This is a genomic window from Citrobacter sp. wls716 (genome assembly GCF_005280975.1).
GTDB lineage: Bacteria > Pseudomonadota > Gammaproteobacteria > Enterobacterales > Enterobacteriaceae > Citrobacter > Citrobacter youngae.
In genome coordinates, this window is sequence record NZ_SZWX01000039.1 from 173015 (window position 1) to 229439 (window position 56425).

At 51.0% G+C, this 56425-nt stretch carries 59 protein-coding genes, 2 tRNA genes and 1 pseudogene (2 of these 62 cut by a window edge); 37 read left to right on the forward strand and 25 right to left on the reverse strand.

Translation table 11 applies throughout. The annotated features are described in order from the left end of the window. On the forward strand, nt 1-889 hold the 3' portion of the coding sequence (gene cobT, locus FDX24_RS15680; RefSeq protein ID WP_137364582.1) for a nicotinate-nucleotide--dimethylbenzimidazole phosphoribosyltransferase. It extends 176 nt beyond the left edge of the window; the window shows 889 of its 1065 coding nt (coding positions 177-1065); its start codon lies beyond the left edge, outside the window; its stop codon occupies nt 887-889. A 118-nt stretch (nt 890-1007) separates the two neighbouring features. Next, on the forward strand, nt 1008-1934 hold the full coding sequence (gene ldtA, locus FDX24_RS15685; RefSeq protein WP_048211973.1) for a L,D-transpeptidase: 927 nt from the start codon (nt 1008-1010) through the stop codon (nt 1932-1934). A 23-nt stretch (nt 1935-1957) separates the two neighbouring features. Here the strand turns inward: ldtA and FDX24_RS15690 are convergent, their stop codons facing one another. From FDX24_RS15690 to FDX24_RS15705, 4 genes are all read right to left on the reverse strand, one after another. After that, nucleotides 1958-2647: an ABC transporter ATP-binding protein gene (locus FDX24_RS15690; protein WP_048211972.1), complete on the reverse strand. Its 690-nt coding sequence runs from the start codon at nt 2645-2647 to the stop codon at nt 1958-1960. Nucleotides 2648-2657: 10 nt separating this feature from the next. Next, a complete protein-coding gene (locus FDX24_RS15695; RefSeq protein WP_048211971.1) occupies nt 2658-4346 on the reverse strand; it encodes an iron ABC transporter permease in 1689 nt (562 codons plus the stop codon). After that, complete coding sequence (locus tag FDX24_RS15700; RefSeq protein WP_048211970.1) at nt 4330-5367, reverse strand: extracellular solute-binding protein; 1038 nt, start codon at nt 5365-5367, stop codon at nt 4330-4332. Before FDX24_RS15700 ends, FDX24_RS15695 begins: the two co-directional genes overlap by 17 nt. Nucleotides 5368-5602: 235 nt before the next feature. Then, nucleotides 5603-6475: a LysR family transcriptional regulator gene (locus tag FDX24_RS15705; RefSeq protein WP_061067726.1), complete on the reverse strand. Its 873-nt coding sequence runs from the start codon at nt 6473-6475 to the stop codon at nt 5603-5605. 107 nt (nt 6476-6582) lie between these two features. Between FDX24_RS15705 and FDX24_RS15710 the strand changes: the two genes are divergently transcribed. The 3 genes from FDX24_RS15710 to FDX24_RS15720 all read left to right on the forward strand — a co-directional run bounded on the left by FDX24_RS15710 (nt 6583) and on the right by FDX24_RS15720 (nt 8710). Continuing rightward, nucleotides 6583-7761 carry an MFS transporter gene (locus FDX24_RS15710; protein ID WP_137346217.1) on the forward strand — a complete coding sequence of 393 codons (1179 nt, stop codon included), beginning with the start codon at nt 6583-6585 and terminating at the stop codon, nt 7759-7761. A 151-nt stretch (nt 7762-7912) separates the two neighbouring features. After that, nucleotides 7913-8122, forward strand: a complete 210-nt coding sequence (locus FDX24_RS15715; RefSeq protein WP_061067728.1) for a 4-oxalocrotonate tautomerase family protein — start codon at nt 7913-7915, stop codon at nt 8120-8122. A 75-nt stretch (nt 8123-8197) separates the two neighbouring features. Further along, nucleotides 8198-8710: an AbrB family transcriptional regulator gene (locus FDX24_RS15720; protein ID WP_082193760.1), complete on the forward strand. Its 513-nt coding sequence runs from the start codon at nt 8198-8200 to the stop codon at nt 8708-8710. A 45-nt stretch (nt 8711-8755) separates the two neighbouring features. On the opposite strand, the gene FDX24_RS15725 is transcribed toward FDX24_RS15720, so the two are convergent. Then, nucleotides 8756-8831, reverse strand: a tRNA-Asn gene (locus tag FDX24_RS15725). Nucleotides 8832-8837: 6 nt separating this feature from the next. Between FDX24_RS15725 and FDX24_RS23865 the strand changes: the two genes are divergently transcribed. The 3 genes from FDX24_RS23865 (at nt 8838) to FDX24_RS15735 (ending at nt 10654) form a co-directional block, all read left to right on the forward strand. Further along, complete coding sequence (locus FDX24_RS23865) at nt 8838-8945, forward strand: DUF5951 family protein (RefSeq protein WP_353622658.1); 108 nt, start codon at nt 8838-8840, stop codon at nt 8943-8945. Between the two features lie 46 nt (nt 8946-8991). Continuing rightward, the gene (locus FDX24_RS15730) at nt 8992-10479 is read left to right on the forward strand and encodes an EmmdR/YeeO family multidrug/toxin efflux MATE transporter (protein ID WP_225807936.1); all 1488 of its coding nucleotides are present in this window, start codon (nt 8992-8994) and stop codon (nt 10477-10479) included. Nucleotides 10480-10578: 99 nt separating this feature from the next. Next, nucleotides 10579-10654: transfer RNA gene (locus FDX24_RS15735), tRNA-Asn, on the forward strand. 104 nt (nt 10655-10758) lie between these two features. On the opposite strand, the gene fhuE is transcribed toward FDX24_RS15735, so the two are convergent. Next, nucleotides 10759-12945 (reverse strand): ferric-rhodotorulic acid/ferric-coprogen receptor FhuE, encoded by a 2187-nt coding sequence (gene fhuE, locus FDX24_RS15740; protein WP_137364583.1) that lies wholly within the window; start codon nt 12943-12945, stop codon nt 10759-10761. A gap of 348 nt (nt 12946-13293) precedes the next feature. On the opposite strand from fhuE, the gene hinT reads away from it, so the two are divergent. The 8 genes from hinT to FDX24_RS15780 all read left to right on the forward strand — a co-directional run bounded on the left by hinT (nt 13294) and on the right by FDX24_RS15780 (nt 19339). Further along, nucleotides 13294-13653 carry a purine nucleoside phosphoramidase gene (hinT, locus tag FDX24_RS15745; RefSeq protein ID WP_005121105.1) on the forward strand — a complete coding sequence of 120 codons (360 nt, stop codon included), beginning with the start codon at nt 13294-13296 and terminating at the stop codon, nt 13651-13653. Nucleotides 13654-13655: 2 nt separating this feature from the next. Continuing rightward, on the forward strand, nt 13656-14030 hold the full coding sequence (locus FDX24_RS15750) for a YcfL family protein (RefSeq protein ID WP_048211964.1): 375 nt from the start codon (nt 13656-13658) through the stop codon (nt 14028-14030). 22 nt (nt 14031-14052) lie between these two features. Next, a complete protein-coding gene (gene lpoB, locus FDX24_RS15755; protein ID WP_137364623.1) occupies nt 14053-14685 on the forward strand; it encodes a penicillin-binding protein activator LpoB in 633 nt (210 codons plus the stop codon). Beyond that, the gene (gene thiK, locus FDX24_RS15760) at nt 14666-15490 is read left to right on the forward strand and encodes a thiamine kinase (protein WP_137364584.1); all 825 of its coding nucleotides are present in this window, start codon (nt 14666-14668) and stop codon (nt 15488-15490) included. Before lpoB ends, thiK begins: the two co-directional genes overlap by 20 nt. Before the next feature lie 10 nt (nt 15491-15500). Beyond that, nucleotides 15501-16526: a beta-N-acetylhexosaminidase gene (nagZ, locus tag FDX24_RS15765; protein ID WP_115602217.1), complete on the forward strand. Its 1026-nt coding sequence runs from the start codon at nt 15501-15503 to the stop codon at nt 16524-16526. Nucleotides 16527-16547: 21 nt separating this feature from the next. Then, a complete protein-coding gene (gene ycfP, locus FDX24_RS15770) occupies nt 16548-17090 on the forward strand; it encodes an alpha/beta hydrolase YcfP (protein WP_061067733.1) in 543 nt (180 codons plus the stop codon). Between the two features lie 236 nt (nt 17091-17326). Then, a complete protein-coding gene (gene ndh, locus FDX24_RS15775) occupies nt 17327-18631 on the forward strand; it encodes an NADH-quinone dehydrogenase (RefSeq protein ID WP_048211961.1) in 1305 nt (434 codons plus the stop codon). Nucleotides 18632-18799: 168 nt separating this feature from the next. After that, nucleotides 18800-19339, forward strand: coding sequence for a glycine zipper 2TM domain-containing protein (locus FDX24_RS15780; RefSeq protein ID WP_048211960.1), 540 nt, complete (start codon nt 18800-18802; stop codon nt 19337-19339). A 56-nt stretch (nt 19340-19395) separates the two neighbouring features. Here the strand turns inward: FDX24_RS15780 and FDX24_RS15785 are convergent, their stop codons facing one another. Both FDX24_RS15785 and comR read right to left on the reverse strand, forming a co-directional pair. Beyond that, complete coding sequence (locus FDX24_RS15785) at nt 19396-21576, reverse strand: TonB-dependent siderophore receptor (protein ID WP_137364585.1); 2181 nt, start codon at nt 21574-21576, stop codon at nt 19396-19398. A 255-nt stretch (nt 21577-21831) separates the two neighbouring features. After that, complete coding sequence (comR, locus tag FDX24_RS15790) at nt 21832-22467, reverse strand: TetR family copper-responsive transcriptional repressor ComR (RefSeq protein WP_115643520.1); 636 nt, start codon at nt 22465-22467, stop codon at nt 21832-21834. 243 nt (nt 22468-22710) lie between these two features. Between comR and bhsA the strand changes: the two genes are divergently transcribed. Continuing rightward, nucleotides 22711-22968 carry a multiple stress resistance protein BhsA gene (gene bhsA, locus FDX24_RS15795; RefSeq protein ID WP_040231961.1) on the forward strand — a complete coding sequence of 86 codons (258 nt, stop codon included), beginning with the start codon at nt 22711-22713 and terminating at the stop codon, nt 22966-22968. 83 nt (nt 22969-23051) lie between these two features. Here bhsA and FDX24_RS15800 read toward each other — a convergent pair whose 3' ends face one another. From FDX24_RS15800 to FDX24_RS15810, 3 genes are all read right to left on the reverse strand, one after another. Then, nucleotides 23052-24017: a L,D-transpeptidase family protein gene (locus tag FDX24_RS15800; RefSeq protein WP_137364586.1), complete on the reverse strand. Its 966-nt coding sequence runs from the start codon at nt 24015-24017 to the stop codon at nt 23052-23054. Nucleotides 24018-24164: 147 nt separating this feature from the next. Continuing rightward, the gene (gene mfd, locus FDX24_RS15805; protein ID WP_115643519.1) at nt 24165-27611 is read right to left on the reverse strand and encodes a transcription-repair coupling factor; all 3447 of its coding nucleotides are present in this window, start codon (nt 27609-27611) and stop codon (nt 24165-24167) included. Nucleotides 27612-27729: 118 nt separating this feature from the next. Continuing rightward, nucleotides 27730-28794: an acyltransferase family protein gene (locus FDX24_RS15810; protein WP_061067738.1), complete on the reverse strand. Its 1065-nt coding sequence runs from the start codon at nt 28792-28794 to the stop codon at nt 27730-27732. Between the two features lie 261 nt (nt 28795-29055). On the opposite strand from FDX24_RS15810, the gene lolC reads away from it, so the two are divergent. From lolC to cobB, 5 genes are read left to right on the forward strand one after another with little or no spacing between them, the layout of a single operon-like run. Further along, the gene (gene lolC / locus FDX24_RS15815) at nt 29056-30255 is read left to right on the forward strand and encodes a lipoprotein-releasing ABC transporter permease subunit LolC (protein WP_003030806.1); all 1200 of its coding nucleotides are present in this window, start codon (nt 29056-29058) and stop codon (nt 30253-30255) included. Then, the gene (lolD, locus tag FDX24_RS15820) at nt 30248-30949 is read left to right on the forward strand and encodes a lipoprotein-releasing ABC transporter ATP-binding protein LolD (RefSeq protein ID WP_003030805.1); all 702 of its coding nucleotides are present in this window, start codon (nt 30248-30250) and stop codon (nt 30947-30949) included. Before lolC ends, lolD begins: the two co-directional genes overlap by 8 nt. Beyond that, nucleotides 30949-32193: a lipoprotein-releasing ABC transporter permease subunit LolE gene (lolE, locus tag FDX24_RS15825; RefSeq protein ID WP_137364587.1), complete on the forward strand. Its 1245-nt coding sequence runs from the start codon at nt 30949-30951 to the stop codon at nt 32191-32193. The genes lolD and lolE overlap by 1 nt, the downstream gene beginning before the upstream one ends. A gap of 43 nt (nt 32194-32236) precedes the next feature. Next, nucleotides 32237-33148 (forward strand): N-acetylglucosamine kinase, encoded by a 912-nt coding sequence (gene nagK, locus FDX24_RS15830; protein WP_048211952.1) that lies wholly within the window; start codon nt 32237-32239, stop codon nt 33146-33148. A 15-nt stretch (nt 33149-33163) separates the two neighbouring features. Then, the gene (gene cobB / locus FDX24_RS15835; RefSeq protein ID WP_040231971.1) at nt 33164-33985 is read left to right on the forward strand and encodes a Sir2 family NAD+-dependent deacetylase; all 822 of its coding nucleotides are present in this window, start codon (nt 33164-33166) and stop codon (nt 33983-33985) included. Nucleotides 33986-34084: 99 nt separating this feature from the next. Here cobB and potD read toward each other — a convergent pair whose 3' ends face one another. From potD to potA, 4 genes are read right to left on the reverse strand one after another with little or no spacing between them, the layout of a single operon-like run. Next, nucleotides 34085-35131 carry a spermidine/putrescine ABC transporter substrate-binding protein PotD gene (gene potD, locus FDX24_RS15840; protein WP_029139492.1) on the reverse strand — a complete coding sequence of 349 codons (1047 nt, stop codon included), beginning with the start codon at nt 35129-35131 and terminating at the stop codon, nt 34085-34087. A gap of 27 nt (nt 35132-35158) precedes the next feature. Then, on the reverse strand, nt 35159-35938 hold the full coding sequence (potC, locus tag FDX24_RS15845) for a spermidine/putrescine ABC transporter permease PotC (RefSeq protein WP_003030794.1): 780 nt from the start codon (nt 35936-35938) through the stop codon (nt 35159-35161). After that, nucleotides 35935-36792, reverse strand: a complete 858-nt coding sequence (potB, locus tag FDX24_RS15850) for a spermidine/putrescine ABC transporter permease PotB (RefSeq protein ID WP_003030793.1) — start codon at nt 36790-36792, stop codon at nt 35935-35937. The genes potC and potB overlap by 4 nt, the downstream gene beginning before the upstream one ends. Then, nucleotides 36776-37912 carry a spermidine/putrescine ABC transporter ATP-binding protein PotA gene (gene potA / locus FDX24_RS15855; RefSeq protein WP_048211951.1) on the reverse strand — a complete coding sequence of 379 codons (1137 nt, stop codon included), beginning with the start codon at nt 37910-37912 and terminating at the stop codon, nt 36776-36778. The genes potB and potA overlap by 17 nt, the downstream gene beginning before the upstream one ends. A 250-nt stretch (nt 37913-38162) precedes the next feature. On the opposite strand from potA, the gene pepT reads away from it, so the two are divergent. Next, a complete protein-coding gene (pepT, locus tag FDX24_RS15860; RefSeq protein WP_137364588.1) occupies nt 38163-39404 on the forward strand; it encodes a peptidase T in 1242 nt (413 codons plus the stop codon). A 106-nt stretch (nt 39405-39510) separates the two neighbouring features. On the opposite strand, the gene roxA is transcribed toward pepT, so the two are convergent. From roxA to FDX24_RS15905, 9 genes are all read right to left on the reverse strand, one after another. Continuing rightward, nucleotides 39511-40632, reverse strand: a complete 1122-nt coding sequence (roxA, locus tag FDX24_RS15865) for a [50S ribosomal protein L16]-arginine 3-hydroxylase (RefSeq protein ID WP_061067742.1) — start codon at nt 40630-40632, stop codon at nt 39511-39513. A 92-nt stretch (nt 40633-40724) separates the two neighbouring features. Further along, nucleotides 40725-42188 carry a two-component system sensor histidine kinase PhoQ gene (phoQ, locus tag FDX24_RS15870; protein ID WP_048211949.1) on the reverse strand — a complete coding sequence of 488 codons (1464 nt, stop codon included), beginning with the start codon at nt 42186-42188 and terminating at the stop codon, nt 40725-40727. Then, nucleotides 42188-42859, reverse strand: a complete 672-nt coding sequence (gene phoP, locus FDX24_RS15875) for a two-component system response regulator PhoP (protein WP_061068817.1) — start codon at nt 42857-42859, stop codon at nt 42188-42190. Before phoP ends, phoQ begins: the two co-directional genes overlap by 1 nt. Nucleotides 42860-42932: 73 nt before the next feature. After that, nucleotides 42933-44219 (reverse strand): site-specific integrase, encoded by a 1287-nt coding sequence (locus tag FDX24_RS15880; protein ID WP_137364624.1) that lies wholly within the window; start codon nt 44217-44219, stop codon nt 42933-42935. Further along, nucleotides 44219-44434: an excisionase family protein gene (xisR, locus tag FDX24_RS15885; protein ID WP_119922033.1), complete on the reverse strand. Its 216-nt coding sequence runs from the start codon at nt 44432-44434 to the stop codon at nt 44219-44221. Before xisR ends, FDX24_RS15880 begins: the two co-directional genes overlap by 1 nt. Nucleotides 44435-44493: 59 nt before the next feature. Next, the gene (locus FDX24_RS15890; protein ID WP_119921999.1) at nt 44494-44721 is read right to left on the reverse strand and encodes a hypothetical protein; all 228 of its coding nucleotides are present in this window, start codon (nt 44719-44721) and stop codon (nt 44494-44496) included. Next, nucleotides 44718-46376: a hypothetical protein gene (locus tag FDX24_RS15895; RefSeq protein WP_252362822.1), complete on the reverse strand. Its 1659-nt coding sequence runs from the start codon at nt 46374-46376 to the stop codon at nt 44718-44720. Before FDX24_RS15895 ends, FDX24_RS15890 begins: the two co-directional genes overlap by 4 nt. 542 nt (nt 46377-46918) lie before the next feature. Then, on the reverse strand, nt 46919-47104 hold the full coding sequence (locus tag FDX24_RS15900; RefSeq protein ID WP_044711810.1) for a hypothetical protein: 186 nt from the start codon (nt 47102-47104) through the stop codon (nt 46919-46921). Next, on the reverse strand, nt 47097-47291 hold the full coding sequence (locus tag FDX24_RS15905; protein WP_137346200.1) for a hypothetical protein: 195 nt from the start codon (nt 47289-47291) through the stop codon (nt 47097-47099). The genes FDX24_RS15900 and FDX24_RS15905 overlap by 8 nt, the downstream gene beginning before the upstream one ends. Nucleotides 47292-47657: 366 nt before the next feature. On the opposite strand from FDX24_RS15905, the gene FDX24_RS15910 reads away from it, so the two are divergent. Then, on the forward strand, nt 47658-47921 hold the full coding sequence (locus FDX24_RS15910; RefSeq protein WP_071891820.1) for a hypothetical protein: 264 nt from the start codon (nt 47658-47660) through the stop codon (nt 47919-47921). A 282-nt stretch (nt 47922-48203) separates the two neighbouring features. Here FDX24_RS15910 and FDX24_RS15915 read toward each other — a convergent pair whose 3' ends face one another. Then, nucleotides 48204-48611, reverse strand: a complete 408-nt coding sequence (locus FDX24_RS15915; protein WP_137346199.1) for a helix-turn-helix domain-containing protein — start codon at nt 48609-48611, stop codon at nt 48204-48206. Between the two features lie 78 nt (nt 48612-48689). Between FDX24_RS15915 and FDX24_RS15920 the strand changes: the two genes are divergently transcribed. From FDX24_RS15920 to FDX24_RS23730, 13 genes and pseudogenes are all read left to right on the forward strand, one after another. Continuing rightward, nucleotides 48690-48929: a Cro/CI family transcriptional regulator gene (locus tag FDX24_RS15920; protein WP_137346198.1), complete on the forward strand. Its 240-nt coding sequence runs from the start codon at nt 48690-48692 to the stop codon at nt 48927-48929. After that, entirely contained in the window at nt 48929-49405 is a 477-nt protein-coding gene (locus FDX24_RS15925) for a toxin YdaT family protein (RefSeq protein WP_137346197.1), read from the forward strand. Before FDX24_RS15920 ends, FDX24_RS15925 begins: the two co-directional genes overlap by 1 nt. 12 nt (nt 49406-49417) lie before the next feature. Continuing rightward, a complete protein-coding gene (locus tag FDX24_RS15930; RefSeq protein ID WP_137346196.1) occupies nt 49418-49660 on the forward strand; it encodes a DUF4222 domain-containing protein in 243 nt (80 codons plus the stop codon). Beyond that, a complete protein-coding gene (locus FDX24_RS15935; protein ID WP_137364590.1) occupies nt 49657-50682 on the forward strand; it encodes a DnaT-like ssDNA-binding domain-containing protein in 1026 nt (341 codons plus the stop codon). Before FDX24_RS15930 ends, FDX24_RS15935 begins: the two co-directional genes overlap by 4 nt. Further along, nucleotides 50666-51121, forward strand: coding sequence for a replication protein P (locus tag FDX24_RS15940; RefSeq protein ID WP_137346194.1), 456 nt, complete (start codon nt 50666-50668; stop codon nt 51119-51121). The genes FDX24_RS15935 and FDX24_RS15940 overlap by 17 nt, the downstream gene beginning before the upstream one ends. A gap of 13 nt (nt 51122-51134) precedes the next feature. Next, on the forward strand, nt 51135-51797 hold the full coding sequence (locus FDX24_RS15945; protein ID WP_137346193.1) for a DUF1627 domain-containing protein: 663 nt from the start codon (nt 51135-51137) through the stop codon (nt 51795-51797). Further along, on the forward strand, nt 51794-52018 hold the full coding sequence (locus tag FDX24_RS15950; protein WP_137346192.1) for a hypothetical protein: 225 nt from the start codon (nt 51794-51796) through the stop codon (nt 52016-52018). Before FDX24_RS15945 ends, FDX24_RS15950 begins: the two co-directional genes overlap by 4 nt. Then, nucleotides 52015-52227 carry a hypothetical protein gene (locus FDX24_RS15955; RefSeq protein ID WP_246803275.1) on the forward strand — a complete coding sequence of 71 codons (213 nt, stop codon included), beginning with the start codon at nt 52015-52017 and terminating at the stop codon, nt 52225-52227. The genes FDX24_RS15950 and FDX24_RS15955 overlap by 4 nt, the downstream gene beginning before the upstream one ends. Nucleotide 52228: 1 nt before the next feature. Then, nucleotides 52229-52432, forward strand: a complete 204-nt coding sequence (locus FDX24_RS15960; protein ID WP_061068285.1) for a hypothetical protein — start codon at nt 52229-52231, stop codon at nt 52430-52432. Between the two features lie 3 nt (nt 52433-52435). After that, nucleotides 52436-53098 (forward strand): annotated as a pseudogene (locus tag FDX24_RS23870) (DUF550 domain-containing protein); the annotation flags it as partial. Nucleotides 53099-53444: 346 nt separating this feature from the next. After that, nucleotides 53445-53885, forward strand: a complete 441-nt coding sequence (locus FDX24_RS15970) for a DUF2946 domain-containing protein (protein ID WP_252362823.1) — start codon at nt 53445-53447, stop codon at nt 53883-53885. An 82-nt stretch (nt 53886-53967) separates the two neighbouring features. After that, nucleotides 53968-56046, forward strand: a complete 2079-nt coding sequence (locus FDX24_RS15975) for a TonB-dependent copper receptor (RefSeq protein WP_137364591.1) — start codon at nt 53968-53970, stop codon at nt 56044-56046. Nucleotides 56047-56377: 331 nt separating this feature from the next. Further along, nucleotides 56378-56425, forward strand: partial view of a hypothetical protein gene (locus FDX24_RS23730; protein WP_071524449.1) — the 5' portion only. Its footprint extends 120 nt past the window's final position; the window shows 48 of its 168 coding nt (coding positions 1-48); its start codon is at nt 56378-56380; its stop codon lies beyond the right edge, outside the window.

Genomic DNA, 56425 nt, shown 5'->3' on the forward strand with positions numbered 1-56425 from the left:
TGGCAAAGCGATGCTGGTGATGTGTGCCGATCATGGCGTGTGGGATGAAGGGGTTGCCGTTTCGCCTAAAATCGTCACGGCTATTCAGGCTGCTAATATGACGCGTGGGACGACCGGCGTTTGCGTGCTGGCTGCTCAGGCGGGGGCAAAGGTACATGTGATTGATGTCGGCATCGATGCTGAACTCATTCCCGGCGTGGTGAATATGCGCGTGGCGCGCGGCTGCGGTAATATTGCTCAAGGCCCGGCAATGCGCCGTTCTCAGGCCGAGGAACTGCTGCTGGAAGTTATCCGTTATACCCATGAGCTGGCCAGGGATGGCGTAACGCTGTTTGGCGTCGGTGAACTTGGTATGGCCAATACGACCTCCGCGGCGGCAATCGTCAGCGTATTGACCGGCAGCGATGCCGAGGATGTGGTCGGTATCGGCGCTAACCTGCCGCTCTCGAGGGTAGGCAATAAGGTTGATGTTGTACGGCGAGCCATTGCCGTCAATCAGCCGGATCGCAATGACGGTATTGATGTGCTGGCAAAAGTGGGTGGTTTTGATCTTGTCGGTATGGCGGGGGTGATGTTAGGTGCGGCGTCTTGCGGTCTGCCGGTCATCCTGGATGGTTTCCTGTCTTATTCGGCGGCACTGGCTGCCTGTCAGATAGCGCCGGAGATTAAACCTTATCTGATCCCGTCGCATTTCTCCGCCGAGAAGGGTGCTCGTACTGCACTGGCGCACCTGGAACTGGAGCCGTATCTCAACATGGGAATGCGTTTAGGCGAAGGCAGTGGTGCCGCGCTGGCGATGCCCATTGTTGAAGCGGCCTGCGCGATGTATAGCAATATGGGGCAGTTAGCTGCCAGTAATATTGTATTACCGGATGGCAAAGAAGCGTAGCCGCTCACGACCCCGCTTTATGGCGGGGGTTTTTATGTGCATTCTCGTCGTAACCCCCTAAAACAGATAAAAAAGCTATACTTAATGGATATCTGCTGCGACGAAGGAAAGGAAAAAGATGCGTCGTGTAAAACTGCTGTGTGCTCTTGTTATGCTGCTCGCGAGTCAGGGATCGCAGGCGGTGAGCTACCCATTGCCTCCTGAGGGCAGCCGTCTGGTGGGAAGCCCTTTGACGATAACGATTCCCGCTGGTAATACTCAGCCCCTGGAGGCTTTTGCCGCACAGTATGGACAGGGATTGAGCAATATGCTCGAAGCCAATCCTGGTGTGGACGTATTTCTGCCAAAGTCGGGTTCCACACTGGTGGTGCCACAACAGTTGATATTGCCTGATACCGTACGTGAAGGCATCGTCATCAACGTCGCAGAAATGCGGCTCTACTATTACCCTGAGGGTGCTAATACGGTAGAGGTATTACCTATTGGTATTGGGCAGGCCGGGAGGGAAACTCCGCGCAACTGGGTCACAGCGGTCGAACGTAAACAGGAAGCACCAAGCTGGACGCCCACGGCAAATACCCGGCGGGAGTATGCTGCTCGTGGGGAAAGCTTACCGGCGTTTGTGCCTGCCGGGCCTGACAATCCGATGGGACTGTACGCTATCTATATCGGCAGGTTGTACGCCATCCATGGTACTAATGCCAACTTCGGTATTGGGCTACGCGTGAGCCAGGGTTGCATCCGTCTGCGTAATGACGACATCAAATACCTGTTTGATACTGTGCCAGTTGGCACGCGTGTTCAGATTATTGACCGACCGGTAAAATTCAGCACCGAGCCAGACGGTAGCCATTGGGTTGAGGTTCATGAACCGCTGTCCCGCAATCGCTCCGAATATGAATCTGACAGAAAGGTTCCGCTGCCCATCACCCCCGTTTTGCGTACTTTTATCAGCGGGAATGACGTGGATGTGAATCGTGGGAATCAGGCGCTGGAACGCCGTTCCGGGATGCCGGTGAATATCAGTCTGGTGCAGACACATTAGCGATGCCACTACGCGGCTCTTTCTTAGCCCTGACTATGGTGGGCCGCTTTTTTAAGCTGATACTGACCCATTTTCACAAAACCGATATGGTCCGCCATCAACTGAGCTTCGTGCTCGCTGTGGGTAACCAGCAGCGCGGTCTGGCCTGCGGCGCGTAAAATATCCCGAACCTCATTACCAAGGCGCTCGCGTGTGCGCTTATCCAGGCTGGAGAAGGGCTCATCCAGCAGTAAAATTTCTGGGTGTGGCGCCAGCGCGCGGGCTAACGCGATGCGCTGCTGCTGCCCGCCAGAAAGTTCATGAGGGTAATGGTTAGCATGACTGTGCAATTCCACCATTTTCAACAGCTCCGTCACTCTGGCCTGTTGCGCTTCACGTGGCATACGCCGTAAACCAAAGGCGATGTTTTGTTGTGCGGTCAGATGGGGAAATAAGGCGTATTCCTGAAAGACCATGCCGACATGACGTTTTTCCGGGGGCAAATGAACGCCGGGGCCAGCGATACGCCGCTCTGAGACATAGATCTCTCCACACTGCAGTCGTTCAAAACCGGCAACTGCACGCAACACCGTTGTTTTCCCGCAGCCTGAAGCGCCAAGCAGACAGGCAATTTCTCCTTTGCGTACCGACATTGAGAATCCGCTCAGGACCGGTTGCTGGCTGTTGCCGTAGGCAACGTGCACGTCCTGGAGTCGTAATGCGATTTCTGACATTGTTGCTCTCTTAACCACGGCGAGTCATCTGGTGACGCACCAACAATATAACGGGCAGTGTACCTGCTAAAACAATCATTAGCGCGGCGATAGCACCTTCTTCATAGGTCCCGCGGGCCGCTTCTGCATACAGCAGAGTGGCCAGCGTTTCGAAATTTACCGGGCGCAACAGCAGCGTTGTTGGCAGTTCTTTCATCGCATCGGCAAAAACCAGCAATGCGCTGCTCACTAATGCCGGACGCAGTAACGGAAAATGAACGCGGGCAAATGTTCCGGCACCGTTTTCGCCGAGCAATCGTGAAGCCTGTTCGAGTGACGGCGGGATGCGGCCCAGACCGGAGTCCAGCGCGCCGATGGCAATTGCCTGGAAACGCATCGCGCAGCAAATGACCAACAAAATACCGCCAGACATCAGCGGTAACCCGCGAATATCCAGTAAGTCGGCCAGCCAACGATCGACAGCCATCGCTGGGGGCAAAAAACCAATCGCCAGAATCGTTCCGGGCACCGCATAACCGAGGGAGGCCAGACGCATCACGCCACGACGAAAGCCAGGCATCGCGTTGTCTGCTGCGCTATGGCGTGCGCTCCAGGCCACCAGCAAGCTGACGCAAATCACCACCAGCGTGGTGCCTGCTGCCAGCAAGAGCGTATTTTGTAATGCTGAAAGCAACGAGGCGGAAAGGGGGCTCGTGTCCCCTAAGCGTTTGGCACTTTCCCACATCAAAAAGAGAACCGGGGCCACAAAGCCCAATATAACCGGTAGCGAAATGACCGCGCCGAGTAGCCAGCCACGCCAGCCGGGCACGCGAGTGGGTTGGATTTCCCGCAGGCTGCGGCTGCTGAATCCTTGCTTTCTGCGTCCGTAAAATTCCAGTGTCAGAATGAAGAAGATAAACATCAGCATCATGCAGGCGATTTGTGCGGCGGCGGATAAATCAGAGCGAGAGATCCACGTGGTGTAGACGGTAACGGTTAACGTTTGTACGCCGAGGAACTCCGATGCACCAATATCGTTGAGCGTTTCCAGAAGTGCCAGGCTGATGCCGACAGCCAGTGCCGGGCGCGCCATTGGCAGGGCGACCCGGAAGAACGTCCCGGCAGCGCTGCATCCCAGCGTGCGGGCAGCCTCCAGTAAATGGGCCGGTTGACTGATAAAGGTGGCGCGGGTCGTCAGGTAGACGTAAGGATAGAGCACTAAACCGAGCAAAATAATCGCGCCGGAAAGCGAACGCAAATCCGGTAGCCGGAACTGTCGTGGACTGTCAAAGCCCAGCAGGAAGCGGATAAAGGTTTGCAGAGGGCCAATCGGATGCAGTAGATCGAGCCAGGCAAAGGCGACGATGTAGGTTGGCATCGCCAGCGGCAGCAGCAACGCCCAACTGAGGATCTTACGTCCAGGAAAGTCCCATGCTGTGATGGCCCAGGCGCTGCCTACGCCAATCACGCCAACCAGCACGGCCACGCCGGCTAACAGCAGTACGGTATTTTTTAATGCTGCAGGCAGCACAAACGTAATGAGATTGTCCCAGTGCGATAAATCCGACTGGGTAGCTTGCCAGATAAGCGCAATGATGGGAGTCAGGACGCCAAGCGCAATGCAAAGCGCCCCAAGGTGCAACGGCGTTAATAATGACTGCGGCCCGGAAACCAGGCCGCGTAACGTCGGAAACTGTAGAAGTTTATTGATCGAATCCAACTTTATCTACCAGCAGACTTGCTTGTTTACGGTATTTCACGATTTCGGTTAACGGAATTTTATCGACATCGATCTCACCAATTGTGGCATTGATCACCGGATCGAGAGTGACACCTTTCAGTACCGGGTATTCGAAGTTCGCTTTTGCGTACTGCTGCTGGGCAGGTGCGGAAACCAGATATTCCATCAACTTAACGGCATCGGCTTTATTGGGGGCATAGCGTGCTACTGCCGCGCCGCTGATATTGACGTGCGTGCCGCCATTTTCAAAGGTTGGCTTAACGACTTTAATTGCATCGCCCCACTGACGTGCATCGCTGCCTTCTTTGGCGTTTTTCATATGGCCGACGTAATAGGAGTTCGCCAGGCCAATATCGCAAATACCCCCGAGGATATCGCGGGCAACGTCACGGTCGCCGCCAGTCGCTTTACGTGCCAGATTCGCTTTCACGCCACGCAGCCATTCTTCCGTTTTTGCTTCGCCGTGATGGGCAATCATCGCGGCGATCAGCGCCGTATTGTACGGATGCTGACCGGAACGAATACAAACCTTACCTTTGTACTCGGGGCTGGCGAGCTGTTCGTAATGCCAGTTATCGATTGGCATTGACTTCTCGGCGTACAACACTCGCGCACGCATTGACAGCGCAAACCACTGATTATCCGCACCGCGGAGATTGGCCGGAATAGCCGCTTTCAGTGCTTCTGACTCCACGGGTTGTGTCACACCCGCTTCGACTAAATCGATAAGGTTCCCGGCGTCAACGGTCATCAGCAGGTCGGCAGGGGAGTTTTTACCTTCCGCTTTAACACGCTCAAGCATGCCGTCCTTGATATAGACCGTGCTGACTTTTATACCGCTGGTTTTCGTCCAGCTATCAAGCAGGGGCTGAATCAGGCCCGGTTCACGGGTGGTATACAGCGTTAACGCATCCTGGGCGAAAGCCGGCAGGCTGACAGAGAGGACGAGAGCAGAAGCAAGCGTGATACGGCGCAGTCCAGTGCGAGGCAGAGCATTCATCGTTTATATCCCAGCGTAATTGGAACGTACAGTGACCCGGGCAGGGGCTCATTTTTTGCCTGCGTACAATAAATGATAATCACTAGCAATTACAATCATTGCAAAGTGTAAATAATTTACATTTACATAACTTTAATCAACGGTGTGAAGTGGCCTGTCCCTGTTATGGATAAGATATTTAGCATCCATGAATACACTGGGTCGCCGGCTGCCTGGCGTTACCAGGCGTAATCACTTAAGCCCGCGTAATAAACGAGACAAAGTGATTAAGTACCCGGCTGACTTCGCGGCTTTTTAGCCATATCATCATGGTGTTCACTTTACCTATCTGTGGCGTAATCATATGACTGCGGACAGGGAAGTTATTCTCATACTGTCTGACAACATTTTCTGGCAATAGCGCAATCCCCATCCCGGCACTCACACAGCCAAGGATCGCCTGAAAAGAGCCAAATTCCAGAGGATCGGCGTAATCGATCCCCTGTAGGCGCAGCCATTCTCCCAGGCGGGAGCGATAGTTGCACCCTTTAACAAAAACCAGCGGCCTTGTCACCTGGAGGTCAGCGCCAGTAATGACATTCTGGTGCTCTGCCGCTGTTACCAGTACCAGCGTTTCCTGACATAACACGTGTGATTGCAGGGGCGAATTTTCCATATGCAGTCCCTGATGATCGGCAACGAATGCGATTTCCAGTTCATTGTTCAGAATGTGTTGCACCAGCGCCTCAGTAGGGGAGGTTTTCAGGTTTAACTCAATGGAAGGCATTTCGCGGTGGAAATTCGCCAGTATCGAAGGGAGACGTACCGCTGCGGTCGTTTCCATTGCACCAATTCGCAATGGTCCCGCCACTTTTGTTCCCAGCATCGACAATTCTGCTTCCTCTAACAACGCCAAAATTTTGTTGGCGTAACGCAGAAGCAGTTCGCCCTCAGGGGTAATGTAGAGTCGATTTTTCTCGCGCACAAACAGAGAGACATCAAGGCTGGCTTCCAGCTGTTTAAGGCGGGTTGTGACATTCGAAGAAACGCAGTTCAGACTACGTGCAGCAGCGGATATGGAGCCCGTTTCCGCCACCGTTTTAAACAAGTTCAGAGAGGTACTGTTCATAGAAGCATCACTCAAAGTGAATGTTTTCGTTATTTTTATTAACTTTTTATTATCATTTCCTTGTGTAAGATAACAATCAAACTTAATTCGTCTTTTGAGGCCAAAATATGGATCTCGATCACAGTGCTGTTGGCCTCCGTCAGTTGAGTACTGCTGTATTTGGTATGATCGTCTTGACCTTAGGAATGGGCATTGGGCGCTTTTTATATACGCCTATGCTCCCGCTTATGCTTCATGAAGGACTGTTTACCTTTTCACAATTATCCATAATTGCCAGCGCCAACTACGCAGGTTACCTTGTTGGCAGCCTCCTTTTCTCTTTTGGTATTTTTAGCGCTGTCAATAAGTTAAGAGTGTTGTTACTGGTCTCAGCACTACTTACCGTCGTGCTGATTTTTTTGATGGCAAAAGTGACCCAGCCAGAAATTATTTTGTTAATCAGGTTCCTCGCAGGTGTGGCAAGCGCGGGAATGATGATATTTGGTTCAATGCTGGTCCTTCAGCATACTCATAACCCTTTTGTTATCGCCTCTTTGTTTTCGGGCGTAGGAATGGGCATTTTTATCGGCAATGAATATGTCATTGCTGGCGTATCCTACGCCTTAAATTCACATGTGTTGTGGATTGGCGCAGCCATAATTTCAGCGATACTTTTCGTCATACTGACGATGCTATTGCCGAAAGATAAGTATATGATCTCCTCAGTAAAAGCTGCCGCAGGCGCGGAGTCGGATATCCAGTGGTGGAATTTAGCCTTACTGTATGGCCTGGCGGGGTTCGGTTATATCATTGTCGCCACGTATTTGCCGTTAATGGCCAGGGGGGGTGGCAACACTTTTTTAGCCGACCATATCTGGTCTATTGTCGGCCTTGCTGTTATTCCTGGCTGCTATGGCTGGCTCTGGGCTGCTCGCAAATGGAATATATTATCCTGCCTGAGCGTTAACTTAATTGTGCAAGCGAGTTGCGTAGTCATGGCCATATTTATTAACTCGCCACTGCTGTTAACCATTAGTTGTATTGGATTTGGCGGCACATTTATGGGTACAAGCTCTTTGGTCATGCCGCTGGCTAGAAAAATAAGCGCACCCGAGAAGATTAATCTCCTCGGTCTTGTTACGCTGACATATGGGATAGGGCAAATCCTCGGCCCATTAGTTGTCAGTGTCTTTCAGAGTAATAAAAATGGGATGACCTACTCCATATTGCTGGGGGCAGCCTCGTTATTTATCGCAGCAGCGATTAGTTATTGGCAATACAACAAAGTTAAATATTCTGGAAAATAATGATAATAGTTATATTTCAGCTAATAACCTTAATAGTTCTTGCGGCAGAACTCGTTTTCAAAAGCAGTATGACTCTGTTCTGCTGTTTAACGGGTTTGCGCTCTTCTCTCTGTGCGCATTTCCCATAATTATCTGGTTTACAGGAGTTTTTATGCCCTATGTAAATATTAAGATCACCAATGAAGGTGTTACCGATAAACAAAAGAAACAGCTGATGGAAGGTGTTACTCAGCTACTGGTGGATGTGCTTAACAAAAATCCTGACACCACTATTGTGGTTATTGACGAAGTCGATACTGATAATTGGGGAATTGGTGGCGTACCGGTGACCGAATTGCGTGAAAAAGCCAGCAAAGAGTGAATCTGATGGCGGGGGGCGTGGGCTCCTCGCCTGATATCAGTTTGTGATAGAACAATTGACCTGGAGAGGGCGTCGATGAGAGTGTTGGCAGGTATTATCCTCTGTTTTCTCGTCGGGCAGGGATTCACGTTCTGTAATGTTCCACTGGGTATGATGTTTGGTGCCCTCTTTACCGTGATTATACTTAAGCGGGTTGGGATCTCCGTAACCTCAATGCCGGGGAGTATAACGGTCATCCAGCTTTCTCTCGGTATCTCAATCGGGATGATGTTTAGGGATTTTTCATATGGTGAACATCGCCAGTTCAGTCTTTTTTTTGCTCTGTTATTACTTTGCTTATCTTTGCAATTTACCTTGAGCTACTTCTGGTGTGTGCGGCGGTTGGGCTGGAGTAAAGAAGAGGCGCTTTTGGGTGCGGTGCCCGGAGCGATGGCGGCGGTGCTGGCGCTAGCCTCCCATATTAAGACTCCGCCACAAAAAATTGTTATCTCGCATTCTCTGCGTCTCATTACCCTGACGTTTCTGGCTGGCTATTTACAGCCCGACTGGAAGCCATTCTGGCCTGATGTTTTAGTCGCAATGCCATAATAACAAAAAGCCCGCTCAAGTTTCCTTAAGCGGGCTTCTTAAATATGGCTCCTCTGACTGGACTCGAACCAGTGACATACGGATTAACAGTCCGCCGTTCTACCGACTGAACTACAGAGGAATCGTTGTGGAGGCTTATCTTAGCGGCGAAAAAACTTTTGTCAAACCCCAATTCCTACATTGGGGATCAATTGGTGCTTCTCTCGACAGTTTGTTGCATTTACAGACATTTTAAATGGAAAAAACTTTGCAGCTTTTTTGATTCTCCCTCATCATTTGAAATGAGGTTTCAACTTTCTTCATTAAGGTCCACTTTGAACGTCTCCGCAGCCTTACGCCAGGTCGCATCCCGCACGCCCTGGTATGCCAAACGCAAGCGTTATAAAGTTCTCTTTTGGCGCGAAATTACCCCGCTTGCTGTCCCCATTTTTCTGGAAAACACCTGTGTACTCTTGATGGGAGTACTGAGCACTTTCCTGGTGAGCTGGTTGGGTAAAGAAGCTATGGCAGGCGTCGGACTCGCCGACAGCTTCAACATGGTCATCATGGCATTTTTCGCCGCCATCGACCTTGGCACGACGGTGGTGGTTGCTTTTAGTCTCGGAAAGCGCGATCGCCGACGCGCCAGAGCCGCAGCCAGACAATCACTGGTTATTATGACGATATTTGCTGTCGTACTGGCGGCGGTGATTCACTATTTCGGTGAGCAGATTATTGATGTCGTTGCAGGAGAAGCCACCCCTGATGTAAAAGCACTGGCACTTACCTATCTGGAATTAACAGTGCTCAGCTACCCTGCGGCGGCAATTGCGTTAATTGGCAGCGGCGCACTGCGCGGTGCCGGAAATACCAAAATACCGTTATTGATTAACGGTGGTATGAATATCCTGAACATTATTATCAGTAGCATCCTGATCTACGGCATTTTTTCCTGGCAAGGGCTGGGATTCGTCGGCGCAGGTCTGGGGTTGACGATTTCACGTTACATTGGTGCCATCGCCATTATATGGGTGCTGATGATTGGATTTAACCCAGCGCTGCGCATTCCCCTGAAGAGCTATTTTAAACCGCTGAATCTTGCCATCATCTGGGAAGTCATGGGGATTGGTATTCCTGCCAGTATAGAGTCAGTCCTGTTTAACGGTGGCAAGTTACTTACGCAGATGTTTGTTTCGGGTATGGGTACCAGCGTAATTGCCGGTAACTTCATTGCCTTTTCGATAGCGGCACTGATCAACCTGCCGGGAAACGCTTTAGGTTCCGCGTCTACTATCATTACTGGCAGACGTCTGGGAAATGGACAGATTGCTCAGGCGGAAATCCAGTTGCGGCATGTATTCTGGCTCTCCACAATCGGATTAACCGCCATCGCCTGGCTAACCGCCCCGTTTGCTGGCGTGATGGCTTCGTTTTACACCCACGATCAGGATGTAAAAGAGGTCATTGTCATCCTGATTTGGCTGAACGCGGCATTTATGCCGATATGGGCAGCATCATGGGTTCTTCCTGCTGGATTTAAAGGTGCACGTGACGCCCGTTTCGCTATGTGGGTCTCCATGTTGGGGATGTGGGGCTGTCGTGTTGTCGCCGGCTACACCCTCGGGATCGTATTAGGATGGGGGGTCGTTGGCGTCTGGATGGGGATGTTCTTCGACTGGGCAGTACGGGCCGCGTTATTTTACTGGCGAATGGTCACAGGCCGTTGGCTGTGGAAATACCCACGTTCTGAACGTGAAAAGTGTATAAAACAACCGTCTACGTCTGAATAAACGACGAAATGAAGAATATTTCAGCAAACGATCGCGAATATCCATTCAGGCTTTGACAACGCAGACAGGCATCGCTAATATTCGCCCCGTTCACACGATTCCTCTGTAGTTCAGTCGGTAGAACGGCGGACTGTTAATCCGTATGTCACTGGTTCGAGTCCAGTCAGAGGAGCCATATTTAAGAAGCCCGCTTAAGGAAACTTGAGCGGGCTTTTTGCTTTTTAGCTTTTCAGTAAATCCACCCGACATGCAGGTGGATACTTTACAGACTGGGTATTATCAGAACTGGTAGCTGGCAGTGAGGCTGACGTTACGCGGCTCACCATAGACGATAGAGCCTTCGACATTGGTATCGTAGGTTTTATCGAACAGGTTATTGATATTGCCCTGGAGGGCGAAATTCTTCGTTACCTGGTAGCGAGTGAATAAATCCACCAACGCGTAGCTTCCCTGTTCTGCACGGAACGTGCCGTATGGCGTCACGGTATCGCTATACACTCGATTCTGCCAGTTAACTCCGCCCCCCACGGTCAGTGCCGGCAGGGCAGGCAGGTTATAACGGGTGAACAGTTTTACTGTAGTACGCGGCAGGTTCGGATTGACGGCATTGCCGTCGTTGTCATCCGCAACGTACCGCGTTGCGCCGAAAGTCATCTGCCAGTTATCCGTGATCGCACCGTTCACTTCGAATTCAACGCCTTTGCTGACCGTTCCATCCATCGCTTTAAAGGCCGTATCCCCATTGCTACCGGCGATTGGTACGCCGGTTGATTGCGCCACGTTATCCTGCTCAATGCGGAATACGGCGAGGGTGGTGGTTAAACGGCTGTTCATCCAGTCTGATTTCAGACCAACCTCGTAGTTGTTGCCGGTAATAGGGGAGAGATATTTACCGGAACTGTCGCGTTTGTTCTGCGGCTGGAAGATAGAGGTATAGCTGGCGTAAGTGGACCAGTTATCATCGATGTCATAAACCAGACCCGCATAGGGCGTGGTGTGGTTTTGTTCCATGCTGTAGGTCAAGGTGTCGATACGCCAGTTGGTATAGCGCGCGCCGACGATCAAATGCAATGGGTCGGCCAGAGAAATGCGTGTCGCGGCGTACAGCGATTTCATGTGCGTGGTATCGTCCTGGGCCAGCGATTGCGGATTCCAGTTGGTTTCCGGGAAGTTACCGTCGTAGGTATAGAAGCTACCTATTTCGTTGGGGAATACGTTCGCCCACGAGCTCTCATAACGGTTATTTTGCTTGCTGTAACTGCCGCCCAGCATCAGGTTATGCTGACGACCAAACAGGTCGTAGCCACCATCGGCAAAGAGATCGACGGCATCGACTTTACGCTTGCCGCTGTTCCAGCCTGTTCCACCCACGTAATCATAGCCCGGTCCATAGTTGCCATAGGGACCGATCAGTGTGCCGTCAGCTTTATTAACGTAAGCGTCGACGTACATCATCTTGCTGTCGAACTTGACCTCGGAATGTGTGGCATTCAGGGTTGTTTGCCAGGTATCCGCGAAACGCTGTTTGAGTGACACGAAGACTTTGTTGATGTCTTTGTCATTGTAAGTCCAGTCAGGCGCGGTGCTGCGCGAGCGGTCGTAGCTGTTTTTGCTGCCATCGGTATTCCAGCGCGGCAAGCCGCCCCAGGTCGGACTGTTGATATCAATACGCTGGTATTCGTAACCTGCTGACAGGCTGGTGGTGTCGCCCAGATCGGCATCGACAATCCCCGAGAAAAACATTTTTTCATTGTTGTAACGGTCAAGCCAGGAATCGTTATTTTGATAACCCGCCACGATGCGGGCACGCACGTTGCCGTCTGTCGTCAATGGGCTTTGCAGATCGGTCACATAGCGTTGCTTATTCCAACTTCCGTATTCCGCGGAGACATTCCCCGTGAACTCGCGGCTGGTTGCATGTTTACGGATCATGTTAATGGAGGCCGAAGGATTCCCCGTGCCGGTCATTAACCCGTTTGCGCCACGAACCACCTCTATACGTTCAAACAAGGCCGTGTCAGAAAGGGCATCGCCGAGGTTCCAGCGGGATTCAAAATAGGTCGGGATCCCATCGACCATGTAGTTATCGATCTGGAATCCGCGAGAGAAATAGCTGCTGCGATCAGAGTCCGCCTGGCTTTTACTGATCCCCATGGTGTTATCCATCACATCGCCCAGTGTCTGGAGTTGCTGATCTTCCATACGCTGTTGGCTGACGATGCTGACAGATTGCGGGATATCTCGCTGTGTCATCTGCATTTTTGTGCCTGCGGATGTCGATTTAACGCTGTAATCCTGCTCATCACTGGATGTGGCGGAGGCTGAACCATCAACGATCACGGTCTCTTCTGCGGAGGCGGCGAGGCTGGTACAAGGCAATAACGCAGCCGTAATACAGGCTGCCAGGAGGGATGGGACAATGGCAGAACGATGCTGTTCGTCCCTGTAGTGTGTTGTGAAAGACATCGGAAAGTCCTTGATAATTATTAATATTAAGTTCGAATCACGTGACTGCGTAATGAACCCTTTGGCTGTTAATTATTTTTCTTTCATGAGAATGCAAATGCGAAATATACGCATTTGCATTCAATATGTAAACAAATGCTACGCATAAATGAAATATTGTTTCAGTACTATGTCAGAGCGATAGCGCCGGGAAATGGTTATAAGAACAGCGCTGGCAGGGCTTTTTGCTTAAAAAATCGAGGGTTAAAGTTGAAAGAGCGTGAGTAACTCGCTCATACTCTATACTCGCAGAGTCACCCGGCGTAGCATGGCACAACGCATGGGCTCTTAATGAAAAAGGAAAACGTCGTGGCAGAAGAAACTATATTCAGCAAAATTATTCGTCGTGAAATTCCGTCGGACATCGTATACCAGGATGAACTGGTCACTGCGTTTCGTGATATTTCACCTCAGGCACCAACGCATATTCTGATCATCCCGAACGTTTTAATCCCAACCGTCAACGATGTGACGGCAGAGCATGAGCAGGCGCTGGGACGAATGATCACAGTGGCGGCGAAAATCGCTGAGCAGGAAGGCATTGCCGAAGATGGATACCGTTTGATTATGAATACCAACCGTCACGGCGGTCAGGAGGTGTATCACATTCATATGCATCTGCTGGGTGGACGTGCGCTTGGTCCAATGCTCGCGCATAAAGGTCTTTAATAATGACCAGAGGATGCATTGCGCTTACGTTGGGTCTGCTGTTGCTGGCTGGCTGCCGTTCACACCCGGAAATTCCGGTCAGTGATGAACAGTCTCTGGTGATGGAATCAACAGTACTGGCGGCGGGTATCACCGCAGAGCCGCCTGAATTAACAACGTCTGATATTCAGGCCTCAGCATCCTCACGACTCTATAACGAAAGACAAGAACCCGTTACCGTTCATTATCGGTTTTACTGGTATGACGCCAGAGGGCTGGAGATGCACCCTCTGGAAGCGCCACGCAGCATGACTATCCCGGCTCGTTCGTCGGTAACGCTGTACGGCAGCGCCAATTATCTGGGGGCGCACAAGGTTAGGCTTTATCTTTATTTGTAAGGGGTGAATCTTGAAGATCAAAATGAATCGCTACGCATTGATTGCCGCGCTGGCGATGTTTCTCTCTGGTTGTGTGGCTCAACGTGAGCCCGCGCCGGTAGAGGAAGTGAAGCCAGTACCGGAACAACCCGTGCAGCAGCAACAGCCAGTTCCGGTTGTACCAACGGTGCCAACCATACCGCAGCAGCCGGGTCCGATTGAACACGAGGACCAAACGGCGCAGCCAACCCCACGTCAGCGTCATTATGACTGGAACGGGGCAATGCAGCCGATGGTCGGCAAAATGCTGCAAGCTGAGGGTGTGAAAGCTGGGGGCGTACTGCTGGTTGATAGCGTAAATAACCGTACCAACGGCTCGTTAAACGCGGGTGAAGCCACCGAGACTTTGCGAAATGCGCTGGCGAATAATGGTAAATTTACCCTGGTTTCTGCGCAGCAGTTGGCAGTAGCCAAGCAGCAGTTAGGTCTGTCGCCGAACGACAGCCTGGGAACACGCAGCAAAGCGATTGGTATTGCCCGTAACGTTGGCGCGCAGTATGTGCTCTATTCCAGCGCTTCCGGTAACGTCAATTCACCTGCGCTGCAAATGCAATTAATGCTGGTACAAACTGGCGAGATAATCTGGTCAGGTAAAGGTGCCGTTCAGCAACAATAACAAACTGACGCGCGATGAAGTTCTGTCGCGCTATTTCCCGCAGTATCATCCCGTCGCAGCCAGCCAGAGCGGCCTAAGCGGCGGGAGCTGCATCATCGAACATCAAGCCCACCGTTTAGTGTTGCGCTGTCATCACGATCCTTACGCGCCAGAATCGCATTTCTTACGCCACTATCATGCGTTAAAGCATTTGCCAGAAAGTCTTGCGCCGCGTCCTCGCTTTTATACGCGCGGATGGATGGTCGTCGACTTTTTTCACGGTAAGGTAGAATCCAGATTACCGGACGCCGACGAACTCGCTGGCTTATTGTATCATCTGCACCAGCAGCCCCGATTCGGCTGGCGAATCAGCCTGCTGTCGCTACTCGAGCAGTACTGGCAGTGTAGCGATCCGGCACGTCGTACGCCATGCTGGTTGCGCGCCCTGAAGCGGCTAAGAAAAAGCGGTGAGCCTCGACCTTTGCGCCTGGGGCCGCTGCATATGGATGTCCACGGCGACAACATCGTACGTACAGACTCAGGGCTGCGGCTGATTGACTGGGAATATGCCGGCGACGGTGATATCGCGCTGGAACTGGCGGCGGTATGGGTCAGCGATGAGTCCCAGCACCAACGGCTGGTTAGCGCCTACGCCCAACGAGCGCATATTGAGCAAGATGCGCTCTGGCGACAGGTCAGGCGATGGCAAATCTGGATAATGATGCTGAAGGCGGGGTGGTTTGAGTATCGCTGGCAACAAACCGGCGATCGACAATTTATCAGGCTGGCCGATGAAACCTGGCGGCAGCTAACAATGAAAGGATAAGGAGAGCAGTGTGGGCCCAGTAATGTTGGATGTCGAAGGGTATGAGCTGGACGCTGAAGAGCGTGAGATTCTGGCGCATCCGCTGGTAGGTGGGTTGATCCTCTTTACCCGAAATTATCATGACCCGGAACAGTTGCGTGAATTAGTGCGCCAGATCCGCGCGGCATCGCGTAATCATCTGGTGGTGGCAGTGGATCAGGAAGGGGGGCGCGTCCAGCGCTTTCGTGAAGGTTTTACCCGTCTGCCCGCGGCGCAATCTTTTGCTGCACTGCATGGGCTGGAAGAGGGGGGCAAACTGGCTCAGGAAGCTGGATGGCTGATGGCCAGTGAAATGATCGCGATGGATATTGATATTAGCTTCGCGCCCGTTCTGGATGTGGGGCATATCAGCGCAGCAATCGGCGAGCGCTCTTACCATGCCGATCCGCAAAAAGCGTTAGCGATGGCAACCCGCTTTATTGATGGCATGCATGCGGCCGGAATGAAAACGACCGGTAAACACTTCCCCGGACATGGTGCAGTGACGGCGGATTCGCATAAAGAAACGCCAACCGATCCGCGTTCAGAAGCCGAGATCCGCGCGAAAGATATGTCGGTATTCCAGACGTTAATCACTGAAAACAAACTGGATGCCATTATGCCTGCTCACGTCATCTACAGTGATGTGGACCCGCGCCCGGCGAGCGGCTCGCCACACTGGTTAAAAACGGTACTGCGTCAGGAGCTGGGTTTTGACGGCGTGATTTTCTCCGACGATTTGTCGATGGAAGGTGCGGCGATTATGGGGAGCTACGCAGAGCGCGGGCAGGCATCGCTGGATGCAGGTTGCGATATGATCCTGGTCTGCAATAATCGTAAGGGAGCGGTCAGTGTGTTAGATAATCTGTCGCCGATCAATGCAGAACGTGTTACACGTTTGTATCATAAAGGTTCATTTTCACGTCAGGAACTGATGGACTCGGCACGCTGGAAGACGGTAAGCGCCCAGCTCAACCAGCTTCATGAGCGCTGGCAGGAAGAGAAAGCAGGTCATTAACGCACGTTTGGCGAGGATGCGATGATTATCTATTTACACGGTTTTGACTCTAACAGTCCGGGCAACCACGAGAAAGTATTGCAACTGCAATTTATTGACCCGGATGTCAGGCTGATTAGCTACAGTACGCGGCATCCTAAACATGATATGCAGCATCTGCTGAAAGAAGTGGACAAAATGCTGCAGCTTAATGTCGACGACCGACCGCTGATTTGTGGCGTCGGGCTCGGGGGATATTGGGCAGAACGAATTGGTTTCCTGTGTGATATTCGTCAGGTGGTGTTTAACCCTAACCTGTTCCCGTATGAGAATATGGAAGGGAAAATCGACAGGCCGGAAGAGTATGCTGATATCGCCACAAAATGTGTGACCAACTTCCGCGAGAAAAATCGCGATCGCTGCCTGGTTATTCTGTCACGCCATGATGAAGCCTTGAACAGCCAGCGTTCATCGGAGGAGCTGCATCATTACTATGAAATTGTATGGGATGAAGAACAAACCCATAAATTCAAAAATATCTCCCCGCATTTGCAGCGAATCAAAGCGTTCAAGACGTTAGGTTAATCTTTACTGAGCGTTTAAAAAACCAGCCTTCGGGCTGGTTTTTTTGTCCTAAAAGTCTGGGTTGTCTATCTTTTCAGCATCAAAACTTGATGCACATCAATTTTGGTATGACCAATGCACCGTTCGTGTTATTCTCAGTCTCGAGGAACATTTTCAATATCGTAACTTGTTGTTAATTAAAGGCTATATACATAACTTTTAATTAACAATTGGTTAATAAATTTGAGGGGGTCACGTTGACTACACCATTGAAAAGGATCGTGATTGTCGGCGGCGGTGCTGGCGGACTGGAAATGGCGACGCAGTTGGGTAAAAAACTGGGTCGTAAGAAAAAGGCAAAAATCACGCTGGTAGACAGAAACCACAGCCACCTGTGGAAACCGTTGCTGCACGAAGTAGCAACAGGATCGCTGGATGAAGGTGTTGATGCGCTGAGCTATCTGGCGCATGCCCGTAACCATGGGTTCCAGTTCCAGCTGGGTTCGGTGATGGATATCGATCGTGAAGCGAAAACCATCACGATTGCTGAGCTGCGAGACGAGAAAGGCGATCTGCTGGTCCCTGAGCGTAAAGTGCCATATGACACGCTGGTGATGGCACTGGGCAGTACGTCCAACGATTTCAACACGCCGGGCGTCAAAGAGAACTGTATTTTCCTCGATAACCCGCACCAGGCGCGTCGCTTCCACCAGGAAATGCTGAATCTGTTCCTGAAATATTCTGCAAACCTGGGCGCGAACGGCAAAGTGAATATCGCTATCGTCGGCGGTGGTGCAACGGGGGTAGAACTCTCCGCTGAGCTGCACAATGCGGTAAAACAGTTGCACAGCTATGGTTATAAAGGGCTGACCAATGAAGCGCTGAACGTCACACTGGTGGAAGCCGGTGAACGTATTTTGCCAGCGTTGCCGCCGCGTATTTCCAGCGCCGCGCATAACGAGTTAACCAAGCTGGGCGTACGTGTACTGACTCAGACGATGGTCACCAGCGCTGACGAAGGTGGGTTGCATACCAAAGATGGCGAGTACATCAAAGCTGATCTGATGGTGTGGGCAGCAGGTATCAAAGCGCCAGACTTTATGAAAGAGATTGGTGGTCTGGAAACCAACCGTATCAACCAACTGGTGGTTGAACCAACCCTGCAGACGTCGCGTGATCCGGACATCTATGCGATTGGTGACTGTGCTTCCTGCGCGCGTCCGGAAGGGGGTTTTGTGCCGCCGCGTGCCCAGGCTGCGCACCAGATGGCATCCTGCGCGATGAACAACATTCTGGCGCAGATGAACGGTAAACCGCTAAAAGCGTATCAGTATAAAGATCACGGTTCTCTGGTTTCTCTCTCCAACTTCTCTACCGTGGGCAGTCTGATGGGCAACCTGACGCGTGGCTCAATGATGGTGGAAGGGCGTATTGCACGCTTTGTCTACATTTCACTGTACCGTATGCACCAGATTGCGCTGCATGGTTACTTCAAAACCGGCCTGATGATGTTGGTTGGCAGCATTAACCGGGTGATTCGTCCGCGTCTTAAACTGCACTAATACTGGCTTATAATGCCGGATGGAATGCTTCATCCGGCACTTTCTTTCAGAGTTCTCTGAATCATGCTGCTTTACCCCCTTTCTCCGCGATTTTCATCCGTAATCTGATTGGCATTATTTACCTTCTGTTGCAAAGTTGTTGCTAATAGCAAAAAAGGAGGAAGTCCCGTGAATAAATCAATGTTGGCGGGTATAGGGATTGGCGTAGCTGCTGCGCTGGGTGTGGCAGCGGTGGCCAGTCTAAACGTTTTTGAGCGTGGCCCACAGTTTGCACAAGTCGTCTCTGCAACACCGATTAAAGAAACGGTAAAAACACCGCGCCAGGAATGTCGTAACGTAACGGTTACTCACCGTAAACCTGTACAGGATGAAAACCGTATTGCCGGTTCCGTGCTGGGTGCGGTTGCCGGGGGCGTAATTGGTCATCAGTTTGGTGGTGGCCGCGGCAAAGACATTGCGACCGTTGCTGGTGCGCTAGGTGGCGGTTATGCAGGTAACCAGATTCAGGGGTCAATGCAGGAAAACGATACGTACACAACCACACAACAACGTTGTAAAACAGTGTATGACAAATCAGAAAAAATGCTGGGCTACGACGTAACGTATAAAATTGGCGATCAGCAGGGCAAAATCCGCATGGATAAAGATCCCGGTACGCAAATTCCGCTGGATAACAACGGCCAGTTGGTTCTGAATAACAAGGCGTAAAATAGCGTTATCATGAATATTAGCCCCCCATCGCTCAGGCTGGGGGGCTTTTTTTATCAGAAGGTTAAGGCATAGTTCAAACCAAAGGTGCGACCCCGACCTTTGTATTCATACAAGGATGGACTGCCATAAGTCGGGCTGTAGAGTAACGGTGCACGCTGTCCCCAGAGGGTGGTGTACTCTTCATTCAGCAGGTTCTCAACGCTAAAGTTCAGTTTACCCAGCGGGAGCTGATAGCTGCCGATAAAGTCCATCGTATTGTACCCATCCAGCTTGTTGCCACTGGCGTCGCTCAGGTCAAATGTCTGCTGACTCTGTACTCGCAGCGACCACGGTTCTGGCGCCCAGCCAACCCATGCGGTTGCTTTAGATGGCGAAGCCAGAGTGACATCCCATTTTTGCCATTTACCGTTTTGCTTCACTTCCGATTTAATGATGTTGAAGTTACTTCCCAGACTCCAGTCTGTATCAGCAATGAAATAATCCACCGCGCCTTCAAGGCCATAAATCCGGCGATCGTCGGGTTGTACGTTAATAGTCATATCGTTGCGGTTAACGACGATCGATTTATCAGACGTGGAATAGTAAGCGGCGAGCTGTGTACGCAGGTTATCGCCGGTGTAGCGCCACCCCAGTTCGTAAGAGTTAACTTTAATGCCTTCCAGACGTGAATCCGCTACGTTAACACTGCGCTGGAGCTGATAATGATCACCAACCAGCGAGTAGGTACCGTTACCGTAGTATTTTCCGGGATCGGGAAGTTCCACACCTTGAGAGAAGTTGAACCAGGTCTGCTGGCGATCGGTCAGGTGTGCGAGGATGCCCGCGTTAAACAGGAAGTTATCATAGTCTGCTTTGCCACCCGGGATACTATCAGCAGAGTTCGCCAGACCCGTTGCGATGCCTTGTTGTTGCGTATAGCCGACAAAATCATCAACGCGGTTTTCAGTCCACTGGTAGCGGATACCGCCGCTGAGCGTAAAGATGTCATTAATGTCGTAGCTGTTTTGCAGGAAAGGCGCGAAGTTGGTGATGCTGTAACCGGGATAACGCCCGGTGGTGTAGGCCGTTCGATTATCCATACCGCCAGAGGGGAGGGAATAAGCAAGATCGAAGAATTCTTGATTGGAATCGAATGTTTCGTGATCGGCGTCGATACCCCATGTCAGTTCCCAGTTTTCCATCAGCTGGCTGTTGAGGGTGATTTTGGCACCAAACTGGTCAGTATCCTGCTGTGATGCGGAGAAACTGGTGACCTTACCTTTGCTCAGCGTAGGGAAGGGATAGAATTTAAGTGATTCGTCACGGTAATAGATCTGGCTGACCAGATTCTGGCCGAAGAAATTGGCATCGGAATATTGCAGACTGATCAGATGCCGTTCCGTGCCGGGGATACGGTCGGAATTGAGACCGCTGCTGGTATGAGCGTTGCCGGTTCCCGTCACGGCAGACATGTTCTTGCCGAGATCCAGTCCGTAGTCGTCATCTCCCTGGCTTTTGTAGTACTGCGTAACCAGCTGCAGCTGGCGGTTGTCATCAAGCTCAATCGTCCCGGTACCCATCAGATCCAGGCGATCGGAATTCTGCAGACCGGTTTGGGTATTATCGAGCATTAAGGCGTCGTGGTTGGCATCATACCACCCCCCAAACCGTTGATAAGCGACAGACATGCGTCCGGATGCGCGGTCGGTTCCTCCGCTCACTGCGGCGGCAACACGCTCGTCATGATCGTTACTGTTGTTGAAACCGCTTTTGCTGCCCAGTTCGAGTTCAACTTCACGCTCAGGCTGACCTTTTTTGGTGACGATGTTGATCAAACCACCGGTACTTCCGCCGCCATACAGCGATGTTGCCCCGGAGATAACTTCAATGTGTGCAATATTAAACGGATCAATGGAGTCGAGCTGGCGGCTGTCGGTGCGGGAAGAGTTGAGACGAACACCGTCAATAAGCACAACGATGGCGCGACCACGCATGTTCATCCCGTAATTGGTCCGTCCCTGGCTGCTGACGTCGATTCCGGGGATCAACTGAGCCAGAACATCTTTAAACTCTTTCCCCCCCTGAACCTGCTGTTCAATCTCTCTGCCTTCGATAACCCATGTCGTTTGCGCCATTTCTGCCACGGTGCGTTGGCTCCGGTTGGCGCTGACGATGAGGTTCTCTTCCTCAGCCGCAATGGCCGGTAGGGTTAAAGACAACAGGAGAGGATTGAGCACCCAGAGACGCTTATTCATTTGTATTCCTTTTAAAAAGAGTCGATCTGTTTTTGTTATAGCGGTAGAGAAACCGATGGTTACATTGTGAAACAGGCATTAAAACAAATGCGAATATTGCTGATAACAATTGTCGTTATCAATACCTTTTACAAAAAATGTTCGGATAACACGATGAAAACAATGAGAAATGTAGGGACAATGGAACGGAAATCTAACCGGGGGCTCTATCAGCTCCCGGGGGGGTTAGTACAGCGGGGGAATTGCGGAAAAGGGTTAAGCTTTGACGAGTTCGGGCCACAGCCGCAGGGTGGTTCGTGCGATCTGCATCAGTTTTTCAAACGAGGCTCCTTCGCGGGCGCTGATCGACATACCCTGCAAAATACAGTTCAGATATTCAGCCAACTTTTGTACATCGCAGTGTGCCGGTATTTCACCCTTTTCCTGTCGTTGATGCAGAAACTGAGCCAGCGTCTGTTCCTGCATGGCGTGACGGGATTTAACCGTGTGCGCAATGTCCCGGGAGGAGGCGGCCAGCGTAGCGGATGTGTTAATCATGAAACATCCCGCAGGCGTGTCTTTACTGGTGAAGCAGGTCGCTATGGCGGTGAAATAGTCCTCAAGTGCAGATTCGAGGCTTTTTTCTTCACAAAACAGTTGGGCTTCGTGTTTTGCCGCGAAGCGACTGATATAGCGGTCCAGCACGGCACGAAACAGTCCTTCCTTATTGGTAAATTCTGCATACAGCGTAGGCGCTTTTGCCCCGGTTGCTTCTACGAGATCGGCGAGCGATGTCGCTTCATATCCGTGCTGCCAGAAGAGTGTCATGGCCTTATCAAGCGCGGCTTCCCTGTCGAACACTTTTGGTCGGCCACGGCTTTTTTTTGCACAACCTGTCGTTTCAGTTGTCATGGTGCCGTTGTACCTGGTTGGGTTTATTGAATAACCATTATAAAAATAATCGCGCAGACACTCCAGTGCATTCAAGATAAAAATAATTCAATGCTATTGATATGAAAAATAAGACCTTTGTACTTTAAATAACAATCGTTATAAAAAAATGTTGACGTGTGACCTGGATCACATCTATGATTTATCTATCGATCGTTAAGTTAATCGCTTACGGCACACATTCATCTGCTAAAGGTCACTATCATGAAAAACGTAAAAACTCTTTTTGTCGCTGCTGTCCTGAGCTCACTTTCATTTGCAAGCTTTGCCGCTGTTGAAGTTCAGGCTACACCTGCAGGCCAACAGAAAGTCGGTATTATCTCCGCCAACGCCGGGACTAATTTAGGTTCTCTGGAAGATCAACTGGCACAGAAAGCAGATGAAATGGGGGCGAAGTCATTCCGTATTACTTCTGTTACCGGTCCTAACACCCTTCACGGGACTGCAGTTATCTATAAATAAGTTGTAAGCCCTCGCAATGCCACTGCGAATTCAATAAAAAACCCCGCGGGAACAAACCGGCGGGGTTTTTTTATGGCCTGAATTTACAGCGTTTGTGCAGGAGCATCGTGATGGCGCGTCACGTCTACAGGCATGCCTGAACGTAGCTCCATTGCATGCTCCATCACAGCTGCGTCTGTTTGTGCCGCATTTTTAAAGTTCTGCATTGATGAATTCAACACGATTGGCAGTAACTGCGGGTCGTCATTAATCTTTTCTGACAGCGGTTGGTGTACTTCAACCAGGCGCATACCGTTAGGTTCAACGGAGGCTTTAATCGGCGTGTTGATGATGTTCACTTTGGTTCCCGGCGTAACCTGACGGAATAAGGTTTCAATATCACCGTCACGCAGGCGAATACACCCGGAACTAACACGCATACCGATGCCAAAATCCGCGTTGGTTCCATGCAGCAAATACACACCGCCGTAAGCCGCTAAGCGGATTGCATGATGGCCCATCGGGTTATCCGGCCCGGCAGGTACTACGGCAGGGAGGTCGATACCATTGGCTTTATACCGTGCGCGGATATTCGCTGTTGGTGTCCAGGTCGGGTTAGCACGCTTATCAGAGATGGTGGTGACCATTGTTGGCGTCAGGGTGTCGCCGCCTAACTGGCCAATGCCAATGGGATACACGGTCACCGATTTTGTCCCTGGCTGGTAATAGTAAAGACGCAGTTCGGCGAGGTTGATAACAATCCCTTCGCGCGGGGCGTCAGGTAGCAGAGTTTGTAACGGAATAGTCAGCACGCTGCCCGGACGTGGTACGTAAGGGTCAACGCCGGGGTTGGCCTGCAGCAGCGCTAAAAAGCCGACATTATATTTTTTCGCAATCGCTTCCAGAGAACCGCCATTGTCTTCAACAACGTGAACGGTATTCTGGCCCACCAGACGGCTTCCCGGCGGCGGGAGCGGCCAGGTATTCGCTTGAGCCGGGAGCGCTAATGCGACGGTCGCCGCGAGCGTAAAAAGCGTTAGCCAGCGAGAGAGTCGTTTATTGTTTAACATCACCTAAATCCATTGTTTTTACGTGGTTTTTATTATGTAAAAGTAAACAGGAATTATGGCGGTTTGCTGTGTCGGGAAGTGCAGGGAAGTGCAAAGAGTTTGTAAATTCATCGGCCGGGCAAGCACCGTGCTCACCCGGCCGGAACGCTATGCTATGGCGTTTTCTTCCAGTTGACGCATAAACTGACGTACCCAGTCGATACGGGTTTTACGCTCAGCTAAATCTTGCATGAACTTCAGCCTGGTTGGGCCATCCAGACGGAAGTGTTGGGGTTGCTTTTGCAGTAAGCCAATCAGCCACACCGGGTTGACGTGGTTCTTCTCGGCAAACTCAATCGTCCCGCCTTTTTCATTGCCTTCTAGCTTTCTGATACCCAGTTTTTGCGCTTGCTGGCGCAAACGGGCAATATCCAGCAACGTACGGGCCGGGTCAGGCAACAAACCAAAACGGTCTATCAGCTCGACCTTAATTTCTTCCAGCTCGTTTTCGCCTTTCGCACTGGCAATGCGCTTGTAGAACGACAGTCGCGTATTCACATCGGGGATGTAGTCATCTGGCAATAGTGACGGCATCCGCAACTCGACTTCAGTTTGCTGGTTGGTGAGATCTTCGAGTGACGGTTCGCGTCCCTCTTTTAGCGCGTCAACCGCGTTCTCCAGCAGTTCCATGTATAGTGAGAAGCCGATGGTTTCCATCGAACCGCTCTGATCTTCGCCCAGCAGTTCCCCCGCGCCGCGAATTTCGAGGTCGTGAGTGGCTAGCGCAAAACCTGCACCTAAATCTTCCAGTGATGCAATTGCCTCAAGGCGTTTTTGTGCATCGGTGGTCATCGCTTTCGGATGCGGCGTCAACAGCCAGGCATAGGCCTGATGGTGTGAACGTCCGACACGACCGCGCAACTGGTGTAATTGCGCTAAACCGAAGTGGTCAGCACGTTCAATGATGATGGTGTTTGCGGTGGGAATGTCGATCCCGGTTTCGATGATGGTGGTACACACCAGCACGTTGAAGCGCTGATGGTGGAAATCGTTCATCACGCGTTCCAGCTCGCGTTCGCGCATTTGTCCGTGTCCAATCCCGATTCGCGCTTCCGGTACCAGCTCTGCCAGCCTGTCAGCGGTTTTCTGGATGTTTTCAACATCGTTGAACAGATAGTAGACCTGCCCGCCGCGCAGCACTTCACGCAGGATAGCTTCGCGTACCACCAGGCTGTCGTATTCGCGCACGAAGGTTTTGACCGCCAGACGACGCGCTGGCGGTGTGGCGATGATCGACAGATCGCGCATGCCGCTCATCGCCATATTGAGCGTACGCGGAATAGGCGTTGCCGTCAGGGTCAGAATATCGACATCCGCGCGCATCGCCTTGATGCGTTCTTTGTGGCGAACGCCGAAACGGTGCTCTTCATCGACAATCAGCAGACCCAAATCTTTGAGTTTCACATCGCTTTGCAGCAGTTTGTGCGTGCCGATGAGAATATCGATTTTACCTTCGGCAACCTGCTCCAGAATCTGCGCTTGCTCTTTGGCGCTACGAAAACGGGACAGCATCTCAATGCGCACGGGCCAGTTGGCAAAACGATCGCGGAAGTTGTCGAAATGCTGCTGGGCGAGCAGGGTGGTCGGCACCAGCACGGCAACCTGCTTGTGATTCTCTACGGCGAGGAAGGCGGCGCGCATCGCGACTTCGGTTTTACCGAAGCCGACATCGCCACACACCAGGCGGTCCATGGCCAGCGGCTGACACATATCGCTGAGTACCGCGTTAATCGCCTGCGCCTGATCGGGTGTGGTTTCAAATGGGAAGCTGTCACAAAACAGCTGATACTGCTCGCGGTCGTGTTTAAAGGCAAAACCTTCTTTTGCCGCACGCTGGGCGTAAATATCCAGCAACTCCGCCGCGACGTCACGTACCTTCTCGGCGGCTTTCTGCCGGGCGCGTGACCAGGCATCGCCGCCAAGTTTATGCAGCGGGGCATTCTCTTCCGCGCCTCCGGCATAGCGGCTTATCAAATGCAACGATGACACCGGTACATACAATTTGGCGTCGTTGGCGTAGGTGAGCATCAGATATTCGCCGGTAATGCCGCCCGCTTCCAGCGTGGTCATACCGGCATAGCGACCCACGCCGTGCTCAAGGTGCACGACGGGTTGCCCCGGATGCAGCTCCGCGAGGTTACGAATTAACGTATCCGGGTTGATGGTACGACGAGAATCCTGGCGGCGGCGCGCCACGCGTTCACCCAGCAGATCGCTTTCACAAATCAGCGCCAGATTGCGTTTGCTATCGATGAAGCCATGCTCGGCTGCACCAATCATCAAATAACGACCATTGTCTGCGGCTTCATCAAGACGCAATATCCGCTTCGGCGCAACTTTGATGCGAGCCAGAAGTTCGCCGAGTGCTTCACGGCGACCTTCACTTTCCACTGAGAAAATTACCGGACCGGTAAAGCTCTCAAGGAATTTACGTAACGCATCTAACGGTGATTTTTGCTGCGCCTGCACGGCGATATCCGGCAGCTTCTGGAACCCGAGGTTAGTATTCGCAGCTTTGTTCGCCAGACTCTCGGTTTTTAGCTGAACGCGCGGCCAGCGTTTCAGTTCAGAAAACAGCTCATCCACCCGCAGCCACAGTGATTCAGGTGGCAGAAGCGGGCGCATCGGATCAACGCCGCGATTCTCAAAACGTGACAGGGTATCGGCCTGGAAGCGCTCAGCGCTGGTCTCGATATCGCCGGTATTCACCAGCAGCGTATTGGCCGGGAAGTAGCTGAACAACGGCGGCAACGGCTCGCTGAAAAATAGCGGCTGCCAGTATTCAATACCCGCAGGTAACGTGCCTTTGCTGACCTGCTGATAAATATGTTCGGCGTCGCGTTTCACCTCAAAGGTGTCGCGCCACTGACTGCGGAACAGCTCGATGGCCGTTTTGTCAGTCGGGAATTCGTGTGCGGGAAGCAAATTAATGGCGTCGACTTCTTCCAGCGTGCGCTGGGTGTCGGTATCAAACAGACGCAGGCTGTCGATTTCGTCATCAAAGAAATCAAGGCGATAAGGCAGCTCGCTGCCCATCGGGAACAGATCCAACAACGCGCCGCGCGTGGCGTATTCGCCGTGTTCCATGACCTGATCAACATGGCGATAGCCGGCGCTGTCCAGCTGCTCACGCAGGGCATCACGCGACAGGCGCTGACCCTTTTTCATCACCAGTGCATGACCGTGTAGATAGCTGTGCGGGCAGACGCGCTGCATCAACGTGTTGACCGGTACGATCAGCACACCGCGTTGCATCGCAGGCAGTTGATACAACGTGGAGAGTCGCGAGGAGATAATTTCCTGATGTGGGGAAAAACTGTCATAGGGCAGTGTTTCCCAGTCAGCCAGATTCATCACCATCTGGTCGGTAAACTGACGAATTTCATCATGCAAACGCAGTGCATTTTGCATGTCCGGCGCGATCAGCACCACTGGCCCCGCGTGATGTTCAGCGATTTCGGCGACCAGCGTCGCGCAGGCGGCACCGGTAAGTTCACCCAACTGGCGCTGATCGCCAGCTTTTGCTGGAAGCGTGTAACGATGTTGTTCAGGCATTCGGTTGTCAGGATCTCGTTTGGATATACGTCTGATAAGCAATGTTTCTTTATTATCCGTGATCGTTTCTCATAAGCAAATTGATTCGCCCCCGAAGGGGGGCAAAAACGCGTTGAAGTTAGCGCGAGGCGGTCGATAAAGAAGGCGGGGAAAATAGCAGGTCGGCCACTGTTTTTTGTGAAATTTTACGCACCAACAGGCCAAACAAGGTGCACAGCAGCAGGCAGGCGAACGGATACACCAGCAGCAGGGCCAGCTCTGCATATGCAGGCCAGGCGGCATGATTGATTTTGGGGATTAGCGTTAAGCTGAACAGCTCAACCAGAATACGGTGGGTGGTGTAGATGGCGATGGTATTGGCGCCAATCACGCTTAACGGGCCGGACTCACGCATACCAAAGCGCAGCTCAAATTGATAAAACAGCTTCATAATGAGTACGATGGAAAGAAGAGAAAGTAATAGTGAAACATTTGCCAGCCATGCAACGGCGGCGACGATTGTACTAACCAGAAAAAGCACAGAATGGCGGCGCAGGGGAACCTCTTTGATCCATGCCATCAGCGTTGCACCAAACCACGCGCCGAGGCTGTAGTATGGCAGGTTACGAATGACGCTGTTCATTCCCCACCACGGCGTCGGGACATAATTGATCGCCACGCTCAACACGACAAATAACGCCAACAATGGCGCCGCCCAGCGGCTGAAAAGCTTACACAAAACAAAATAAACAATCAGTGCGTACAGATACCACAAGCTGGTGCTGGCGGTGAGCATCCCGTGGGTAAAATCACTGATCGAATCGGCATAGGCGGCGTTGGCGGTATGGTTCAGATCGCGCTGCGGGGCCAGCCAGTTATTGAGCGCGACTAACGCCAGCCATTGTACCACCCCCCAAAGCACCAACACCCAGGCGATGCTCCAGATTCGTTTATCCAGGCAGGTGGTCCACGTGACGCTATCGATATAGCGACGGATCAGATACCCCGAAATAAAGAAAAACACCGGCATGCGAAACGGCGCAAGGTACAAGTTCAGGTAAATCCAGCATTTGCTCAGTATCTCTGAAAGCGGATGCTGAAACGTAGTGAGGTGCGGGTAAAACGTGATTACCGAGTGATAAATTACCACCAGACAAATACATAACCCTTTGATCTGGTTAATCCATAGTTCTTTTTTAATCATCGAGACGGCGTATCCATATTGATTGCTATAGCCTGCCATCCTGCGCAACTCGCGGTGGGCTGTAATGCGTAACTGTCTGCATTTTGTTTTTTTAAGATAAAGATCAGGGATCTGGACTTAAGAAAAGAGGGACAACTTTAGCGGATTGATTTATTTATACTTTTAGGACAAGTGCTGACGAACACTTACGGTTCAGTCATTTACCCATTCTGCTTTCGCTTATATACTCGTGACTTTGCTAACAGCAACCAGACGGATTTCATGTACCAACCTGTCGCTCTATTCATTGGCCTGCGTTATATGCGTGGGCGTGCAGCAGATCGCTTCGGTCGCTTCGTTTCCTGGCTCTCCACCATTGGCATTACCCTCGGGGTAATGGCGCTGGTCACGGTGTTGTCGGTGATGAACGGTTTCGAGCGCGAGCTGCAAAACAATATCCTTGGCCTGATGCCTCAGGCCGTTCTCTCGTCTGAACAGGGTTCTCTGAACCCGCAGCAACTGCCGGAAAAAGCGGTGGTGTTGAACGGCGTCAACCGCGTCGCACCGATAACTACGGGGGATGTGGTGCTGCAAAGTGCGCGTAGCGTGGCGGTCGGCGTGATGCTGGGCATCGACCCGGCGCAAAAAGATCCTCTCACGCCGTATCTGGTCAATGTGAAGCAAACAGATCTGCAGCCGGGTAAGTATAATGTCATCCTCGGTGAGCAGCTTGCCGGGCAGTTGGGCGTCAATCGCGGCGATCAAATTCGCGTGATGGTGCCTTCGGCCAGCCAGTTTACGCCGATGGGGCGTTTGCCGAGCCAGCGTCTGTTTACGGTGATTGGCACCTTCGCCGCCAACAGCGAAGTAGACGGCTACCAGATGCTGACCAACATTCAGGATGCTTCCCGCCTGATGCGCTATCCGGTGGGCAATATTACCGGCTGGCGTCTGTGGCTGAACGAACCGTTAAAAGTTGACACGCTGAGCCAGCAAACGCTGCCGCAGGGCACCAAATGGCAGGACTGGCGCGAGCGCAAAGGGGAACTGTTCCAGGCTGTGCGCATGGAGAAAAACATGATGGGGCTGCTGCTTAGCCTGATCGTGGCAGTTGCGGCTTTTAATATTATTACCTCGTTGGGTCTGATGGTAATGGAGAAGCAAGGGGAAGTGGCGATTCTACAAACGCAGGGGCTAACGCCGCGGCAAATCATGATGGTGTTTATGGTTCAGGGGGCCAGTGCCGGAATTATCGGCGCGCTGCTGGGCGCGGTGCTGGGCGCATTGCTTGCCAGCCAACTGAACAACCTGATGCCAATTATTGGTGTGCTGCTGGACGGTGCCGCGTTGCCGGTTGCTATTGAGCCGCTGCAGGTGATCGTCATTGCGCTGGTGGCGATGGCCATCGCGCTGCTGTCTACGCTTTATCCTTCCTGGCGCGCTGCCGCCACTCAACCCGCTGAGGCTTTACGTTATGAATAAGATCCTGTTGCAATGCGACAACCTGTGCAAACGCTATCAGGAAGGCACGGTGCAGACTGATGTTCTGCACGATGTCAGTTTTAGCGTCGGCGAGGGTGAGATGATGGCGATTGTCGGCAGCTCAGGCTCCGGCAAAAGTACACTGCTTCATCTGCTCGGCGGGCTGGATACACCGACTTCCGGCGACGTCATTTTTAGCGGTCAGCCGATGAGCAAACTCTCGTCAGCGGCGAAAGCGGAACTGCGTAATCAGAAGCTCGGATTTATTTACCAGTTCCACCATTTGTTGCCAGACTTTACCGCGCTGGAAAACGTGGCGATGCCGCTGCTGATCGGCAAGAAAAAACCGGCTGAAATAACCGAGCGCGCACGTGACATGCTGAAAGCGGTAGGGCTGGATCATCGTGCCAGTCATCGCCCGTCTGAACTGTCTGGCGGCGAACGCCAGCGTGTGGCCATCGCCCGTGCGCTGGTGAATAACCCGCGCCTGGTCCTGGCAGACGAGCCAACGGGTAACCTTGATGCGCGAAACGCGGACAGCATTTTCGAACTGCTGGGTGAGCTGAACCGCTCTCAGGGCACGGCATTTCTGGTGGTGACGCACGATCTACAACTGGCGAAGCGCATGAGCCGCCAGCTTGAAATGCGCGATGGTCGCCTGACGGCTGAACTGAGCCTGATGGGGGCTGAGTAATGGCATCGCCTTTATCATTATTGATTGGTCTGCGCTTTAGCCGCGGTCGGCGGCGCGGTGGCATGGTGTCGCTGATATCTGTGATTTCCACCGTTGGCATCGCGTTGGGTGTGGCGGTGTTGATCGTTGGTTTAAGTGCCATGAACGGATTTGAGCGAGAGTTGAACAACCGTATTCTGGCCGTGGTTCCGCACGGTGAGATTGAAGCGGTAAATCAGCCCTGGAACAACTGGCAGGAAGCACTCGACAAAGTTCAGAAAGTGCCTGGCATTGTCGCTGCTGCGCCTTATATCAATTTCACCGGGCTGGTGGAGAGTGGGGCGAACTTGCGCGCGGTGCAGGTGAAGGGCGTTGACCCGAAACAGGAACAGCGTTTAAGCGCACTGCCATCCTTCGTGCAAAACCACGCCTGGGATAATTTCAAAGCCGGTGAGCAGCAGGTCATTATTGGCAAGGGGATTGCGGACGCGCTGAAGGTGAAGCAGGGAGATTGGGTGTCGATTATGATCCCCAATGCCAGCGCCGATCACAAGCTACAGCAGCCTAAACGCGTGCGTTTGCACGTTACCGGTATTCTGCAACTGAGCGGTCAGCTCGATCACAGCTTCGCCATGATCCCAATGGAAGACGCGCAGCAGTACCTGGATATGGGTTCCAGCGTTTCCGGGATTGCCCTGAAGGTCAACGATGTCTTTAACGCCAATAAGTTGGTGCGAGATGCGGGCGAAGTGACCAATAACTATGTTTATATTAAGAGCTGGATCGGTACTTACGGCTATATGTATCGCGATATCCAGATGATCCGCGCCATTATGTATCTGGCGATGGTGCTGGTGATTGGCGTAGCCTGCTTTAATATCGTTTCAACGTTAGTGATGGCGGTAAAAGACAAAAGCGGCGATATTGCGGTATTAAGAACGCTGGGGGCGAAAGACGGACTGATCCGCGCCATCTTCGTCTGGTATGGACTGCTGGCGGGTCTGTTCGGTAGCCTGATAGGTGTGGTTATTGGTGTTGTTGTTTCTCTACAGCTCACACCGATTATCAATGGTATTGAGGCGCTTATCGGCCATCAGTTCCTCTCCGGCGATATCTATTTCATTGACTTCCTGCCATCGGAATTACACTGGCTGGATGTGATTTACGTGCTGGTGACAGCATTAGTGCTGAGTCTTTTGGCGAGTTGGTATCCGGCGCGTCGCGCCAGCAATATTGATCCTGCGAGAGTACTTAGCGGCCAATAACAATATATACACTAAAGCATTCATGCTGCATCAAGGAGCGGTGATGTATTACGGATTTGACATCGGTGGGACTAAAATTGCGTTAGGCGTATTCGATAATCAACGTCGTTTGCAATGGGAAACGCGCGTCCCTACGCCGCGTGACAGTTATGACGCTTTCCTTGATGCGGTGTGCAATTTGGTGCAGGAAGCAGACCAGCGGTTTGGCATTAAAGGTTCGGTTGGCATCGGCATTCCTGGTATGCCGGAAACGGAGGACGGTACGCTGTATGCAGCCAACGTTCCTGCTGCCAGTGGCAAACCGCTTCGGGCCGATCTCAGCGCACGACTGGATCGTGATGTGCGTCTGGATAATGACGCCAACTGTTTTGCACTCTCCGAAGCCTGGGACGATGAGTTCACCCAGTATCCGTTAGTGATGGGCTTAATCCTCGGCACCGGTGTCGGTGGTGGCCTGGTGCTTAACGGAAAGTCTATCACTGGACGTAGCTATATTACCGGCGAGTTCGGTCATATCCGTTTGCCTGTTGATGCGTTGACGTTGATGGGATTTGATTTCCCGCTGCGTCGTTGCGGATGTGGTCAACTGGGGTGCATCGAAAGTTATCTTTCCGGTGGCGGATTTGCGTGGTTGTACCAGCATTACTACCATCAACCTCTGGATGCCCGTGAAATTATCACCCTCTGGGAGCAAGGCGATGAGCACGCGCATGCGCATGTAGAGCGTTATCTGGATTTGTTGGCCGTTTGCCTGGGGAATATCCTGACTATCGTCGATCCAGATTTAGTGGTGATTGGCGGTGGCTTGTCGAACTTTACCGCTATTACGACGCAACTGGCGGGCAGGCTGCCACGTCATTTGCTGCCCGTTGCCCGTGTGCCGCGTATTGAGCAGGCACGACACGGTGATGCGGGTGGGATGCGCGGAGCCGCTTTCCTACATCTTACCGATTAATACAAAGAGGTTGTTATGCTGTCGCGTCGGGGTCATCGATTAAGCCGTTTTCGTAAAAATAAACGCCATTTGCGCGATCGCCTGCGTCAACGGATCTTTTTCAGAGACAGAGTGGTGCCTGAACTGGTGGAAAAACCAAGGGTGTTAGTCCTGACTGGCGCGGGAATTTCCGCTGAATCAGGGATTCGTACCTTCCGTGCTGCGGATGGTCTTTGGGAAGAACATCGGGTTGAGGATGTGGCAACGCCGGAAGGATTTAGTCGTAATCCTGGACTGGTTCAGTCGTTTTATAACGCCCGTCGTCACCAGTTGCAACAGCCCGAAATTCAGCCAAACGCGGCGCATATTGCGTTGGCAAAACTCGAAGCCGAGCTGGGTGATCGCTTTCTACTGGTAACGCAAAATATCGATAATCTGCACGAACGTGCGGGAAGTCAGAACGTTATCCATATGCACGGCGAGCTTCTTAAGGTTCGCTGTTCGCAAAGCGGGCAGATTTTAGACTGGACAGGGGACGTCACGCCAGAAGACAAATGCCATTGCTGCCAGTTCCCTGCGCCCCTGCGACCGCACGTTGTCTGGTTTGGCGAAATGCCGCTGGGGATGGATGAAATTTATATGGCGCTGGCGATGGCAGATGTTTTCATTGCCATTGGCACGTCAGGGCATGTTTATCCGGCTGCGGGTTTTGTCCACGAAGCGCGTCTGCATGGGGCGCATACGGTGGAGTTAAATCTCGAACCAAGCCAGGTGGGTAGCGAGTTCGAAGAGAAGTATTACGGCCCGGCAAGCCAGGTGGTACCCGAGTTTGTTGAGAAGTTATTGAAAGGTCTGTGAGCACGGATGGAGTAGGCCCGATAAGCGCAGCGCCATCGGGCAGTGATGATGCGCCGGATGCGACGCTGGCGTGTCTTATCCGGCCTACGAGGAGGGCAATTAGCGTCCTGCTTTCAGCTTCTGATAATACTCTTCATAGATGGCGCTGGCGGAACCAACATCGTTCTGCCATTCCCCTTTGTTGATGGTTTCTGCATCCGGGTACAGGGTTTTATCATTCGCGACTTCCGGACTTAGCAGCTTGCGTGCCGCCAGGTTTGGCGTTGGATAACCAATAGTTTCCGCCACTTCTTTCGCCACGTCCGGGCGTAGCAGGAAGTTAATCAGCTTCAGCGCACCTTCTTTGTTTTTAGCATTTGCCGGAATAGACAGGCTGTCCATCCAGAAAATCCCACCTTCTTTCGGCCAGACGACTTCCAGCGGTGTACCTGCCTGACGCGCAACATATGCGGAGCCGTTCCACACCATCCCCAGATTGACTTCACCTTCCATATACGGGTTGGCCGGGTTGTCAGAGTTAAACGCCGCAACGTTAGGCATTAGCTTCTTCAGCTCGTTATACGCAGCTTCAATCTCTTTCGGGTCGGTGGTATTCCCGGAGTATCCCAGCTTGCGCAGCGCCATCTGGAACACTTCGCGGGCATCATCCGTTAACAGCAGGCTGCCTTTGTATTCCGGTTTCCACAGGTCAGCCCAGCTGGTCACGGTTTTGGGATCAATGGCATCACTGTTAATACCAATGGCCGTTGCACCCCAGATATACGGGATTGAGTAGTCGTTGTTCGGGTCAAACGGCTTATTGAGCATTTCCGGATCGAGGTTGTGGAAGTTGGTTAACGTCGACTTATCGATCTTTTGGATCATGCCTTCTTTACGCATTTTGTCGACGTAATAGGTGGAAGGCACCACCAGATCGTACGCACCGTCTTTATAGGTTTTGAGCTTGGCGTACATGGTTTCGTTCGACTCGTAGGTCGAATAGATTACCTTAATGCCGGTCTCTTTGGTGAACTGTTCCAGTAATCCTGGCGGAACGTATTCGGTCCAGTTGTAGAAATAAAGCGTGTTGTTGTCATTCGCGTGAGCGGCGCTCATGCCCAGTGCCAGAGCACCCGCCGCGAGCAGGTGGCGTGACCATTTTTTCATCATTTAACGTCCCCTGAATTAAGGGCCTTAACGGCCCTTGGTTTTATCACGTGCAATAAGCTGGCTGGCGATCACCATAACCAGCGACAGAACCAACAAAATGGTTGCCAGTGCATTCACCTCTGGTGATACACCGACTTTAACCATTGAGTAGATTTTTAATGGCAAAATCTCATAGCCGGGTCCGGTGACGAAGGACGAAACCACGACATCATCCATCGACAGCGTAAAACTTAGCAACCAACCTGCAGCTACCGCCGGCATGGCCAGTGGCAGAATGATCTTGCGCAGAATGGTCACTTCACTGGCACCCAGGTCTTTAGCTGCTTCAAGCATACGTACGTCAAAGCCTTTCAAACGTGAGTAGACCGTTACGACCACAAAAGGCAGGCAGAACGTGATATGTGAAAACAGCAGCGACCAGAAGCCCAGTTGAATGCCAATCAGCATAAACAGCACCAGCAGCGAAATTGCCATCACGATATCCGGCGACATCATCACCACAAACAACATGCCGCTGACAAATGGTTTGCCACGAAAACGGTAGCGATATAAAGCGACCGCAGTCAGTGAACCGATCAGGGTGGCAAAGGTCGCGGAGAGCACGGCCATCGTCAGTGAGTGCTGTGCCGCCTGCAGCAAACTGTCGTTGTTCATCAGCAGCCCGTACCATTTGGTGGTAAAACCCTGCCAGTTTATGCCGAAGCGCGAGCTGTTAAAGGAGTTCACAATCAAAATGATGATTGGAATATACAGATACGCGTAGATAGCGGTCATGAAACCGCCTCTGAGCAGCCGACCGATCATTCGAGTTCCACCTTCTTGTTCAGCAAGCGCGAGGCGCGCCAGTAGATCAGCAGCATCAGCCCCATCACAATGGTCAGCGTAATGCTGGTGGCGGCACCAAACGGCCAGTCGCGGATGTTCAGGAACTGCACTTTAATCACATTACCAATCAGCAGGTTTTTCGCCCCGCCCATTAAGTCGGATACGTAAAACAGCCCCATGGCTGGCAGCATAACCAACAGACATCCGGCGATAATTCCCGGCATCGTCAACGGAATAATGATGCGGGTGAAGGTCTGAAGTTTACTGGCACCCAAATCACGCGCGGCTTCCAGTAGCGGTTTATCGAGTTTTTCAATGCTGGAATAGAGCGGCATCACCATAAACGGCAGCAGGATGTACACCAGGCCGATAATCACCGCGCTGGGTGTAAACATGATACGAATAGGAGTATCGATAACGCCGAGCCACAACAGAAACTCGTTGAGATAGCCTTTGGTACTGAGGAAAATTTTGAGTCCGTAGATGCGGATAAGTGAGTTGGTCCAGAACGGAACAATCAGCAGGAACAGCAGCAGCGGGCGCACTTTTTCCGGCAGTTTCACCAAAAACCAGGCAAACGGGTAGCCGAGTACCAGGCAGGCGAGCGTGGCAATCAGCGCCATATTGAGGGAATGAACCAGCACCTCAAAATAGAGCGGATCGAGCAGGCGTGTATAGTTTTCCAGCGTAAAGACCATTTTGACGAAATTGGCGTCGTCGCGGGTCAAAAAGCTGGTACCGATGATCATCAGGTTGGGCAGAAAGACAAACAACACAAGCCAACCGACAATGGTGACGATCACCACACTCTGGAATTTACTTGTGTTCTTCATCAGCCAGTACGACCTCCCAGCTTTCTACCCAGTTAATCGCCATTTTCTGGTCGAGCGAGTGGTCAAAGTCAGGATCGTCTTCGTTGAAGAATTCACTGACCATCACCATCTTGCCATTTTCCAGTTCCACAACCGACTCCAGCGTCATGCCTTTGTAGTTGCGTTCGCGCACGTAGCCGATCAGGCCTTCGATATGATTATCGTCGTTGATTTCATCCACGCGCAGATCTTCCGGGCGTAACAGAACGTGCAGTTTCTGTCCGGGAACCACCGCGAAGTTGACGTAAATATTGCACTCGCGGCCTTCAACGTTAGCACGAACGCGCTGCTCGTCCAGACGTTCTATCACCGTGGCGTTAAACATATTGATCTCGCCGATAAATCCGGCAACGAACAAATTTTTCGGCTCTTCGTAGATCTCGCGCGGCGTACCGTCCTGCTCAATCTTGCCGTCACGCATCACCACGATACGGTCTGACATAGTCAGCGCTTCTTCCTGATCGTGAGTGACAAAGACGAAAGTGATACCCAGCTTACGCTGTAACGCTTTCAGTTCGTTCTGCATCTGCTTGCGCAGTTTGTAGTCCAGCGCAGAGAGAGATTCATCTAACAGGAGTAAACGCGGTTTATTGACCACCGCACGGGCAATCGCCACGCGCTGCTGTTGGCCACCGGAGAGTTGATGCGGTTTTCGCTGAGCGAACTCTTCCAGTTGCACCATGCGCAGGGCTTCAGTAACGCGAGGAGGAATATCGGCTGCGGGGGTTTTCTGCATGCGTAAACCAAAGGCCACATTCTCATACACGGTCATGTGGGGGAATAACGCATAGCTTTGGAAGACGGTGTTCACGTAGCGGTTTTCCGCAGGAACGTGAGTGATGTCCTGGTTGTCCAACATAATATGACCGGAATCAACCGTTTCCAGACCGGCAATCAGGCGAAGAACGGTTGTTTTACCGCAGCCAGAGGGGCCGAGCAGCGTGAGAAATTCGCCATTGTTGATGGTCAAATCCAGGCTGGAAATCACCTCTTTGCCATCGAAACTTTTGCGAATTCCCGCTAATTGCACCAGTGGAGAAAGCGAACGCGGTTGTTTATTCAATTTTTTACTCTGTCCCATGTAAACGCAACGGATGGCTGACCGATGCGGGGTTTGTGGTTAACCACCTTGATGACTCTTAATGAGGGCGGTTATTCTACGGCAAACCATTGTAATCGCCAATCCTTGTTGCGAATTACTGACTTAACCCTATAGTCAGAGGGGATGTCAGGGAGAAATATTCTCACTTGCGGGGATAAAAGTGACCTGACGCAATATTTGTCTTTTGTTGCTTATTGATAATGTTGTCACAAAAAGTGAGGGTGACTGCATGGATAAACTACTTGAGCGTTTTTTACACTACGTGTCGCTGGACACCCAATCAAAATCGGGCGTGCGGCAGGTACCCAGCACTGAAGGACAGTGGAAGTTATTGCAGTTGCTTAAGCAGCAACTCGAAGAGATGGGGCTGGTCAATATTACCTTGAGCGACAAGGGGACGTTGATGGCAACGTTGCCCGCTAACGTTGCAGGCAATATTCCCGCGATCGGTTTTATTTCCCATGTGGATACCTCACCGGATTTCAGCGGTAAAAACGTTAATCCGCAAATTGTCGAAAACTATCGCGGCGGCGATATTGCGCTCGGTATTGGCGATGAGGTTTTGTCGCCGGTGATGTTCCCGGTGCTGCATCAACTTCTGGGTCAGACGTTGATCACCACAGATGGCAAAACGCTGCTGGGTGCGGATGATAAAGCCGGTATCGCCGAAATCATGACCGCACTGGCTGTGTTGATACAAAAAGATATTCCGCATGGCGATATCCGCGTGGCCTTTACGCCAGATGAAGAGGTCGGTAAAGGCGCGAAGCATTTCGACGTTGCAGCATTTGATGCGCAGTGGGCCTATACCGTCGACGGTGGCGGCGTGGGCGAACTGGAGTTTGAAAACTTCAACGCCGCGTCGGTCAATATCAAGATCGTCGGTAACAATGTGCATCCGGGTACGGCAAAAGGGGTGATGGTGAACGCGCTGTCGCTGGCGGCTCGCATCCATGCCGAAGTTCCCGCCGATGAAAGCCCGGAAGCGACGGAAGGCTATGAAGGTTTTTACCATCTGGCAAGCATGAAAGGGACGGTTGATCGGGCTGATATGCACTACATTATCCGCGATTTTGACCGTAAGCAGTTTGAAGCGCGTAAACAGTTTGAAGCGCGTAAACGCAAAATCATGGATATTGCCAAAAAGGTCGGTAAAGGGCTACATCCGGACTGCTATATCGAGCTGGTGATTGAAGACAGCTACTACAATATGCGTGAAAAAGTGATCGAGCATCCGCATGTGCTGGATATCGCCCAGCAGGCAATGCGCGATTGTGACATTGAGCCGGATCTTAAACCCATTCGTGGTGGTACCGACGGCGCGCAACTGTCGTTCATGGGATTACCTTGCCCGAATCTGTTCACCGGTGGCTATAACTATCATGGTAAGCATGAGTTTGTGACACTGGAAGGCATGGAAAAAGCCGTGCAGGTGATTGTGCGAATTGCGGAATTGACGGCGAAACAGTAGCCGCTTTTGCCGGTAGATGCCGGATGGCGCTTCGCTTATCCGGCCTACGGGATACGCTATTTGTAGGCCGGATAAGCGAAGCGCCTTCCGGCGCACTTTCAATAGGTTATCCTTCGAAGAACCAGTATCCGCTATTCACCAGTGCGGCAAGCATGGCGAGGAAAGACGGATCTTCCAGTGCATCCTCAAAGTTTTCCGCTGTCAGAACAATATGGCTGGCGAGCGCATCCAGCGCCGGACGGTGAGGGGAGTCAATTTTCTCACCATTTACATAAACGTCATCGCCAATGCGCAGTACACGCAATCCACCCAGACGAACCAGGACATCGCCTTGCTTCAGGGCATCATAGATTTCGTCAGGCTGATAAGGCGGCTCAGGCGGCGCAACGTCCAGTTCATGACGCGACTGAGAGATAAACTCGCCAAACCACTGTTTAAAATGCTCCGGCTGGTTAATGAGCCCCAGCATCATTTCGCGCAGCTTGTCCATTTCCTGTGGCAGCACGTCTGCTGGATGGTCGCGCGGCGGTAGATCTGGATCGCTGTAGTACGTGCTACCCAGTTCGCGTTGCAGAACGTAATCAGCAAATCCGCTGATCAGCTCCCGGGTATTCGGTGCGCGGAAACCTACCGAGTAATTCATCGCGTTTTCTAACGCGTAACCTTCGTGCGGGAATCCAGGTGGAATATACAGAATATCGCCTGGCTCCAGCTCTTCATCAATGATGGCTTCAAACGGATCAACCTGGAGCAGGTCAGGGTGCGGGCAATGCTGCTTCAACTGCAGTTTTTCACCCACACGCCAGCGACGGCGACCGGTTCCCTGGATGATGAACACATCATATTGATCCAGATGCGGGCCAACACCACCGCCGGGTACAGAAAATGAGATCATCAAATCGTCAATGCGCCAGTCCGGCAATTCACGGAATGGCCGCATCAGCGCGGCAGTTGGTTCATGCCAGTGGTTTACGGCCTGGACCAGCAGTGACCAGTTGCTTTCACCAAGATGGTCATAGCTCTCGAAAGGACCGTGGCTAACCTGCCATTTGCCATCCTGGTGGCTGACCAACCGGCTGTCGACTTCGCTTTCCATTGCCAGCCCAGCCAGTTCGTCAGGGGAGAGTGGATCAATAAAGTTGTTAAAGCCGCGTTTTAAGACCACCGGGCGTTTTTGCCAGTGACGTTCAAGAAAATCGGGCCAGTTAAGAGTGAGTTGGTATTCCATAATGAGCATCCCGCAGGCTGGTATCTGCAACCGATTATAACGGATACTTAACCTCAAGCGTGAAGTCAGTACATATTTATTACATGTAAAGATTACTCGTCTTTTTGTCCCGGATGTTGGCGGCCGAAAATAACTTCCATGCGCGCTCCGCCCAGCAGACTGTCGCCAGCGATAATCTGCCCGTCATATTGCTCGGTGATCTCACGTGCGACAGCCAAACCCACGCCTTGCCCGGGGCGTAAGGTATCCACGCGCTGACCACGGTCGAACACCACTTCACGTTTACTGTGTGGAATACCGGGGCCGTCATCTTCTACCACAATGTGCAGATGGTCTTCCGTTAATTGCGCTGAGATCTCGACAAATTCCAGGCAATATTTACAGGCGTTATCCAGGACGTTGCCCAGCACTTCGACGAAATCGTTCTGTTCACCCACAAAGCTTGTCTCAGGCGAAATGTCGAGATTAATGTTAACCCCTTTACGCTGGTACACCTTGTTTAATGCAGAGGTCAGTTTATCCAGCAACGGTGCAACCGGATGCAATTCCCGGCTGAGAAGGGCGCTACTGCCGCGCATGCTGGCACGATGCAGATAATAGCCAATTTGCTGTGAAATACGGCTAATTTGCTCCAGCATGACGGGTTCAGCATCGCTCACGCTCATTTTCTCATTACGCATCGAGCGTAGCGTGCTTTGCAATACGGCCAACGGTGTTTTCAGGCTGTGGGTGAGGTCAGTTAACGTGGTACGGTATTTATCGTAGCGCTCACGTTCGCTCTTTAATAAGCGGTTGAGGTTACGCACCAGACTGGTGAGTTCACGCGTGGTGGCAGGATTAAGCATCTCGCGATGATGCTCTTCAAGCTCACGGACTTCGCGCGCCAGTGATTCGATAGGTCGCAGGCTCCACCAGGCTGCAACCCACAGCAACGGGATAACCAACAGTAAATTGGCAACCAGCACATAAATAAACCAGCTCCAGACCATATATGAGCGTTTGAGCTCAATAGGAATGGTATCAACAACCACAATGGTCAGTTGTGGCATTCTGGCGGTGGCAGGGTAGATGTTCACTGCCACGGAGTGGGTCATTTCTGCATTATCGTCATCTTCTCTGACTTCTCTTAGCTTCTGTTGTGCCGAATGATCCTCGCGTAGCAATGTGCTGGTGGCGTCGACATTGGCTTCAATCTCATGAAAACCATTTGTCTTTAGCCAGTCTGGTTGAATACGTTGTACCAGCCAGGGTACGTCGCGTTGGGCCCAGAGCAGCTTACCGTTTTCATTATAAATCAGCGACATTGTAGGGCTTTGCATATCGAGATTTTCAGGTAGCTCGACATTGATTTTGCCGTTTTCCCATTTCGCCAGGGTATAGAACAGATTACTTTCGCCACGTAGCAGACGAAATGTTGTTTTATCAAAGCTGACGCTATAGCCAACCAAAGCCACCATGCCGTAAGCCAGCGAGAGGACCAGTACAACGCCTGCGGTTGCCAGCAAAAAGCGCAGCCGCAGTGATAACGGGAAAAAATGACGCAGTAATTTATTCATCAGCGCAGTTCAAAAAGATAACCTTGCCCACGTACCGTGGTGATCACATCGTCCGGATATTGCGCCTGAATTTTCTTGCGCAGACGTCCCATTAAGACATCAATGGTGTGACTTTCACGCAGTTCAGCATCCGGGTAGAGCTGTAACATAAGCGAATCTTTACTAACGACTTTGCCGCTATTACGGATCAGCGTCTCCATAATGGTGTATTCGAACGCCGTGAGTTTGATCACTTCATCGTTCACGGACAGTTCGCGGCGAGAAAGGTCCACCTGAAATGGCGGAAGCGAGATTATCTGCGAGGCCAGACCACTATTGCGGCGCATCAATGCCTGCATTCTTGCAACCACTTCTTCAATGTGAAACGGTTTTGTGACGTAATCATCTGCACCGGCACTGAGCACTTCCACTTTGTCCTGCCAGCCTTCACGGGCGGTTAATACCAGAATGGGCAATGAAACGTCATTACTGCGCCAGCGGCGGATCAGTGACAGTCCGTCTTCATCGGGGAGTCCTAAATCGACGATCGCAATATCCGGCAAGTGTTCATTAAGAAAATAGTCTGCTTCCTTTGCATCTTCTGCATCATCCACCTGGTGGCCTAAATCCTGTAGCTGAACCTTAAGGTGGTGGCGTAATAATGCATTATCCTCAACAACCAGCACGCGCATCATTGTTTCTCCCTAAATTCATGGTACGAATAGTTTAACGCTGATTATGTAGATTGAAAGCAGCGCTATGAAATTAAATAACTTTTTTCATGCTCCCTCGCCCGTGGGGGCGTCCTGGGGGCAGTGCTGTTGGCATCTGATTGTTCAGCATGTTGACCTGATCCTGGTTCATGTCGCCAATCCACTTGGAGTAAACCTCGTACACCATTCGCGCATCTTCATGCCCCATCTGACTCGCTATGAATGACGGGTTCGCTCCGGCCATCAACGTCCAGCAGGCATAGGTATGCCGTGACTGATAAGGATTCCTTTCGCGGATATTGGCAAGTTTAGTACCTCGCTTCCAGCCATAGGCAATAGAGTTCTTGGAAAAGTAACTGCCTTTCTTTGACGAATATGCTGTTGGTGAAAAAACGAAGCGAAGAGATTGCTGCTCAGTTTTACCGATCTCCCGATGGTGAAATCGAATTTCTTGCTTCGGATTAGCGCCGGTGATTTCGTATTGCTCCTTCAGTGCATCCAGAGCAGGCCTAAGCAACGTTATTGTCCTTATTCCGGCATCTGTCTTAGGAGGTACAAATACTCGCTTATTCGTCAAACTTCTGGATACGTGGATTTCACCTTTTACCAAATCAATATCTTCCCATGCCAGGGCGCATATCTCGCCCGGCCTCATCCCCGTATGTACGGCAACAATGATGATTAATGCCTGGCTACGGGGAAGGGCGGCTATCAGTGCCTGGTACTCATGAAGTAAAAGTGGGTCGGGATCATTTTTAGATAACTTGAGTCGCGACACTCCTTCATAAGGAGCATGCAATATAAACTGGCTTCGGTTTGCGAGCTTAAGCATTTCTGATAAAACTGCCATCTGTTTATTGACTGTTGAGGGCGCGCGGCCTTGCCGGGCCAGATTCGGCATTGCCGGGTTAATAATTGTACCGGTCAATAACTCCTTTCGGTAATGCAAAATATCGGCATGCTCAATATCTACCAGACGGGTATTTTCTCCGATTACACGTTGTAACGTATTTACGACCGAAGTAAGCGATAGCAGCGTTGCACCAGATACCTCTAAGGCTTTGGTGTCTGTAAAAAAATCACTCAACTCTTTAAACGTGGTGATTTTTTTGGTTGTGATGAACTTCTTAAGCGCTTTGGATTCCGGGAAGCGTTCCGCATAGTCGAACTTACCGAGCTGTATTTCGCTTGTGATGAGTGCGCGAAGATTTCCAGCTTTTTTGATGTTGCTGCTGTTCACCGTCCAACCGCGAAGGACTTCGCGGCAACGTTTGCCGCGATAGGTAAATGTAATCCGTATTTTCCCATTATGCAGCTCAACGCCGGTTGGAAAGTCCATCATGCTTCCTGTACTAATTGGTTAATCTTTGGATAGTTGTACCAAAGCAGACCTTTAGAATTGCCAGTTTCCCCGAGAGCTGTCAGATGTTTGAAATGCACGCCTTCGATCCACAAATTCAACCGATAACTTTTAATTTGTCTTTCAGACAAGCCGGTCTTTTCCGTTAGTCGCGCTTCAACCATCCACTCTTCGCTGAAAATGAGTTGCGACATACATAACTCCGATGCCGCCAGCCACAACAGTACATGCTGCGGTTGGCGAATATTGATAATCAAAAATCAGTAGTTGGTTTTGTCTTACGTTTTTGGCGCCGTTTTTTCTTCGGCTTGATGCTTGGTGGCATAACGAGCCGACGCGCTGGTGGCAGACTAAAAACATGCTCACTGATCTGTCTGCGTTCTCTCATTTTCCATACATGCCATGCCGTCCAGTCACACCCATCATCACAGATGTGCTGCGAGCGGATCAGCGCTTCATCGCCGGTTAAATTCTCTGTCACTGCTCCGCCTCCGCACTTATAACCCCAGCGGCCAGCGCAGCTGCCATGTGTGGCAATTCATCAAAATCACCTCGATATGCCGGGTTAGCGCACATCCCCTGCAGAGCCGCTAGCGTCAACTGCTGGCGGTAGGTCAGGGTGGTAGACAGTTCACCATTGGTGACGTCGCTACCCGGTGAGGAAGCAGGCAATTCTGGTTTTTTCTTCGGTTTGGCTGTGACAACTGCTGGAGCTATCACTATCGGTTTTGGTGGCTCTGGTCGGCGATATTCCACGATCGCATCGAGGGCGATTTTCTGACGCAAGGCAGCATCATCAGACCAGCCATCAAGAATTGTCGTTGCGACATCGTGAATTTCGTCATCGTTGAAATTAGGGGACAGACAAAATTCAGTGGTGGCGATATCGATGATCAGCAGAGGAAGAACGTCAGCGATAATATGACCGGTGCATGCCACAACGCCTTCCGCTTCTTCCTTACCCATAATGTCAGTACGTCCCGAAAGCAGGTCGTTCAGCGCGTGGGCAATCTCAATTTCATGATCATCCAGAAGTGGGCGACCGTCTTCCTGTTCGGTCACTTCCGTTTTTTCGCCCTCATTTGAGGCGCTATTGGCAAATGCTGCATCCAGTTCCCTGGTGAGCTCCGCAGCGCGAGACGGGCAGACTGCTGGTATTTCAGTTCCGTTCTGTAAAGTCTGTTCGGTTTGATCATTGAGGACCACCTCATTATTTTTTTGTGGCAGTGGGGCGGATGTACGGCCGCATGCGATATCAACAATCAGTGGACCCGGACTGGCGTGATCTGACTCAGTCAGGTTTTTATTGATGTATTCGCGCAGTTTTACCGGATCGCGGTAGATATCCTCCGGAGAGGATTTAATTAGGGCAATAATTGCTGCGCGGGAAAAATCCAGAATACCGGGCGTGCGACGTAACTGTTTCCACCATGCAGTAAAGCGTTCATCGGTTGCGGTTTCTTCCATTTTTTTGGCACGCTCATGAACGGCATGCGGCAGTTCGTAGATGTCGAAATCCATAGCAATACCCAGAATACCTATGCAGACCTCGCGGCGCAGGGTTGCCAGCGTATGAGGTAGAACGCGATCGGTTGGGTTACCGCCGCCGAGCGTACAGCCTGATTCGGTGTGTGTGTCTTCACTGGTTTCAGGTTCGTCAGTTTTAAGTTTTACTGGCTCGCGTTTATCGGGCGGGGTCTCAGCCCATTGGGTAAACAGGTTTTTATAGTCTGGCCATTTAGCATTGTCGCGCGCCCTCTGACGCACCCAGGCCAGGCATTCGGTCTGTTTTTCAGTAAGCATGGCAAGAATGCGGGGTTCTTTGGCAAGACCCTCTGCCTGTTCGCGTAAAGGGCTAAATTCATCATCATTCAGCATGTCGATTAACTGGCCATACTGAGAAGGAGTGATTTCATCAATGGCGCCAAACACCGCGAGGCAGTATGAGCGGGCCAGCACATCCAGTTCTTTCACCGGTTTCATTTTTTCTTCTGTCGCGTCAGCATTGAGTTGTTCATTACCGCCAGCAAGCTCTGGCTCAACTATGACGCGCTCTGGTTCACCTTTCTCCGCATTCCAGACAATTTCACCAGTGAAGAGGTCGGTATAGAACTGTCCCTCAACAGTGCAGAACATACCTTCTTCTGTTTCCCAGACCTTGGGGGCGAAATAATCATCAGCATAATCTGGCGCGAACTGTATAAAGTCAGCATGCAGTAATGTCTTTGCAATTGTTTTATTTTTCGCTTGTTTAAAAGCAACATAAACCGGAAGTGTACTGTCTTTTTCAAGTGCACTTTTTTTCGGTTCGAATCTCCCGCCAAATTTTTTTAATCCAGTTGTCATAATAACCTCAATAATGTTTATGTGAATGGCGTGCATTGCTTCTGCTTAAATTACAGCGCCGTGGTTCATGAATTTGTTTGTAGGAGATAGCATGCTCAAGGCTACAGAAATAAGCAGTCACTACTCTCTTATGAATTCTTTTTGTTGATTTATACATGGAATCATCAGAACTCCATTTTTTACAATACGGACAGCACTCAAGTGTCACTTACCCTCCCTGCATAGCTGGCTATGACATGGCCATCATTGATGGATATAGTTAGCCCTGCCAGTTAAGGCATAAATAAAACTCTCTTAATTGTTTGAAGTTATTGAAGGGGGTAAATAAAAGTTCAGCGTAAAAACTCGCTAATATTAACCCTCTGGTCGTTAACTATTTTGGTCATTACTTTGATGAAACACATATCCAGCACCGCCTCATCTTTATATTTTTGAACGCCGGTTATATCAGCCACAGCTTTTTTATATTCAGCTTCAGCTGTACGCTGGGCAATATCTTCGCTGGTAAATTTAACCATTGGCACGCACCATCCTGAGTAAAGATTCCGTGTGATCGAGAGCTGCCTTCTGTTGTTCGTACAGTGCCTCAAGTTCAGCTGTAAGGCGGTCGCGAAACGCAGGAACGCTTAACTGATAAATAAAATTACTTACTGAGCTTTCCACATCAGGATCCCCGTCCGGTATAACTGGCTGTGAATTTTTCATAAACCCTCCGGTAAAAAAGGTGCCCATCGTGGGAGATGGGCAAAGACCACGCGGCACACACAGCAATTAATCACATCTGCAAGCGCACTCCGCCTGTTTCACACCTGTCACCCATAACTGGTAAGTGAAGGAGTGCGCTTGCATGTTGTTCCCTGAAAAAGCTGGCGGTGACCGGAAATACACGGGAAAACACCGGGCCGCCAGAACAAGGGTCTACTTGTTATTGCTTTGGCCTGCTTTTAACCACATCAGGCGCGGTGGATCCTGCTATTCCCCAACTGTCAGGAATGCGATAATCTGGACATCCGAGGTAGATTGATCAGATGGTCAATCATCAGCCAATTCAATTGCAAAGGCACATCGACCATGGTTTCACTTATTCGAAATAAAGGTAATACATCCACGGGTGTGCACATGCTTCAAAGGTCTGGCAAGCAATTCAAATTCCGCTGCGATATGGATACTTTGAAACGCCTGACATCTAGAAGCGTCAAACCAGAATTTGAGTATCTTTTTCGTAAGCGAACTGATGGCGTTTATCATTCAGAACTTTTTGATTCAATTGAAGAAGGAAAAATTGTTCTTTGTCAGTTTGTTCAAAGAGTTACTGGAGAGCCATGTACCGCCTGAATATTGGTTAACTCAGCTACCTATGATCAGAATGTCCAGATTATTAAAGAGCGAAGCGTCCAGTAGGGCGCTTTTTTTGTTTTTGGCCCTGTATCGCCAGGGTAAGCGGAACATTTTGATTCTGAGTAATCACTGCGTGTGGTTACTTGATGACGTTAATTTAGTTTTCTCATTGTGATTGGTCAATAAAAATATTGAGAAAACTCATGAAAAGAAGCGAAAAGAATCTCAACATTATGAAAATGAAGAGAAATTATTTTTTAAATCAAAGTGCAGCTTGAACTACGATTGGTTGGTGCGTTTCCTTGCTTCGAGCAGCTCGTTAAATAACCGATTGAAATTATCCACGCGCGCCCGAAGGCTTTGAATCTGAGCCTGCTGCTCCGATTCAGGAAGAGAGCGGTAAAGTTGTAACAACTCAAGCTCTTCTTCAGTCATCTGTGATTGAGTTCCTGGCGGCAGAGGTGGTTCAGGAGATTTATCCTCATCACCGAATAAGATCCATGTAGGCGAGCATTGCAGAATTTCTGCTAGCTTGTGCAGGTTCTCGCCACGCGGGGCAGTAGTGTCACTTTCCCACAGCGAAATTGAGGAATCAGAAACCCCTGCAGCTTTACTCAGCTTGTTTTGGCTCAAGCCGATCTGCTTGCGTCTCTGTCGAATTCTTTGGCCTAACGTCATCTCACTCATATTTAGTTATCTTAATATTTCTTGACCTGAGTTTCCTTGCGTGACTATCATTGAGAAAACTCAGGATTGGAGATAAGAATGTTGAAGTCCGCAGCAATTAAACACTTTGGAACCCGCTCCCGTATTGCGGCTATTGCTGGTATCGACCCTTCCGCTGTCAGCCAGTGGAAAGAACTTGTTCCCGAGCGCTGTGCTCAGCGTCTCGCTGATGCCTCAAATGGCGCACTCATCTACGACAAAGACGTTTATGACCGTTACCGCCAGGCCAAACGCCTTGGTAAACAGAATACCTGCACGACCAAGAAGGAATCTGATTGATGAAAATCAACGAGATTAAATTGCTGGCCATCGAGCTGGAAGAGTGGGCGATGAAGGATGGCAGGAAAGGGGGCTGGAAAAAGATTGTCCCACTGATTACCTCGCATCACTACGGTGATTTGCTGGATAGCCTGGCAGATATCGTGGACCCGTCAGAGTATGCGCGCCGCCTGCACAACAACACGCAGATCATCCAGCGGGCATTTCGAAATGACACGCCGAACTATCGTGGCCAGGCAGCTGCGCTGGCGCCAGCAATCAAAGCTGCGATGGATGCAGAGCTGGCTGGTCAGCATGACTTACATAACCTGGTGGCCATTGCTAACCGCGAGTGCATCGAGGCGACCAGTGCAGTGCTGACTGGTAAGCCAATGCAGGTAATCCGCAAAGAAACGGCAGAAGCAATTCAGGCACTGGCCGATCTCATCCCCGGCGTCAGCATCCAGTTTAACCATATTGGTCCGCGCGCGGCGTAACAGGAGGCTCCCATGCTTGCCCAGGAATTAGTAGACCGCATGAAAAATGCGATGAAGCACAAAGTACCGGCGGAGACAGTCGATCGCAGCGCTGAACTGATTCCGGGGATGAAATACCGCAACGAACGCGGACGCATGGTGACGGTAATGAGAGTTTCTCATCTTCGGGTTATGTACCGATACGAAGGCTATCAGGACATCTGCGAGACCAGCCGCAGAGAGTTTGATTTGAAATTTAAGAAGGTGCAGCAATGAGTCTTGATGCCATGCGCTGGGCTAAGAAAGCTAAAACGGGTCGATCGTCTGCCAAGTCAGTTCTGACCTGGATGGCGGACATGTGCGGCGCAGACTTTACGACATACCCATCAATTGCGGCGCTGGCCGAGGCTACAGAACTGGATAAAAAAACCGTCCAGGCCAGCCTGCAGCATTTGGTGGAAAACGGTTTTATCCAGGATACCGGAGAGCGCCGCGGACGCACAAAGCAAATCCCCGTTTACAAGCTGGTGGGCGTTGAGGAAAGCATCGAAGACGCAGAACGAACCCAAAAACGGGAACATTACCAAAAACGGGATACTTTAAAGAAACCCAAAAACGGGAAGGTTAAACCAAACGACCCCAAAAACGGGTGCATTGAAAGCGGTGAAACGATCCCGTTTTTTCCGTCAAACGATCCCAAAAACGGGATACGGAATCCCTCAGAGGAATCTAAAGACTTAAACCCCACACATAACACGCGAGGGGGAGAGGTCGAACCAGTTAATAACAACCCGGTTCCTGAATACCCTGGACAGCCTGGTATGAATTTTCCCGCCGGAGAGTCATTTGGGAAGGTCCCAATGACCATTGACTGGGAACCGTCGGCTGACTTTCGCCAGCGTGTTGGATTCTGGGGCATAACGATCCCGGATGGACTGAACCTCAGAGCCGAGCTGAACAGTTTCATTGCCTACTGGCAGCCAGAGAACAAAGTTTTTTACCAGTCGCAGTGGGAGCAGAAATTTGCGCGCCACCTGCAACAGGCCAAACCCACTAAACCGCGAGGTAACTCACATGCAGGACTGGATCCAAACTCCACAGCAAACGCAGCTGTACAGCGAGCACGCGCAGCACGCGCTGCACAACTCCGCGCTCGAGGAGAAGGCGTGGAAGTTCTGGGTTCTCATGCTGGAAATTTACTCCAGCCGGTGGGAAACCAAAAACGGATCGGCTCCGTCGGACCTATGGATTGCACAGATTGGGAATTTGACCAGCGACCGGATGACGAGCGTCTGTAACGCGATGGTTGCTCGCTGTGCGGCGGGTAATTCATGGCCACCTGACCTGGCTGAGTTCGTGACGCTGGTGGCTGACTGTGACGGCGGGAAGCTTGGACTGAAGGTTTCGGACGTTATGGCGGAATACAGGAACTGGCGCAACGAATCTTACCGTTACGCCAGCACTGAGGAATATTTCATTGGCCGCAAATGTAATCCGGTCCTGTACCAGATTTGCACTGAACTTCGCCGAACTGGTGTTGAGCGACAAATGACCCAACCCGAGCTGGAGAGACTGGCAGCGGACCAACTGGCGAAGTGGGAAAAACACCTGGAGGATGGCAAGGCGATCCCTCCGGTAAGAAAACAGATTGCGGCGCCGCGCCATCCGGCAGGACCGACACCCGCGCAGCAGCTGCTTGAAGAATACAAACGCCGTAAAGCGGCTGGCTTAATTTAACCTGGAGAATTTTATGGAAACCATTTTAGACGTACTGAAAGCGATGGAAAAAGCGACTGCCCGTGAAATTGCGGCGCGCATGAAAATTGAGCCGGCGGCCGTGATCGGGATGCTGCGTGAACACGAAGAACGTCACGAGGTTGTTCAGGCTAACGGGTACTGGAAAGTTGCCACAGGGGAAGTTAAATCACAGCCTAACGCGATCAGTTCTGTCAGCAAAGCGCCGGCAAGTGTATCAGTCAGCGACGTCATCGCATTACTGGCGGAACATGGACCACAGACGTCCCTTGAGCTGGCAACACTGGCAGGTATTGAGTCAAAACGTGTGGCGCCAATCCTGACTCACCACATAACAAAAGGGCGGATCATCCGCGAAAAAGTAGGCAGCAAGTTTGTTTATTCGGTGCCGGCCACTGCGTCAGTGAAAAACAAAAGCTCTGCACCACGGGAACCGGAAGCATCAACACCACTGGTACCAGAAAAATCTGTCACTGAAATTGTTGAGGAAATCCCCGCTTTCGTCAGCCGTCCTGATGATCTGCTGATCCCAACGGTACGCGGTATCTCAAGTGAAATTCGGCGCACAAAAGCGAAGCTGGCTAACCTGGAAAAACTTCGTGAAGCCGTTCGCAGCATTCGCAAACACGGCGCGCTGATGCAGGAGCTGGCGCAATGAAACAGTCTGAGTTACCGCGCTGTCCGACCTGCGGAAATATGCCCGAATACGCGCTAAAGCCTAACCATATGGGATGGGTATGGGGTGGATTGAAATGTCCGTATGACCATTACCGCGTGAATTTGGATGGTCCAGCCGGTAGCCGCGTGCAGGCAGAAAAAAAGCTGGCGCCACAGTGGATTGAACTGGTCGAGAAAGCTAATCAGGAGAAATCAGCGTGAAACCAACCTACGAAGAACTGACAGTACAGCTCGCTAACGCCGAGAGCAAGTGCAGGGAGCTGGCGGCGTTAGGTGTAAGATTACCTAATCTTCCAGTACTTGGCTCTACTGCTGAGTGGTACGAGGGATTTGCTGCTGGTGCATCCAGCATGAGAAATGAATGCGCAAATGCAATCCGCGCCGCTGGCATTGGTCTGAAGGGGGAATGAGATGGCAAAGTCACCAATGAAACTCATGCTGCGGGCATGGAACAAAGAGCTTAAAAATCCAGAATGGGGCATGGGCAATAGTAAACACCGCAAAGCCTGCGCTCGTGATTTTGCCGGAGCCAGCATAGAAACCGATGCTGATATCCCTAATCAGACCGAGGCAGATGACCGCCTGGCAGAAGAACTTACTTACTGGACGGACTAACCCATGACAACTAACAAACTACCTGAATGGCGCAAGTCGCTAAACGAGGCTGTAGAAAACTATCAATCCACACGCGCCTGGTATGAAGAAAATCAGGACAGCCCATCAGCCGAGCAGGATATGGACGCGGCGGCGGGTGAGATTGCAAAGTTGATAAAACAGTATGGGGTGCTCATCGTTTTAAATTTGCTGGATGAGATAGACGAGCTACAGGAACGCCGCAAGGCTGATAGCGAGCCAGTGGGGTGGACTGACGAAGAAGAGCTGCGTGACGTTGAAAAGGACGGTTGCGGCTACTTGTTTAAAGCTAACCCCATCTCACCAAATTCTGACCCTCGGCGCGTAATTAAGTTATATCGCCACGCGCAGCCAGTACAGGAACGCGAACAAATACGCCGTGAGCATGCAGTATGGTCACAGGCTACTTTCGGCGATGTCGGTCCAGTTGGTCCGCTGAAGCACCTTTCCAAAGAAGCGCTCGAGGCTGCTGCTGAACCAGGCGACCTTAGCGAATGGGCTGACATGCAATTCCTGTTATGGGATGCGCAACGTCATGCTGGTATCAGTGACAAGCAGATTACCCTGGCGATGGAAGAAAAGTTGGCAGTGAATATGGCGCGCCATTGGCCGGAGCCGAAAGACGGAGAACCACGGCTGCACATCAAAGCGGATCAACAGCAGGAGCACAAGTGATGGGTCAGCTACTGCAATAGGCCACCAACAGGGTTATCGAGCTGGAAAACCTCCCGCTGGCTGATGTTCCTGAAACCGTCAGGCCAGCGGAAGTCAGCATATGTTTAAGCTATTAAGCTTCAATACAACGTGATGGCAGCAATATTCGCTATGTAATTGCAAATATTTCGAAAGTGATTCTTGTTCTTCCACTCTAATAGCACATAATCCTACACCATCCAGATAATAAGAATACTTATCGTTCCTATTCAGTTTTTTGTGACACTCAAAGATTAAATCAGATACACTTTCGGCAGATAAATTAATAGCTGGAAACATTTTGCAAGGGCGCATACGAACTAATCACATAGCCGCATGGCTGGCGCTGATTGCTGTCGCCATGCTGTTCGTTGCACCGGCCATCTCCATAACGATAGCCCACCGGACAGGTTGTCAGCACATCACGCATGCTATGCCAGGGACCATGTCAGGGATACACCATGACATGGCGATGTCTGCGGTCTGTGAACCGTCTTCGCTGATGGATCAGCAGATGATGTCTGGTAAGGCAATGTCTCCGATGGAAGAGATTGCCTGTGGTTATTGTCAGCTACTTGTACAACTGCCGTTTATCCAGTTTGCGCTTGTAGTTTTGTTGTGGTTACTCCTGCTTTTTGTCCTTCGCTTCTCATTAATTCCGCTTAACTGCGTCACGCTCTTTCAACCTTGGGCACCACAGCGTGCTCGTGCCCCGCCTGCTGTATTTCAGTCTTTGTTTTAAACAACAAAACAGTAAGTCAGTAACGTCATGCTCATTTTTTAAGGGCAGATTTTGTTACGCCTGAAAAACAGTAAGGTACTTTATGAAACCCCATTATTTTGTACGTACGCCACTTGCTTCTCTTGTCCTGCTGGCGTTGATGTCAGACGCTACTTTTGCAGAAGAAAAGCACGACCATTCTCAGATTGAGAATGATTCTGTGATGATTGTAACTGCGCCAGTTTCCACTCCGCTCGAAATTGTTACCTCGCCCAAAATACCCCGTCAGCCAGTTCCTGCAAGCGACGGCTCGGATTATCTGAAAACTATTCCTGGGTTCTCACAGATACGTAACGGTGGAACCAACGGTGATCCTGTGTTTCGTGGCATGTTTGGCTCTCGTCTGAGAATTCTGACTGATAATGGTGAAATGCTTGGTGCTTGCCCGGCACGCATGGATGCACCAAGCTCCTATATTTCTCCTGAAAGCTTTGATGTATTAACTCTGATAAAAGGCCCACAAACGGTGCTCTGGGGGCCTGGAAACTCGGCGGGAACTATCCGTTTTGATCGTGAACAGCCACGCTTTGAAAAGGCGGGGGGGCAGGGTACTGCCAGTCTTCTTGCTGCGTCAAACAATCGCTGGGATGAAAATGCTGATGTCAGTCTGGGCGGTGAGGAGGGATATCTTCGCCTCATTGGCAATAAGTCACGTTCGGATGACTACAAGGATGGAAATGGAGACCGCGTGCCCTCCAGATGGGATAAGTGGAATGGCGATATGGCTATAGGCTGGACACCAGACAAAGACACACTTCTCGAGCTTACTGCAGGTAAAGGCGATGGTGAAGCACGGTATGCTGGTCGCGGTATGGATGGTTCGCAGTTTAAGAGGGAAAGCTTAGGAATGCGCTTTGAAAAATCCGGTATTGGCGAGGTATTCGATAAGTTTGAGGCAAATGTATATTACAACTATGCAGATCATATTATGGATAACTATTCCCTGCGCTCTCCGGGCAGTAGTATGTCGGGGGGGATGTCAGGTGATGAGATGGAAGATGCTATGGGTTCCTCAATGGACTTAGCAATGGACTCAGCCTCTTCGATGAATATGAGTATGCCAATGGCGATGGAGGTTGACCGTCGCACTGTTGGTGGAAGAATGATGGGAACCTTCCTTTTCTCAGATTTTGAGCTTCGCAGTGGTGCAGATACACAACTTAGTACACACCGTAATAAAATTGATGATCGCTGGAATAAAGACGCCCGTTTCCACGATTACGGTCTTTTCAGCGAACTGACCTGGAGTGTAACAGAGCAGAACAAGGTGAAGGGGGGCGCACGTCTCGATCGCGTTCTGGTTGATAATTACACTGATGTGGGTTCAGCAAAACGGACTGATACATTGCCGGCCGGTTTTGTTCGCTTCGAACATAATATGGCTGACATACCGGTTATGTTTTATGCAGGGATAGGCTACACGGAGCGTTTCCCCGATTACTGGGAGCTTTTTTCGCCGACTTATGGGCCTGGAGGTTCTGGCGATGCCTTCGATAAACTCAAAACGGAAAAAACAACTCAGATTGATATAGGCGCTCAGTACAACGGTGAACGTATAAACACTTGGGTATCCGCCTATATTGGTCGTGTAAATGATTTTATTCTGTTCCGCTATGATCCTGATAATGCTTCTATCAGCCAGGTTGATAACGTCAATGCAACCATTATGGGGGGAGAGGCAGGTATTGCGTATAAATGGTCAGACTCATGGAAAACGGATGCCAGCCTTGCTTATTCCTGGGGGGAAAATACATCCAACCATCAGCCTTTACCACAGACGCCACCGCTTGAAGTCCGTCTGGGGCTGACCTGGGAACAGGGCGACTGGAGCAGTGCTGGCCTTTTGCGTCTTGTTAGCAGTCAGAACCGTGTTGCTATTAACGAAGGCAACGTCGTTGGTAAAGATTTTAATAGTAGTCCTGGTTTTGCTGTGTTTTCGGCGAATGCTGCATACAAAGTTAATAAGTACGTTAAAATTAGCGCCGGCGTTGATAACTTGTTTGATAAAACGTACAGCGAACACCTGAATCTTGCTGGAAACAGCAGTTTCGGTTATTCAGCAAACTCATCAGTTAATGAATCAGGCAGAACCTTTTGGGGTAAAATTAATCTCACTTTTTAATGACATTTTTGCATGGCAGTAAAAGTGCTACTTATTTTTTTGCCTTGATAACTATATGTACTGCTCCAGCGTTTATCGGAGCAGTATATTATTGACTAGGACTTCCGTAGTGTGAAGTATGCGAAAGGCTAGTCGGTAGCCTGTTGCGGTAAAGTGGTTTCGCAGCTCTTCGCTGAAGCTCTGGTGCGTGCTAATTTGCCGGCGCTTTGTCAGCAGAAACAAATAGCGGCTTAATAAAACATTGCTAATTCAACCCGCTACGGCGGGTTTTCTTTTTCGCTTCATCAATTCCTGCTACGATTCCCTGTCTTTTACTGATGGGGATAGGGATATGAAGAAAGTTCTTGTTGTTTTATTGGTGTCACTTTTCTCACTGACA

Excerpts from the sequence above, each read along its gene's own strand:
- ldtA (WP_048211973.1), top strand. The coding sequence starts at position 1,008 with ATGCGTCGTGTAAAACTGCTGTGTGCTCTTGTTATGCTGCTCGCGAGT.
- FDX24_RS15690 (WP_048211972.1), bottom strand. The coding sequence starts at position 2,647 with ATGTCAGAAATCGCATTACGACTCCAGGACGTGCACGTTGCCTACGGC.
- FDX24_RS15700 (WP_048211970.1), bottom strand. The coding sequence starts at position 5,367 with ATGAATGCTCTGCCTCGCACTGGACTGCGCCGTATCACGCTTGCTTCT.
- FDX24_RS15705 (WP_061067726.1), bottom strand. The coding sequence starts at position 6,475 with ATGAACAGTACCTCTCTGAACTTGTTTAAAACGGTGGCGGAAACGGGC.
- FDX24_RS15710 (WP_137346217.1), top strand. The coding sequence starts at position 6,583 with ATGGATCTCGATCACAGTGCTGTTGGCCTCCGTCAGTTGAGTACTGCT.
- FDX24_RS15715 (WP_061067728.1), top strand. The coding sequence starts at position 7,913 with ATGCCCTATGTAAATATTAAGATCACCAATGAAGGTGTTACCGATAAA.
- FDX24_RS15720 (WP_082193760.1), top strand. The coding sequence starts at position 8,198 with ATGAGAGTGTTGGCAGGTATTATCCTCTGTTTTCTCGTCGGGCAGGGA.
- FDX24_RS15730 (WP_225807936.1), top strand. The coding sequence starts at position 8,992 with ATGAGGTTTCAACTTTCTTCATTAAGGTCCACTTTGAACGTCTCCGCA.
- fhuE (WP_137364583.1), bottom strand. The coding sequence starts at position 12,945 with ATGTCTTTCACAACACACTACAGGGACGAACAGCATCGTTCTGCCATT.
- FDX24_RS15750 (WP_048211964.1), top strand. The coding sequence starts at position 13,656 with ATGACCAGAGGATGCATTGCGCTTACGTTGGGTCTGCTGTTGCTGGCT.
- lpoB (WP_137364623.1), top strand. The coding sequence starts at position 14,053 with ATGAATCGCTACGCATTGATTGCCGCGCTGGCGATGTTTCTCTCTGGT.
- ycfP (WP_061067733.1), top strand. The coding sequence starts at position 16,548 with ATGATTATCTATTTACACGGTTTTGACTCTAACAGTCCGGGCAACCAC.
- FDX24_RS15785 (WP_137364585.1), bottom strand. The coding sequence starts at position 21,576 with ATGAATAAGCGTCTCTGGGTGCTCAATCCTCTCCTGTTGTCTTTAACC.
- comR (WP_115643520.1), bottom strand. The coding sequence starts at position 22,467 with ATGACAACTGAAACGACAGGTTGTGCAAAAAAAAGCCGTGGCCGACCA.
- bhsA (WP_040231961.1), top strand. The coding sequence starts at position 22,711 with ATGAAAAACGTAAAAACTCTTTTTGTCGCTGCTGTCCTGAGCTCACTT.
- FDX24_RS15800 (WP_137364586.1), bottom strand. The coding sequence starts at position 24,017 with ATGTTAAACAATAAACGACTCTCTCGCTGGCTAACGCTTTTTACGCTC.
- mfd (WP_115643519.1), bottom strand. The coding sequence starts at position 27,611 with ATGCCTGAACAACATCGTTACACGCTTCCAGCAAAAGCTGGCGATCAG.
- FDX24_RS15810 (WP_061067738.1), bottom strand. The coding sequence starts at position 28,794 with ATGATTAAAAAAGAACTATGGATTAACCAGATCAAAGGGTTATGTATT.
- lolC (WP_003030806.1), top strand. The coding sequence starts at position 29,056 with ATGTACCAACCTGTCGCTCTATTCATTGGCCTGCGTTATATGCGTGGG.
- lolD (WP_003030805.1), top strand. The coding sequence starts at position 30,248 with ATGAATAAGATCCTGTTGCAATGCGACAACCTGTGCAAACGCTATCAG.
- lolE (WP_137364587.1), top strand. The coding sequence starts at position 30,949 with ATGGCATCGCCTTTATCATTATTGATTGGTCTGCGCTTTAGCCGCGGT.
- nagK (WP_048211952.1), top strand. The coding sequence starts at position 32,237 with ATGTATTACGGATTTGACATCGGTGGGACTAAAATTGCGTTAGGCGTA.
- cobB (WP_040231971.1), top strand. The coding sequence starts at position 33,164 with ATGCTGTCGCGTCGGGGTCATCGATTAAGCCGTTTTCGTAAAAATAAA.
- potD (WP_029139492.1), bottom strand. The coding sequence starts at position 35,131 with ATGAAAAAATGGTCACGCCACCTGCTCGCGGCGGGTGCTCTGGCACTG.
- potC (WP_003030794.1), bottom strand. The coding sequence starts at position 35,938 with ATGATCGGTCGGCTGCTCAGAGGCGGTTTCATGACCGCTATCTACGCG.
- potB (WP_003030793.1), bottom strand. The coding sequence starts at position 36,792 with ATGAAGAACACAAGTAAATTCCAGAGTGTGGTGATCGTCACCATTGTC.
- potA (WP_048211951.1), bottom strand. The coding sequence starts at position 37,912 with ATGGGACAGAGTAAAAAATTGAATAAACAACCGCGTTCGCTTTCTCCA.
- pepT (WP_137364588.1), top strand. The coding sequence starts at position 38,163 with ATGGATAAACTACTTGAGCGTTTTTTACACTACGTGTCGCTGGACACC.
- roxA (WP_061067742.1), bottom strand. The coding sequence starts at position 40,632 with ATGGAATACCAACTCACTCTTAACTGGCCCGATTTTCTTGAACGTCAC.
- phoQ (WP_048211949.1), bottom strand. The coding sequence starts at position 42,188 with ATGAATAAATTACTGCGTCATTTTTTCCCGTTATCACTGCGGCTGCGC.
- phoP (WP_061068817.1), bottom strand. The coding sequence starts at position 42,859 with ATGCGCGTGCTGGTTGTTGAGGATAATGCATTATTACGCCACCACCTT.
- FDX24_RS15880 (WP_137364624.1), bottom strand. The coding sequence starts at position 44,219 with ATGGACTTTCCAACCGGCGTTGAGCTGCATAATGGGAAAATACGGATT.
- xisR (WP_119922033.1), bottom strand. The coding sequence starts at position 44,434 with ATGTCGCAACTCATTTTCAGCGAAGAGTGGATGGTTGAAGCGCGACTA.
- FDX24_RS15895 (WP_252362822.1), bottom strand. The coding sequence starts at position 46,376 with ATGTTCTGCACTGTTGAGGGACAGTTCTATACCGACCTCTTCACTGGT.
- FDX24_RS15900 (WP_044711810.1), bottom strand. The coding sequence starts at position 47,104 with ATGGTTAAATTTACCAGCGAAGATATTGCCCAGCGTACAGCTGAAGCT.
- FDX24_RS15905 (WP_137346200.1), bottom strand. The coding sequence starts at position 47,291 with ATGAAAAATTCACAGCCAGTTATACCGGACGGGGATCCTGATGTGGAA.
- FDX24_RS15910 (WP_071891820.1), top strand. The coding sequence starts at position 47,658 with ATGGTTTCACTTATTCGAAATAAAGGTAATACATCCACGGGTGTGCAC.
- FDX24_RS15915 (WP_137346199.1), bottom strand. The coding sequence starts at position 48,611 with ATGAGTGAGATGACGTTAGGCCAAAGAATTCGACAGAGACGCAAGCAG.
- FDX24_RS15920 (WP_137346198.1), top strand. The coding sequence starts at position 48,690 with ATGTTGAAGTCCGCAGCAATTAAACACTTTGGAACCCGCTCCCGTATT.
- FDX24_RS15925 (WP_137346197.1), top strand. The coding sequence starts at position 48,929 with ATGAAAATCAACGAGATTAAATTGCTGGCCATCGAGCTGGAAGAGTGG.
- FDX24_RS15930 (WP_137346196.1), top strand. The coding sequence starts at position 49,418 with ATGCTTGCCCAGGAATTAGTAGACCGCATGAAAAATGCGATGAAGCAC.
- FDX24_RS15935 (WP_137364590.1), top strand. The coding sequence starts at position 49,657 with ATGAGTCTTGATGCCATGCGCTGGGCTAAGAAAGCTAAAACGGGTCGA.
- FDX24_RS15940 (WP_137346194.1), top strand. The coding sequence starts at position 50,666 with ATGACGAGCGTCTGTAACGCGATGGTTGCTCGCTGTGCGGCGGGTAAT.
- FDX24_RS15945 (WP_137346193.1), top strand. The coding sequence starts at position 51,135 with ATGGAAACCATTTTAGACGTACTGAAAGCGATGGAAAAAGCGACTGCC.
- FDX24_RS15950 (WP_137346192.1), top strand. The coding sequence starts at position 51,794 with ATGAAACAGTCTGAGTTACCGCGCTGTCCGACCTGCGGAAATATGCCC.
- FDX24_RS15960 (WP_061068285.1), top strand. The coding sequence starts at position 52,229 with ATGGCAAAGTCACCAATGAAACTCATGCTGCGGGCATGGAACAAAGAG.
- FDX24_RS15975 (WP_137364591.1), top strand. The coding sequence starts at position 53,968 with ATGAAACCCCATTATTTTGTACGTACGCCACTTGCTTCTCTTGTCCTG.